51 protein-coding genes and 1 riboswitch (2 of these 52 only partly in view) are annotated in these 57,067 nt (G+C 71.7%); of the genes, 33 read left to right on the top strand and 18 right to left on the bottom strand.

The features are described from left to right. The 3 genes from OF819_RS13620 to OF819_RS13610 form a co-directional block, all read left to right on the top strand. A protein-coding gene (locus OF819_RS13620) for a FadR/GntR family transcriptional regulator (RefSeq protein WP_267243747.1) crosses the window boundary here: on the top strand, nt 1-152 show its 3' end. Its footprint begins 736 nt before the window's first position; 152 of the gene's 888 nt are visible here — the last part of the coding sequence; its start codon lies off the left edge, out of view; it ends in the stop codon at nt 150-152. Between the two features lie 365 nt (nt 153-517). Next, entirely contained in the window at nt 518-2,089 is a 1,572-nt protein-coding gene (locus OF819_RS13615) for an RNA polymerase sigma factor (RefSeq protein WP_267243746.1), read from the top strand. Between the two features lie 224 nt (nt 2,090-2,313). Further along, entirely contained in the window at nt 2,314-3,150 is an 837-nt protein-coding gene (locus OF819_RS13610; protein ID WP_267243745.1) for a S1 family peptidase, read from the top strand. Nucleotides 3,151-3,286: 136 nt separating this feature from the next. Here the strand turns inward: OF819_RS13610 and OF819_RS13605 are convergent, their stop codons facing one another. After that, nucleotides 3,287-3,517 carry a hypothetical protein gene (locus OF819_RS13605; RefSeq protein WP_267243744.1) on the bottom strand — a complete coding sequence of 77 codons (231 nt, stop codon included), beginning with the start codon at nt 3,515-3,517 and terminating at the stop codon, nt 3,287-3,289. A gap of 433 nt (nt 3,518-3,950) precedes the next feature. Here OF819_RS13605 and OF819_RS13600 point away from each other — a divergent pair, with 433 nt between their 5' ends. Continuing rightward, nucleotides 3,951-6,068: a DNA gyrase/topoisomerase IV subunit B gene (locus OF819_RS13600; protein WP_267243743.1), complete on the top strand. Its 2,118-nt coding sequence runs from the start codon at nt 3,951-3,953 to the stop codon at nt 6,066-6,068. A gap of 24 nt (nt 6,069-6,092) precedes the next feature. On the opposite strand, the gene OF819_RS13595 is transcribed toward OF819_RS13600, so the two are convergent. After that, entirely contained in the window at nt 6,093-7,847 is a 1,755-nt protein-coding gene (locus OF819_RS13595; protein ID WP_267243742.1) for a sensor histidine kinase, read from the bottom strand. Between the two features lie 117 nt (nt 7,848-7,964). On the opposite strand from OF819_RS13595, the gene OF819_RS13590 reads away from it, so the two are divergent. Next, nucleotides 7,965-9,044 carry a CobW family GTP-binding protein gene (locus OF819_RS13590; RefSeq protein ID WP_267243741.1) on the top strand — a complete coding sequence of 360 codons (1,080 nt, stop codon included), beginning with the start codon at nt 7,965-7,967 and terminating at the stop codon, nt 9,042-9,044. Nucleotides 9,045-9,079: 35 nt separating this feature from the next. On the opposite strand, the gene OF819_RS13585 is transcribed toward OF819_RS13590, so the two are convergent. After that, nucleotides 9,080-11,530, bottom strand: coding sequence for a DNA gyrase/topoisomerase IV subunit A (locus OF819_RS13585; protein ID WP_267243740.1), 2,451 nt, complete (start codon nt 11,528-11,530; stop codon nt 9,080-9,082). 192 nt (nt 11,531-11,722) lie between these two features. On the opposite strand from OF819_RS13585, the gene OF819_RS13580 reads away from it, so the two are divergent. The 4 genes from OF819_RS13580 to OF819_RS13565 all read left to right on the top strand — a co-directional run bounded on the left by OF819_RS13580 (nt 11,723) and on the right by OF819_RS13565 (nt 16,631). Continuing rightward, nucleotides 11,723-13,135 (top strand): M16 family metallopeptidase, encoded by a 1,413-nt coding sequence (locus tag OF819_RS13580; RefSeq protein ID WP_267243814.1) that lies wholly within the window; start codon nt 11,723-11,725, stop codon nt 13,133-13,135. 17 nt (nt 13,136-13,152) lie between these two features. Further along, nucleotides 13,153-14,520 (top strand): M16 family metallopeptidase, encoded by a 1,368-nt coding sequence (locus OF819_RS13575; protein WP_416370532.1) that lies wholly within the window; start codon nt 13,153-13,155, stop codon nt 14,518-14,520. A 218-nt stretch (nt 14,521-14,738) separates the two neighbouring features. After that, nucleotides 14,739-14,902: riboswitch (cyclic di-AMP (ydaO/yuaA leader) on the top strand. Between the two features lie 13 nt (nt 14,903-14,915). Then, complete coding sequence (locus OF819_RS13570; RefSeq protein WP_267243738.1) at nt 14,916-15,701, top strand: M23 family metallopeptidase; 786 nt, start codon at nt 14,916-14,918, stop codon at nt 15,699-15,701. Between the two features lie 252 nt (nt 15,702-15,953). Continuing rightward, nucleotides 15,954-16,631: a GntR family transcriptional regulator gene (locus OF819_RS13565; RefSeq protein ID WP_267243737.1), complete on the top strand. Its 678-nt coding sequence runs from the start codon at nt 15,954-15,956 to the stop codon at nt 16,629-16,631. A gap of 161 nt (nt 16,632-16,792) precedes the next feature. On the opposite strand, the gene OF819_RS13560 is transcribed toward OF819_RS13565, so the two are convergent. Further along, complete coding sequence (locus tag OF819_RS13560) at nt 16,793-17,074, bottom strand: HPr family phosphocarrier protein (RefSeq protein ID WP_267243736.1); 282 nt, start codon at nt 17,072-17,074, stop codon at nt 16,793-16,795. Nucleotides 17,075-17,192: 118 nt separating this feature from the next. Between OF819_RS13560 and OF819_RS13555 the strand changes: the two genes are divergently transcribed. The 4 genes from OF819_RS13555 to OF819_RS13540 all read left to right on the top strand — a co-directional run bounded on the left by OF819_RS13555 (nt 17,193) and on the right by OF819_RS13540 (nt 22,949). Then, nucleotides 17,193-20,387 (top strand): GNAT family N-acetyltransferase, encoded by a 3,195-nt coding sequence (locus tag OF819_RS13555; RefSeq protein ID WP_267243735.1) that lies wholly within the window; start codon nt 17,193-17,195, stop codon nt 20,385-20,387. A 38-nt stretch (nt 20,388-20,425) separates the two neighbouring features. After that, a complete protein-coding gene (locus tag OF819_RS13550; RefSeq protein ID WP_267243734.1) occupies nt 20,426-21,022 on the top strand; it encodes a DUF5998 family protein in 597 nt (198 codons plus the stop codon). After that, nucleotides 21,022-22,230, top strand: coding sequence for an alkaline phosphatase family protein (locus tag OF819_RS13545; protein ID WP_267243733.1), 1,209 nt, complete (start codon nt 21,022-21,024; stop codon nt 22,228-22,230). The genes OF819_RS13550 and OF819_RS13545 overlap by 1 nt, the downstream gene beginning before the upstream one ends. Nucleotides 22,231-22,298: 68 nt before the next feature. After that, nucleotides 22,299-22,949, top strand: coding sequence for a thymidine kinase (locus OF819_RS13540; protein WP_267243732.1), 651 nt, complete (start codon nt 22,299-22,301; stop codon nt 22,947-22,949). Between the two features lie 27 nt (nt 22,950-22,976). Here the strand turns inward: OF819_RS13540 and OF819_RS13535 are convergent, their stop codons facing one another. Then, entirely contained in the window at nt 22,977-23,753 is a 777-nt protein-coding gene (locus OF819_RS13535) for a VOC family protein (RefSeq protein ID WP_267243813.1), read from the bottom strand. A 250-nt stretch (nt 23,754-24,003) separates the two neighbouring features. Between OF819_RS13535 and OF819_RS13530 the strand changes: the two genes are divergently transcribed. Continuing rightward, entirely contained in the window at nt 24,004-24,837 is an 834-nt protein-coding gene (locus tag OF819_RS13530) for a sulfurtransferase (RefSeq protein WP_267243731.1), read from the top strand. A gap of 96 nt (nt 24,838-24,933) precedes the next feature. On the opposite strand, the gene sepH is transcribed toward OF819_RS13530, so the two are convergent. Then, entirely contained in the window at nt 24,934-26,055 is a 1,122-nt protein-coding gene (gene sepH, locus OF819_RS13525) for a septation protein SepH (RefSeq protein WP_267243730.1), read from the bottom strand. A 461-nt stretch (nt 26,056-26,516) separates the two neighbouring features. On the opposite strand from sepH, the gene OF819_RS13520 reads away from it, so the two are divergent. Beyond that, complete coding sequence (locus OF819_RS13520; RefSeq protein ID WP_267243729.1) at nt 26,517-27,326, top strand: hypothetical protein; 810 nt, start codon at nt 26,517-26,519, stop codon at nt 27,324-27,326. Between the two features lie 16 nt (nt 27,327-27,342). Here the strand turns inward: OF819_RS13520 and OF819_RS13515 are convergent, their stop codons facing one another. Further along, a complete protein-coding gene (locus OF819_RS13515; RefSeq protein WP_267243728.1) occupies nt 27,343-28,677 on the bottom strand; it encodes a D-arabinono-1,4-lactone oxidase in 1,335 nt (444 codons plus the stop codon). Continuing rightward, nucleotides 28,622-29,884: an MFS transporter gene (locus OF819_RS13510; protein ID WP_267243727.1), complete on the bottom strand. Its 1,263-nt coding sequence runs from the start codon at nt 29,882-29,884 to the stop codon at nt 28,622-28,624. Before OF819_RS13510 ends, OF819_RS13515 begins: the two co-directional genes overlap by 56 nt. A 106-nt stretch (nt 29,885-29,990) precedes the next feature. Between OF819_RS13510 and OF819_RS13505 the strand changes: the two genes are divergently transcribed. After that, nucleotides 29,991-31,166: a ferrochelatase gene (locus tag OF819_RS13505; protein ID WP_267243726.1), complete on the top strand. Its 1,176-nt coding sequence runs from the start codon at nt 29,991-29,993 to the stop codon at nt 31,164-31,166. Between the two features lie 40 nt (nt 31,167-31,206). Beyond that, a complete protein-coding gene (locus OF819_RS13500; RefSeq protein ID WP_267243812.1) occupies nt 31,207-32,007 on the top strand; it encodes an inositol monophosphatase family protein in 801 nt (266 codons plus the stop codon). Between the two features lie 232 nt (nt 32,008-32,239). Here OF819_RS13500 and OF819_RS13495 read toward each other — a convergent pair whose 3' ends face one another. After that, nucleotides 32,240-32,407: a hypothetical protein gene (locus tag OF819_RS13495; protein WP_267243725.1), complete on the bottom strand. Its 168-nt coding sequence runs from the start codon at nt 32,405-32,407 to the stop codon at nt 32,240-32,242. 382 nt (nt 32,408-32,789) lie between these two features. Here OF819_RS13495 and OF819_RS13490 point away from each other — a divergent pair, with 382 nt between their 5' ends. The 4 genes from OF819_RS13490 (at nt 32,790) to OF819_RS13475 (ending at nt 36,358) form a co-directional block, all read left to right on the top strand. Further along, nucleotides 32,790-33,443 (top strand): response regulator transcription factor, encoded by a 654-nt coding sequence (locus tag OF819_RS13490; protein WP_267243724.1) that lies wholly within the window; start codon nt 32,790-32,792, stop codon nt 33,441-33,443. Nucleotides 33,444-33,449: 6 nt separating this feature from the next. Continuing rightward, nucleotides 33,450-34,685 (top strand): sensor histidine kinase, encoded by a 1,236-nt coding sequence (locus OF819_RS13485; protein ID WP_267243723.1) that lies wholly within the window; start codon nt 33,450-33,452, stop codon nt 34,683-34,685. Between the two features lie 439 nt (nt 34,686-35,124). Further along, entirely contained in the window at nt 35,125-35,421 is a 297-nt protein-coding gene (locus OF819_RS13480) for a DUF4193 domain-containing protein (RefSeq protein ID WP_240138504.1), read from the top strand. A 13-nt stretch (nt 35,422-35,434) separates the two neighbouring features. Further along, nucleotides 35,435-36,358, top strand: coding sequence for a hypothetical protein (locus OF819_RS13475; RefSeq protein WP_267243722.1), 924 nt, complete (start codon nt 35,435-35,437; stop codon nt 36,356-36,358). A gap of 76 nt (nt 36,359-36,434) precedes the next feature. Here OF819_RS13475 and OF819_RS13470 read toward each other — a convergent pair whose 3' ends face one another. Beyond that, entirely contained in the window at nt 36,435-36,905 is a 471-nt protein-coding gene (locus tag OF819_RS13470; RefSeq protein WP_267243721.1) for a DUF3093 domain-containing protein, read from the bottom strand. A gap of 56 nt (nt 36,906-36,961) precedes the next feature. Between OF819_RS13470 and OF819_RS13465 the strand changes: the two genes are divergently transcribed. The 8 genes from OF819_RS13465 (at nt 36,962) to OF819_RS13430 (ending at nt 44,269) form a co-directional block, all read left to right on the top strand. Beyond that, on the top strand, nt 36,962-37,582 hold the full coding sequence (locus OF819_RS13465; RefSeq protein ID WP_267243720.1) for a PaaI family thioesterase: 621 nt from the start codon (nt 36,962-36,964) through the stop codon (nt 37,580-37,582). After that, nucleotides 37,582-38,112 carry a dUTP diphosphatase gene (gene dut / locus OF819_RS13460; protein WP_267243719.1) on the top strand — a complete coding sequence of 177 codons (531 nt, stop codon included), beginning with the start codon at nt 37,582-37,584 and terminating at the stop codon, nt 38,110-38,112. The genes OF819_RS13465 and dut overlap by 1 nt, the downstream gene beginning before the upstream one ends. Nucleotide 38,113: 1 nt before the next feature. After that, on the top strand, nt 38,114-38,917 hold the full coding sequence (locus OF819_RS13455) for a DUF3710 domain-containing protein (protein ID WP_267243718.1): 804 nt from the start codon (nt 38,114-38,116) through the stop codon (nt 38,915-38,917). A gap of 328 nt (nt 38,918-39,245) precedes the next feature. Next, on the top strand, nt 39,246-39,335 hold the full coding sequence (gene kdpF, locus OF819_RS13450; protein WP_267243717.1) for a K(+)-transporting ATPase subunit F: 90 nt from the start codon (nt 39,246-39,248) through the stop codon (nt 39,333-39,335). Between the two features lie 417 nt (nt 39,336-39,752). Beyond that, nucleotides 39,753-42,317: an ATP-binding protein gene (locus OF819_RS13445; RefSeq protein WP_267243716.1), complete on the top strand. Its 2,565-nt coding sequence runs from the start codon at nt 39,753-39,755 to the stop codon at nt 42,315-42,317. Nucleotides 42,318-42,391: 74 nt separating this feature from the next. Next, complete coding sequence (locus tag OF819_RS13440; RefSeq protein ID WP_267243715.1) at nt 42,392-43,084, top strand: response regulator; 693 nt, start codon at nt 42,392-42,394, stop codon at nt 43,082-43,084. Nucleotides 43,085-43,117: 33 nt separating this feature from the next. Next, nucleotides 43,118-43,516, top strand: a complete 399-nt coding sequence (locus OF819_RS13435; RefSeq protein WP_267243714.1) for an OB-fold nucleic acid binding domain-containing protein — start codon at nt 43,118-43,120, stop codon at nt 43,514-43,516. 3 nt (nt 43,517-43,519) lie between these two features. Beyond that, a complete protein-coding gene (locus OF819_RS13430) occupies nt 43,520-44,269 on the top strand; it encodes a DUF3159 domain-containing protein (RefSeq protein WP_267243713.1) in 750 nt (249 codons plus the stop codon). 331 nt (nt 44,270-44,600) lie between these two features. Here the strand turns inward: OF819_RS13430 and OF819_RS13425 are convergent, their stop codons facing one another. After that, the gene (locus OF819_RS13425) at nt 44,601-45,281 is read right to left on the bottom strand and encodes a potassium channel family protein (protein ID WP_267243712.1); all 681 of its coding nucleotides are present in this window, start codon (nt 45,279-45,281) and stop codon (nt 44,601-44,603) included. Further along, nucleotides 45,281-45,949, bottom strand: a complete 669-nt coding sequence (locus OF819_RS13420; RefSeq protein ID WP_267243811.1) for a potassium channel family protein — start codon at nt 45,947-45,949, stop codon at nt 45,281-45,283. Before OF819_RS13420 ends, OF819_RS13425 begins: the two co-directional genes overlap by 1 nt. 167 nt (nt 45,950-46,116) lie before the next feature. On the opposite strand from OF819_RS13420, the gene OF819_RS13415 reads away from it, so the two are divergent. The 4 genes from OF819_RS13415 (at nt 46,117) to OF819_RS13400 (ending at nt 51,506) form a co-directional block, all read left to right on the top strand. Next, nucleotides 46,117-48,165, top strand: a complete 2,049-nt coding sequence (locus tag OF819_RS13415) for an APC family permease (protein ID WP_267243711.1) — start codon at nt 46,117-46,119, stop codon at nt 48,163-48,165. 83 nt (nt 48,166-48,248) lie between these two features. Continuing rightward, nucleotides 48,249-49,577, top strand: a complete 1,329-nt coding sequence (locus OF819_RS13410; RefSeq protein WP_267243710.1) for a class I SAM-dependent RNA methyltransferase — start codon at nt 48,249-48,251, stop codon at nt 49,575-49,577. A gap of 470 nt (nt 49,578-50,047) precedes the next feature. Continuing rightward, on the top strand, nt 50,048-50,605 hold the full coding sequence (locus tag OF819_RS13405) for a DUF3291 domain-containing protein (RefSeq protein WP_267243709.1): 558 nt from the start codon (nt 50,048-50,050) through the stop codon (nt 50,603-50,605). A 232-nt stretch (nt 50,606-50,837) separates the two neighbouring features. Further along, nucleotides 50,838-51,506, top strand: a complete 669-nt coding sequence (locus OF819_RS13400; protein WP_267243708.1) for a phosphatase PAP2 family protein — start codon at nt 50,838-50,840, stop codon at nt 51,504-51,506. Between the two features lie 14 nt (nt 51,507-51,520). Here OF819_RS13400 and OF819_RS13395 read toward each other — a convergent pair whose 3' ends face one another. The 6 genes in view from OF819_RS13395 to OF819_RS13370 are tightly spaced (at most 7 nt apart) and all read right to left on the bottom strand, a layout consistent with a single transcriptional unit that may run on beyond the window. Beyond that, the gene (locus tag OF819_RS13395; protein ID WP_416370527.1) at nt 51,521-52,891 is read right to left on the bottom strand and encodes a glutamate-1-semialdehyde 2,1-aminomutase; all 1,371 of its coding nucleotides are present in this window, start codon (nt 52,889-52,891) and stop codon (nt 51,521-51,523) included. 7 nt (nt 52,892-52,898) lie between these two features. Further along, a complete protein-coding gene (locus tag OF819_RS13390) occupies nt 52,899-53,450 on the bottom strand; it encodes a dTDP-4-dehydrorhamnose 3,5-epimerase family protein (RefSeq protein ID WP_267243707.1) in 552 nt (183 codons plus the stop codon). Then, entirely contained in the window at nt 53,447-54,766 is a 1,320-nt protein-coding gene (locus tag OF819_RS13385; protein WP_267243706.1) for a polysaccharide pyruvyl transferase family protein, read from the bottom strand. Before OF819_RS13385 ends, OF819_RS13390 begins: the two co-directional genes overlap by 4 nt. After that, nucleotides 54,763-55,719, bottom strand: a complete 957-nt coding sequence (locus OF819_RS13380) for a glycosyltransferase family 2 protein (RefSeq protein ID WP_267243705.1) — start codon at nt 55,717-55,719, stop codon at nt 54,763-54,765. The genes OF819_RS13385 and OF819_RS13380 overlap by 4 nt, the downstream gene beginning before the upstream one ends. Then, nucleotides 55,716-57,023, bottom strand: a complete 1,308-nt coding sequence (locus OF819_RS13375; protein WP_416370526.1) for a hypothetical protein — start codon at nt 57,021-57,023, stop codon at nt 55,716-55,718. Before OF819_RS13375 ends, OF819_RS13380 begins: the two co-directional genes overlap by 4 nt. Nucleotides 57,024-57,028: 5 nt before the next feature. After that, nucleotides 57,029-57,067 carry the 3' end of a DUF4910 domain-containing protein gene (locus tag OF819_RS13370; protein ID WP_267243703.1) on the bottom strand. 1,215 nt of this gene lie beyond the right edge of the window, so 39 of the gene's 1,254 nt are visible here — the last part of the coding sequence; its start codon lies off the right edge, out of view; it ends in the stop codon at nt 57,029-57,031.

Here is a 57,067-nt window from a genome sequence, read left to right as displayed (position 1 = left end):
ACCGCCCTACCGAGGGCTCGCTGGCCCAGCACGCGCGCATCGCCGACGCCCTGGCCTCCGGCGACGGGCAGGCCGCCGAATCGGCCATGCGTCAACTGCTCATCGTCCACCCGGAAGTCGAACGAGTGGTGCCCGCCCCGCGCGAGCACTGACCGCGGTTGCGGTCGGCTGTGCGGGGGTCTGGGCGCAGAGTGTCGCCGGATGTCGCCGGATGTCGTGGGATGCCTCGTATCCGCCGGGATCCGGCGACATGAATGTACGGCGAAGGGCTACTCTGGTCGTTTCGTCGCCTATGGGGTGTGACTCGGGCCACGTGGATTGGGCGTAACACTCCTCGAAACAGTGCGATGACCTAAGAGGTGACAGCCGAGGAGGGAATACGGCAGCCGTTCACGGCGCTGTTGCAGCTCTGAGGTTCCGCCCGCGCCACCGGCACATCCGCAGCCCGGTGGTCGTCGGCTCCGGCCCGATCCTGGGCGGGGCCGGAAGCCGTTTCCATCGTTCCGAGAGGTTGTTCGTGTCGGCCAGCACATCCCGTACGCTCCCGCCGGAGATCGCCGAGTCCGAGTCTGTGATGGCGCTCATCGAGCGGGGAAAGGCTGATGGGCAGATCGCCGGCGATGACGTGCGTCGGGCCTTCGAGGCTGACCAGATTCCGCCAACCCAGTGGAAGAATGTTCTGCGCAGCCTCAACCAGATCCTCGAGGAAGAGGGTGTGACGCTGATGGTCAGTGCAGCGGAGTCGCCTAAGCGCGCCCGCAGGAGCGTCGCAGCGAAGACCCCGGCCAAGCGCACCGCCACCAAGACCGTCGCGGCCAAGACCACGGCGGCGAAGAAGACGGCGGCCAAGACCGTCGCCGCCGCTGCCGCGCCGATGGCGGACGCCGTCGACGCCCCGGCCGACGACGCCTCGGCGGCCGCGCCTGCCAAGAAGGCGGCCGCGAAGAAGACCGCGGCCAAGAAGACGGCGGCGAAGAAGACCGCCGCGAAGAAGACGGCCGCCAAGAAGACCGCGGCCAAGAAGGACGTCGACGAGGCCGTCGAGACCGAAGAGCTGCTCGACGAGGTGCAGCCCGGCGTCAAGGGCGAAGAGGAAGAGCCCGAAGGCGAGAGCAAGGGCTTCGTCCTCTCCGACGACGACGAGGACGACGCGCCCGCGCAGCAGGTCGCCGTCGCCGGCGCCACCGCCGACCCGGTCAAGGACTATCTCAAGCAGATCGGCAAGGTCCCCCTGCTCAACGCCGAGCAGGAGGTCGAGCTCGCCAAGCGCATCGAGGCGGGTCTGTTCGCCGAAGACAAGCTGGCGAACTCCGACAAGCTCGCCCCCAAACTCAAGCGCGAGCTGGAGATCATCGCCGAGGACGGCCGCCGCGCCAAGAACCACCTGCTGGAGGCCAACCTCCGGCTGGTCGTCTCGCTGGCCAAGCGCTACACAGGCCGCGGCATGCTCTTCCTGGACCTGATCCAGGAGGGCAACCTCGGCCTCATCCGCGCCGTCGAGAAGTTCGACTACACCAAGGGCTACAAGTTCTCCACCTACGCCACGTGGTGGATCCGTCAGGCGATCACCCGCGCCATGGCCGACCAGGCCCGCACCATCCGCATCCCGGTGCATATGGTCGAGGTCATCAACAAGCTCGCGCGGGTCCAGCGCCAGATGCTCCAGGACCTGGGCCGCGAGCCCACCCCGGAGGAGCTGGCCAAGGAGCTCGACATGACCCCCGAGAAGGTCATCGAGGTCCAGAAGTACGGCCGCGAGCCGATCTCGCTGCACACCCCGCTCGGCGAGGACGGCGACAGCGAGTTCGGCGACCTCATCGAGGACTCCGAGGCCGTCGTGCCCGCCGACGCGGTCAGCTTCACCCTGCTCCAGGAGCAGCTGCACTCCGTGCTCGACACGCTCTCCGAGCGTGAGGCCGGCGTGGTCTCCATGCGCTTCGGCCTCACCGACGGCCAGCCCAAGACGCTGGACGAGATCGGCAAGGTCTACGGCGTGACGCGCGAGCGCATCCGCCAGATCGAGTCCAAGACCATGTCAAAGCTGCGCCACCCGTCGCGTTCCCAGGTGCTGCGCGACTACCTCGACTGAGCCTGCGGCTGAGTGACACAGCGCCGGAGCCCGGTCCCTGCCACAGGGGCCGGGCTCTTTCCCGTACAGCCCCTTACACCCCTCCCAGTCGTACACCGGCTCCAGTCGTACAGACGGGGGATATGAGGGCGTACACGCGCCATGTGCAGCCCTTTGCGGTGCGCGGCGGAGCCCCGTGGCTGACTCTGAGTGCACACATGCCGTGCAGAGAGTCAGGAGGCCCTATGCGACGTCCCCTGCGTCGTGCCCTCGAACGCGTCCGGAAGCGGGCGCTCGCCCTGGTGGCCGTGGCGGCCGCCGCGCCGCTGCTGTCACTGCCGGCCCCGCCTCCGGCGGCCGCCGACAGCGTGGTCGTCGGCGGCTTTCCCGTTCGAGCCGAGGACAGCCCCTGGGCCGTCGCGCTGGCCAGCCGTGAACGGTTCGGCGACGCACGCGCAGGCCAGTTCTGTGGCGGCGTGGTGGTGGGCCCGGCAGAGGTGATGACGGCCGCGCACTGTCTGAGCCGGGCCGTCCTGGGCGAGCCGTCCAGCGCGCTGCGCCATCTGCGGGTGATCGCCGGGCGGTCCGAGCTGACCGGGGCGGGCGGACGGGAGATCGCCGTGCGTGAGGTCTGGATCCACCCCGGTTACAACGCCTGGACCAACAGCTCCGACATGGCCGTGCTCACCCTCGCGGAGACGCTGCCCGCGTCCCATGCGCTTCCGCTGGCGGGCGAGGGCGATCCGGCCTATGAACCGGGCGTCGAAGCCCTGGTGTACGGCTGGGGGGACACCACGGGATACGGCAGCTATGCGTCCTCGCTGCGCGCCGCCTCCGTGCAGGTGCTTCCGGACGAGGCATGCATGATCGCCTATCCGGGCGGGAGGGGCGGCCGCTATCTGGCGTCCACCATGCTGTGCGCAGGCGATCCCAGGGGCGGGCGGGACGCCTGTCAGGGGGACAGCGGAGGGCCGCTCGTGGCCAGGGGGAAGCTCATCGGGCTGGTGTCCTGGGGGAGCGGATGCGGAGAGGCCGACAGCCCGGGCGTGTATACGCGGGTCTCGGCGGTCGCCCAGCCCTGACCGCCCTGTGCGGTGGATGCGTTAGCCGCTCACCCTGCTCACCGTATGAGAGCGGGCGGCTGCCCCCGGTGCCCGGGGTCAGCCGCCCGTCGGCCGGCGCTCGACCGGCCTTGCTTGGCTCGTCGTAAATCCGAGGTCAGCGCTCCTCTTCGGTCGCACTGGCCGGGGCGGCCGTGAGGCGGTCGGTCTCATCCTGTATTTCCGCGGCGATCTTCTTGAGTTCCGGCTCGAACTTGCGCCCGTGGTGCGCGCAGAAGAGCAGCTCGCCACCGCTGGTGAGCACGACGCGCAGATACGCCTGGGCGCCGCAGCGGTCGCAGCGGTCAGCGGCCGTCAGCGGGGTCGCGGGGGTCAGAACAGTAGTCACGTCGCCTCTTCTCTAGCTCGACGAGCTGTCGTACCAGGGTCAACATCCAACCAGCCCGAAAACGTTCCCGCTCGGGCCTTTTCCTTGAAACTTCGTCGCAAGGAGGCTGTCTGCTGCCGGTTGGCGGCGAATGAGCCGTATTGCTGCGCTCTACGGATTTCGCGTTGCTTGTCTCGTTTGGGCCCTCCCGGCGGGTTGCCGGTTGTTCATGAGGACGTGCCCGGAGCCTAAATGGTTCATGCCTGGAAGGGAACGTGATGTGCACGTCACCCCCACGGGGGATCGAACACTCATGCGATGCTGGACTAGCATGGAACATCACTAGGGTGGCGTTACAACGGCTCTACCAGGCCTCGGTACGCTCTGTCCGGCGACCGACGCCGGGCCTTTACCCCACGGGGCCACATCTGAAATTCAGCGAGGAGCGAAACGCGTGACCGCCGAAACGTCCGTGCCGTCCAGTGCGCTGCTGACCGCAGACCGTGACGGTTCCAACTACACCGCGCGGCACCTGCTCGTTCTTGAAGGCCTCGAAGCGGTCCGCAAGCGCCCCGGTATGTATATCGGCTCCACCGACAGCCGCGGGCTGATGCACTGCCTGTGGGAAATCATCGACAACTCCGTCGACGAGGCACTGGGCGGCCACTGCGACCACATCGAGGTCGTGCTTCACGACGACGGCTCCGTCGAGGTGAAGGACAACGGCCGGGGCATCCCGGTCGACGTCGAGCCCAAGACCGGCCTCTCGGGCGTCGAGGTCGTGATGACCAAGCTGCACGCGGGCGGAAAGTTCGGCGGCGGCTCCTACGCCGCCTCCGGCGGTCTGCACGGAGTGGGCGCCTCCGTCGTCAACGCGCTCTCCGCCCGGCTCGACGTCGAGGTGGACCGCAACAGCGCGACCCACAAGATCAGCTTCCGGCGCGGTGTGCCCGGGATCTTCACGGAACAGGGCCCCGACGCCCCCTTCGACCCGTCGGGCGGCCTGATCAAGGGCAAGCGGGTGCCCAGGACCCGCACCGGCACGCGTGTGCGGTTCTGGGCGGACCGGCAGATCTTCCTCAAGGACGCCAGACTCTCCCTGGACACCCTCCACCAGCGGGCACGGCAGACCGCCTTCCTGGTGCCCGGGCTGACCATCGTGGTCCGCGATGAGCGGGACCTGGAGGGCGAGGGCAAAAGCGAGGAGATCTTCCGCTTCGACGGAGGCATCAGCGAGTTCTGCGAGTACCTCGCCCCCGACAAGCCCGTCTGCGATGTGCTGCGCCTCAGCGGCCAGGGAACCTTCAAGGAGACCGTCCCCGTCCTCGACGACCGCGGTCATATGACCCCCACCGAGGTCACCCGCGAGCTGGGCGTCGACGTCGCCCTGCGCTGGGGCACCGGTTACGACACCACCGTCAAGTCCTTCGTCAACATCATCGCCACCCCCAAGGGCGGCACCCATGTGACCGGCTTCGAGCGCTCCGTCACCAAGACGGTCAACGAGGTGCTGCGCGCCAGCAAGCTGCTCCGGGTCGCGGAGGACGACATCGTCAAGGACGACGCCCTGGAGGGCCTTACCGCCGTGGTCACCGTCCGGCTGGCGGAGCCGCAGTTCGAGGGCCAGACCAAGGAGGTCCTCGGCACCTCCGCGGCCAACAGGATCGTCGCCAATGTGGTGGCCAGGGAGCTGAAGGCCTTTCTGACCTCCACCAAGCGGGATGCCAAGGCGCAGGCCCGCGCCGTGCTGGAGAAGGCCGTCGCCGCCGCCCGCACCCGTATCGCGGCCCGCCAGCACAAGGAGGCCCAGCGCAGGAAGACCGCGCTGGAGAGTTCCTCGCTGCCGGCCAAGCTCGCCGACTGCCGCAGCGACGACGTGGAGCGCAGCGAGCTCTTCATCGTCGAGGGAGACTCCGCGCTCGGCACCGCCAAGCTCGCCCGGAACAGCGAATTCCAGGCGCTGCTGCCCATCCGCGGCAAGATCCTCAACGTACAGAAGTCATCCGTCTCGGACATGCTCAAGAACGCCGAGTGCGGCGCGATCATCCAGGTCATAGGAGCAGGCTCCGGCAGGACCTTCGACATCGACGCCGCGCGCTACGGCAAGATCGTGCTGCTGGTCGACGCCGATGTCGACGGCGCCCACATCCGCTGTCTGCTGCTGACGCTCTTCCAGCGCTATATGCGGCCGATGGTGGAGGCGGGCCGGGTCTTCGCCGCGGTGCCGCCGCTGCACCGCATCGAGCTGGTCCAGCCCAAGAAGGGCCAGGACAAGTACGTCTACACCTACTCGGACAACGAACTGCGGGAGACCCTGCTGGAGTTCCAGCGCAAGGGCGTCCGCTTCAAGGACTCCATCCAGCGCTACAAGGGTCTGGGCGAGATGGACGCCGACCAGCTCGCGGAGACCACGATGGACCCGCGCCATCGCACCCTGCGCCGGATCAACATCGGGGACCTCGAAGCCTCCGAGCAGATCTTCGATCTGCTGATGGGCAATGAGGTCGCGCCCCGCAAGGAGTTCATCAGCAACTCCGCGGCGACGCTGGACCGCTCGCGCATCGATGCCTAGTGGCGCGACCGGCAGGTTTGCCCGTCAAGGAGCGCCGCCCGGTGCTGGGGGCGCCTCCCGGGCCCGCAGGGCCCGGGAGGGGGGAGTGGAGAGCAGGGGCCGCGCCGTGATGTCGCACGGCGGCGTGGGCGCGGGTGAGGGCGCTTCGACCGTTCCGGGGGCGGTCAGCGCCTCAGGCAGGACCACCGAGAAGAGCGCGCCGCCTTCGTCCGCTTCCCGCACCGCGACGCTGCCGCCCTGACGTTCGGCGAGGCGGCGGACGAGGGCGAGTCCGAGGCCCCGTTCGCCGAGGGCAGGGCGGTCCTTGGTCGACCAGCCCTCGGTGAAGATCAGCTCGCGACGGTCGGGCGGCACCCCCGGACCGCTGTCCGCGACCCGCAGCACCGCCGTACGGCCCTCCGCGCGCAGCTCCACCTCCACGCGGGCCCCGGCCGAACCGGCCGCCGCGTCGAGGGCGTTGTCCACCAGATTCCCGACGACGGTCACCAGCCCGCGCGGGTCCACCAGCCGGTCCGGGAGCAGTGTTCCGGGTGTGAGGCGCAGGGAGACGCCCCGCTCGGCCGCCACTGTCGCCTTGCCCACCAGCAGTGCGGCGAGCAGCGGGTCATGGACCTTCTCCGTGACCTGCTCGGCAGTCGTCCGGTGCACCCCGACCGCCTCCGTGAGAAACCGCACCGCCTCGTCGTGCATCCGAAGCTCCAGCAGCCCCAGCAGCGTGTGCAGCCGGTTGGCGTGCTCATGGTCCTGGGCGCGCAGGGCGTCGATGAGACCACGGGTGGAATCCAGTTCCCGGCCCAGCCGTTCCAGCTCGGTGCGGTCCCGGAGGGTGACCACGGCCCCGCCGTCGTCGGTGGGCATCCGGTTGGCGACCAGGACGCGGCTGCCCCGTACCGTGAGCAGATCCTCGCCGACGACCCGTCCGGCCAGCACATCGGCGGTACGTCCGGCGCCGCCGCCCAGCGCCTCGTCCAGCACCCGGCCCGCCGCATCGGCGTCAAGACCGAGCAGCCGCTGAGCCTCGTCGTTGAGCAGCCGGACGCGCCCCGAGGCGTCCAGTGCCACCACCCCCTCCCGGATGCCGTGCAGCATCGCCTCCCGCTCCGCGAGCAGCGCGGATATGTCGGAGAAGGCCAGGTCGTGGGTCTGCCGCTGCAGCCTCCGGGAGATGAGGAAGGCCGCGAGCGCGCCGACCGCCAGCGCCCCGCCCGCGTAGGCGAGCAGCCCCGGTATCGCCGCGAGCAGCCGGTCGCGTACGGAGCCGTACTCGATGCCGACCGAGACCGCGCCCACGATGGAGCCGCTCTTGTCGCGCAGCGGCGCCTTCCCGCGGGCGGACCGGCCGAGGGTGCCGCTGTCGATCTCCATCACATGCCGGCCGGCCAGCGGCGCGCCGGGATCGGTGGAGACCACCCGGCCGATCCGCCCGGGCGTCGTATGGGACCAGCGCACCCCCCGGCGGTCCATGATCACGACATACTCGGCGCCGGTGGCCTTGCGGATGCGTTCCGCTTCGGCCTGCACCGGGCCGTCCGGGTGCGGGCGTGAGCCGAGCAGCTTGTCCGCCGTCTCGGGGGACGCGGTGGTCTGGGCGATGGCCAGCGCCCTGCGCATCGCCTGATCGTCCAGCTGGGCGCTCAGCGGCGCGAGGAACATTCCGGTGGCCAGCAGCACGACCCCGGCGGCGATGGCCAGTTCCATCAGCAGCACGCGGGAGAAGACCCGCCGCGGCCAGCCGAGCCGCGGTCTGCGGGCGGGTGACGCGGTCGGTGCGGGGCTCATGCGTGGGAACGGTAAGCGCTGGGCGCCGGCGTGCGGAACCCTCCCCGGCTGACGCGTTCGCCCGCCCTTCTATCCTGGGTCCGCCGCACACCGAGACCGCACCAGGAGAGGCAATCCTTGAGCGCGCAGCAGATCCCCGTCGTCGTCCTCGCGGGCTTCCTCGGCTCCGGAAAGACGACTCTGCTCAACCATCTGCTGCGCAGTGCCCGGGGCACCCGCATCGGCGTCATGGTGAACGACTTCGGCTCCATCGGAATCGACGCCATGACCGTGGCAGGGCAGGTCGGTTCCACCGTGTCCCTGGGCAACGGCTGTCTGTGCTGCGCCGTCGACGCGAGCGAACTGGACGACTATCTGGAGAAGCTGACCCGGCCGTCCACGCGCCTGGACGTGATCGTCATCGAGGCGAGCGGCCTCGCCGAACCCCAGGAACTGGTGCGGATGATCCTCGCCATCGAGAACGACCGGATCGTGTACGGCGGTCTTGTGCAGGTCGTCGACGCGGCGGAGTTCGACGCGACCCGGGCGCGCCATCCTCAGACCGACCGGCACCTCGGGATCGCCGATCTCATCGTCCTCAACAAGACCGACCGGGTGGACGGGACGGAGCAGCACCGGGTGCGCTCCGCGATCGGGTCGGTGCTGGAGCGGGCAGGGTCCCCGGCCGCGGTGATCAGCGCCGTACAGGGCCGGGTCGATCCCGAGCTGCTGTTCGACCGGGCGGTGCGCCGGGACGAGGAGAGCCAGGCCGTGCGGCAGCTCTCCTTCGAGGACCTGTACGCGGAGGAGCACGACCACGACGCCCATCCGCACGCCGTGTACGAGAGCGTCGCCTTCACCTCCGACGTGCCCCTGCACCCGCGCCGGCTGATGGACTTCCTCGACGCGCGGCCCGAAGGGCTGTACCGGATCAAGGGGTTCGTCGACTTCGGCGCGGGGGATCCGGAGCGCCGTTACGGGGTCCACGCCGTCGGGCGGTTTCTGCGGTTCTATCCCGCGCCCTGGGCACGGGCAGAGGAGCGGCTCAGCCAACTGGTGCTGATCGGCTCCGGCGTCGAGCGGGAGACGCTGCGGAAGGGGCTTGCGGCCTGCGTCCAGAGCGGTCCGCAGGACGCCCCGGACGAGCGGAGCATGTGGGGCGTCCTGCGCTATGTGCCGCGGCCGGACGGGCAGGACGACCGCCCGTCCGAAGCCTGAGGCGGGGGTCCGGGGGCGGGGCCCCGGAAAAGGCATCAGGTCGCCGGGCCCGCTGCCACCGCGATCTGCTTGGGCAGCGGCGTGCCCGAGCCGTCGCGCCTCGGGTCGGGCTCCGGCAGCTCCGCCGGGGAGCCGTTCTTCAGGGCGGCCCGCGCCGGGGTCGCTCCCGCCCAGGCCAGGACCAGCACGTCCTCGCCCTTGAGGAAGCGCTGGCAGCGCACGCCGCCGGTCGCCCGGCCCTTGCGCGGATACTGGTCGAACGGGGTGAGCTTCGCCGAGGTGATGGTGTCGTCGAGCGTGCCCTGCGAGCCCGCGCAGGTGAACACCACGGCGTCGGCCGCCGGGTCGACGGCGGTGAAGGAGATCACCCGGGCGTCGTGGGCCAGCTTGATCCCCGCCATGCCGCCCGCGGCACGTCCCTGCGGACGGACCTGCGCGGCCGGGTACCGCAGCAACTGCGCATCGGAGGTGATGAAGACCAGATCCTCCTCGCCCGTGCGCAGCTCGGCCGCGCCCACGATCCGGTCGCCCTCCTTGAGGGCGATGACCTCCAGCTCTTCCTTGTTCGCCGGATAGTCCGGCACGACGCGCTTGACCACACCCTGCAGCGTGCCGATCGCGAGGCCCGGTGAGGACTCGTCGAGCGTGGTGAGACAGACCACGGACTCGTCCGCGTCGAGCGTCAGGAACTCCGAGAGCGGCGCCCCGCCCGCCAGGTTTGGCGCGGCCGACGTCTCGGGAAGCTGCGGCAGGTCGATCACCGACAGCCGCAGCAGCCGCCCGGCCGAGGTCACCGCGCCCACCTCGCCGCGCTGTGTCGCGGGCACCGCCGAGATGATCACATCGTGTTTGGCTCGCCTGCCGCCTTCCGCGGGCAGCGGCTCGGCCGTGCGCGTGCGCGCCAGCAGCCCGGTCGAGGAGAGCAGCACCCGGCACGGGTCGTCGGCGACCTCCAGCGCCGCCGCGGCCGCCGGGGCGCCCGCGGACTCCAGCAGCACCGTGCGCCGGTCGGCGCCGAACTTCTTCGCCACCGCGGCCAGCTCCGAGGAGACGAGCCGGCGCAGCTTGGCGTCCGACTCCAGGACCTCGGTCAGCTCCTGGATCTCGGCATTGAGCTTGTCGCGCTCGCCCTCCAGCTCAATCCGGTCGTACTTGGTGAGCCTGCGCAGCGGCGTGTCCAGGATGTACTGCGTCTGGACCTCGCTCAGCGAGAAGCGGTCCATCAGCCGCTCCTTCGCCTGGGCCGAGTTCTCGCTCGACCGGATGAGGCGGATGACCTCGTCGATGTCGAGCAGGGCGACCAGCAGGCCCTCCACCAGATGCAGCCGGTCCCGCTTCTTGCCCCGCCGGAACTCGCTGCGCCGCCGCACCACATTGAAGCGGTGGTCGAGATAGACCTCCAGCAGCTCCTTCAGCCCGAGCGTCAGCGGCTGGCCGTCGACCAGCGCCACGTTGTTGATGCCGAAGGACTCCTCCATCGGCGTCAACTTGTAGAGCTGCTCCAGCACCGCCTCAGGGATGAAGCCGTTCTTCACCTCGATGACGAGCCGCAGACCGTGCTGGCGGTCGGTGAGGTCCTTGACGTCCGCGATGCCCTGGAGCTTCTTCGCCGACACCAGATCCTTGATCTTGGCGATCACCTTCTCCGGGCCGACGGTGAAGGGCAGTTCGGTGACGACCAGGCCCTTGCGGCGCGCTGTGACGTTCTCGACGGCAACGGTGGCGCGGATCTTGAAGCTGCCGCGGCCCGTCTCGTAGGCGTCCCGGATGCCGTTCAGCCCGACGATCCTGCCTCCGGTGGGCAGATCGGGGCCGGGGATGAAGCGCATCAGGGTGTCGAGGTCCGCGCCCGGATGCCTGATCAGATGCCGGGCGGCGGCGATGACCTCGCCCAGATTGTGCGGCGGCATATTGGTCGCCATGCCGACCGCGATCCCCGAAGCGCCGTTGACCAGCAGATTCGGATAGGCGGCGGGCAGCGCGACCGGCTCGCGCTCCTGACCGTCGTAGTTGGGGGTGAAGTCGACTGTGTCCTCGTCGATCGACTCGGTCATCAGCGACGTCGCATCGGCCATCCGGCACTCGGTGTACCGCATGGCCGCGGGCGGGTCGTCATTGCCCAGCGAGCCGAAGTTGCCGTGGCCGTCCACCAGCGGCAGCCGCATGGAGAACGGCTGGGCCATCCGCACCAGCGCATCGTAGATCGACGCGTCGCCGTGCGGATGCAGCTTTCCCATCACCTCGCCGACGACCCGCGCGCACTTCACATACCCGCGATCGGGGCGCAGCCCCATCTCGTTCATCTGGTACACGATCCGGCGGTGGACCGGCTTCATGCCGTCACGGGCGTCCGGCAGGGCACGGGAGTAGATCACCGAGTAGGCGTACTCGAGGAAGGAGCCCTGCATCTCGTCGACGACGTCGATGTCGAGGATCCGCTCCTCGAAATCCTCCGGCGGCGGGGTCTTCGTACTGCGGCGGGCCATCGCGGCTGCTGCTCCTTCACGTGCCAGAACTGGATGTGACGCCGACCATTGTGGACCGTCCCACCGACAAGCCCGACCGCGACCCGGTCACGTCCGCCCGGGGAACTTCGCCAGGTGTCAGCCCGCTTGCATACAGTGGCAGGACTTCTCCATCACGTTCTCCTTATCGCGATCGAAGGGACCTACATGCCCATGGGTCACACGGCCACAGCGCAGGCCGGCACAGGCGGCCTGACGGCGACAGAGCACCGGCTGGCCAACGGCCTGCGCGTGGTGCTCTCCGAGGACCATCTGACCCCGGTCGCCGCGGTCTGCCTCTGGTACGACGTCGGCTCGCGCCATGAAGTCAAGGGCCGCACCGGCCTCGCCCACCTCTTCGAGCACCTGATGTTCCAGGGCTCCGCCCAGGTGACGGGGAACGGCCACTTCGAGCTGGTGCAGGGCGCGGGCGGATCGCTCAACGGCACCACCAGCTTCGAGCGCACCAATTACTTCGAGACCATGCCCGCCCACCAGCTGGAGCTGGCCCTGTGGCTGGAAGCCGACCGCATGGGCTCACTGCTCGCCGCCCTCGACGACGAGTCGATGGAGAACCAGCGCGACGTGGTCAAGAACGAGCGCCGCCAGCGGTACGACAACGTGCCGTACGGCACGGCGTTCGAGCGGCTCACCGCCCTCGTCTACCCCGAGGGCCACCCGTACCACCACACACCGATCGGCTCCATGGCCGATCTGGACGCGGCGACCCTTGAGGACGCCCGCGCCTTCTTCCGTACGTACTACGCGCCGAACAACGCGGTGCTGTCGGTCGTAGGCGACATCGACCCGGAGCAGACGCTCGCCTGGATCGAGAAGTACTTCGGCTCCATCCCCTCCCACGAGGGCAAGCAGCCCCCGCGCGACGGCGCCCTGCCCGACCTCGTCGGCGAGCAGCTCCGCCAGGAGATCCGCGAGGACGTCCCGGCGCGCGCCCTGATGGCGGCCTACCGGCTGCCCCACGACGGCACGCGCGCGTGCGACGCCGCGGATCTGGCGCTCACCGTCCTCGGCGGCGGCGAGTCCTCGCGGCTGCACAACCGTCTGGTGCGCCGCGACCAGACGGCCGTGGCGGCCGGGTTCGGCCTGCTGAGGCTGGCCGGTGCGCCGTCCCTCGGCTGGCTGGATGTAAAGACCTCGGGCGGGGTCGAGGTGCCGGCCATTGAGGCCGCCGTCGACGAGGAGCTGGCGCGGTTCGCCGCGGAGGGGCCGACGCCCGAGGAGATGGAGCGCGCCCAGGCCCAGTTGGAGCGCGAGTGGCTGGACCGGCTGGGCACGGTCGCGGGCCGCGCCGACGAACTGTGCCGGTTCGCGGTGCTGTTCGGCGATCCGCAGCTCGCCCTCACCGCCGTCCAGCGGCTGCTGGACATCACCCCGGAGGAGGTGCAGGCGGTCGCCGCCGCCAGACTGCGCCCCGACAACCGGGCGGTGCTGGTGTACGAGCCCCTCTCCGCCGGTGAATCCGGCGAAGGCGGCGAAAACGGCGCGGCCAACGCGACCGGGACCGCCACCGAGACCGAGACCGACGAGAACAGCGAGCCTGCCGAGCGCGAAGGGGCAGACCAGTGAGCGACGCCGTTGTGACCATGGACCTCCACCCGCAGCCGGCGGCCGGTCAGCCCAAGCCCTGGGCCTTCCCCGCCCCCGACCGCGGCACTCTCGGCAACGGCCTGACCGTGCTGCGCTGCCACCGTCCCGGCCAGCAGGTGGCAGCCGTCGAGATCTCCCTCGGCGCCCCGCTGGACGCCGAGCCCGAAGGGCTCGACGGCGTCGCCACGATCATGGCGCGCGCCCTGTCCGAAGGCACCGACAAGCACTCGGCCGAGGAGTTCGCAGCAGAGCTCGAACGCTGCGGGGCCACCCTCGACGCCCACGCCGACCACCCCGGCGTCCGGGTCGCCCTTGAGGTCCCCGTCTCCCGGCTGCACAAGGCGCTCGGCCTGCTCGCCGAGGCGCTGCGCGCGCCCGCGTTCGCGGACCACGAGGTCGAGCGGCTGGTGCGCAACCGCCTCGACGAGATCCCGCATGAGACGGCCAACCCGGCCCGTCGGGCCGCCAAGGAGCTCTCCAAGGAGCTGTTCCCCGCGGCCTCGCGGATGTCCCGGCCCCGCCAGGGCACCGAGGAGACCGTGGCGCGGATCGACGCGGCCGCCGTGCGCGCCTTCTACGAGGCGCATGTGCGGCCCGCCACCGCCACGGCCGTGATCGTCGGCGATCTCGCAGGCGTCGACCTGGACGCCGTGCTCGCCGACACCCTGGGGGCCTGGACCGGCGACAGCGCGCCCCCCCGCCCCGTACCGCCCGTCACCGCCGACGACACGGGCCGCGTCGTGATCGTGGACCGTCCGGGCGCCGTGCAGACGCAGCTCCTCATCGGCCGGATCGGCCCCGACCGCCATGACCGCCAGTGGCCCGCCCAGGTGCTCGGGGCGTACTGCCTCGGCGGCACCCTCACCTCGCGCCTCGACCGTGTGCTGCGGGAAGAGAAGGGCTACACCTACGGCGTGCGGGCCTTCGCCCAGGTGCTGCGCTCCGCGCCGGACGCCTCGGGCGCCGCGATGCTCGCGATCAGCGGCTCCGTGGACACCCCCAACACCGGCCCGGCGCTGCGGGATCTGTGGCAGGTGCTGCGCACGCTCGCCGCCGAGGGCCTCACCGATGCCGAGCGGGACGCCGCGGTGCAGAACCTCGTGGGCGTCGCCCCGCTGAAGTACGAGACCGCCGCCTCGGTGGCCGGCACGCTCGCCGACCAGGTCGAGCAGTTCCTCCCGGACGACTTCCAGGCGCAGCTGTACGCCCGGCTGGCCGAGACCGGGACGGTCGAGGCGACGGCCGCGGCCGTGAGCGCCTTCCCCGTCGACCGGCTGGTCACGGTCCTCGTCGGGGACGCCTCCCAGATCGAGGAGCCGGTCAGGGCGCTGGGCATCGGCGAGGTGACGGTGGTCGCCGGCTGACCGGCGACTAACCGGCGAGCAGTCGGCGAGTGACCGGCGACTGACGCCCCGGCAATGAGTGCATTGCCGGGGTTTCGCCTTATGTCTGTTTTGTTAGTGAGGCGGCGTGTATGCCCTGTGGCGTGCGCTACAAAACAGGCTGTCCGTTTGGTGATTGAAAGATGAGCCGCCTAGCGTCGGTCCGGCTGTCCGCCCATGTCCCGCCGCGCCCGCGGCACGGGCAGCCATCGCCGAGTCCCCGCCAGGCGTGAGCCAGGGGAGCCGGGGACCCAATTCCCCGGGGTGAATCGGACGCCGCCGCGCTGCCGCGCGGCCGGTGCCCGTAGGAGACCTTCCTGCTCCGAACCCGTCAGCTAACCCGGTAGGCGAGAAGGAAGGAAAGGATCAGCCTCTCCATGGCGTTCACCCGTGCCACCGGGAAGCACCGTGCCCCGAGCCGACTGACGCGCAGGAGCGCGAACCTGGCCGGCGTCGCGACCCTCGCCACCACCGGCGTCATCGGAACCCTCGCCGCCCCCGCCGTCGCCGCCGAGACCGGCGTCAGCGCGGCCGCCGAGGAGACCGGCCTGAACCAGCTCGTCGCCCCCGTCACCTCCCTCGCCGACGAGATCGCCGCCCAGGCCGCCGCACAGAAGAAGGCCGCCGAAGAGGCCGAGGCCAAGGCGAAGGCCCGCGCCAAGGCTGCCGCCGAGGCGAAGCGCAAGGCCGAGCAGCGCGCCAAGGAGGCCCGTGAGGCCAAGGAGCGCGCCGCCCGTGAGGCGGAGCGCAAGCGCCTCGCCTACCGCCTCCCGGTCGCCGGCACCTTCGTCACCACCGGCTACAAGGCCGGCGGTGCGCTCTGGTCCTCCGGCAGCCACTCCGGCGTCGACTTCCGCGCCCCCGCGGGCTCGACGGTTGTCGCCGTTGGCGCGGGCACCGTCGTCGAGGCCGGCTGGGGCGGCGCCTACGGCAACAACGTCGTTCTGCGGATGAACGACGGCACCTACACCCAGTACGGCCATCTGTCGGCGATCACCGTTTCCGTCGGCCAGTCGGTCGCCGCGGGCGGGCAGATCGGCATCTCCGGCTCCACCGGCAACTCGACGGGCCCGCACCTCCACTTCGAGGCGCGTACGACCCCCGACTACGGCTCCGACATCGACCCGGTCGCCTATCTGCGCTCGCACGGCGTCAACGTCTGACCGACCGTCCCGAGCCGGCCCGACCGGATCAGGCCCGGCCACCCCGCCCCGGCCCGGTCCTGTTCGCCGCCGTCAGGGCCCTGGCGATTGCCGCCGGGGCCTTGATGCGCTCGCGCCGCGCCCGATCCCCCGCTGGCCAAAAGATATCCATGATTCTCAGCAAGGCATCGGAAAATTCGGTCCGCTGCCTTAGAGTCGCCGAACAGGCGTCAATCGGCTGCGTTTCCTGTGGATTAAGGCGGAGGTTGGGTCATGCGCATTCCCGCGCACTCGGTATGCACAGCGATCCGCGACGACATCGTCTCCGGCGTATTCGCCCCCGGCGGCAGGCTGACCGAGGAACTGCTGGCGCGCCGCTACGGAGTCTCCCGGGTCCCCGTGCGCGAGGCCCTGCGCACGCTGGAGTCCGAGGGCTTCGTCACCACACGGCGGCACGCCGGCGCCTGCGTCGCCGAACCCACCGAGCAGGAAGCCGCCGACCTGCTGGAGATCCGCCAGCTGCTGGAGCCGCTGGCCGCCGCGCGCGCGGCCCAGCGCCGCACCGAGGCCCATCTGAAGGTGCTGCGCGGCCTGGTCAGGCTGGGGCAGGAGCGGGCCCGCCGGGGCCAGGGGGAGGATCTGCGCTCACTCGGCGGCTGGTTCCACGAGACGCTTGCCCAGGCGTCCGGCAGCCCGGGGCTGGTCACGCTGCTCACCCAGCTCCGCCACAAGATCGCCTGGATGTACGCGGTCGAGCGGCCGGCCCGGCCCGTGGAGTCCTGGGCCGAGCACGGCGCGATCGTGGACGCGGTGGCGCGCGGCGACGCGGAGCGGGCGCGGGCGCTCACCGCGCTGCACGCCGAACGCGCGGCGGCCGCGCACCGGCTGCGCCGCCCGGAGCGGGTGAGGACTTCGCAACACGCCGTAAACACAGCGGGCGTCCGAAGTTAACAAGAGCCCCGTATACAAAAGTGGGGCTAGTTATTCAGGTGGCGCCGAAAGGCGACTCAGGGGCATTTTCGGTTGCTGCCTGAATATGGCGAAGCCGGCTGCATCCCGAATTCGGGATGCAGCCGGCTTCGTTTAATCCAGCCGGTGCGGCCTGAAGGGATTCAGACGGTCTCGGGCAGTTCCTCAAGCCCCTCGGCGACCAGCTTGGCCAGCCGGTCCAGAGCAGCCTCGGCGTCCTCGGAGTCGGAGGCGAGCACAATCTCCTCGCCGCCCTTCGCGCCCAGCCCGAGCACCGCGAGCATGGAGGCGGCGTTGACCGGGTTGCCGTCGGCCTTGGCGATCGTCATGGGGACGCCGGAAGCCGTGGCGGCGCGGACGAAGATGGAGGCGGGGCGGGCGTGCAGGCCCTCGGCCCACCCGACGTTGACGCGGCGCTCAGCCATGGTGTTGCCCTTCAGGTGCTAGCGGTTGTCTAGACCAGTCTCTCATGGGTTGGGGGCTGCCCGGCAGCGGCCCGGTCATTCGCCGACGCGAGCGGTGGACGGGCCGTACGATTTTCCCATGCGGACGCCGCCCGACCACGCCTATCCCGACCACTGGGAGGCGGATGTAGTGCTGCGCGACGGCGGCGCGGCGCACATCAGGCCCATCACAGCCGCCGACGCGGAACGCCTGGTCAGCTTCTATGAGCAGGTCTCCGACGAGTCGAAGTACTACCGCTTCTTCGCGCCCTACCCGCGGCTGTCCGCCCGCGACGTCCACCGCTTCACCCATCACGACTACGTGGACCGGGTGGGACTCGCCGCCACCGTCGGCGACGAGTTCATCGCCACCGTCCGCTACGACCGGATCGACGCCGCCGGCCGGCCCGCGCCCGCGCCGGCCGACCAGGCAGAGGTCGCCTTCCTCGTCCAGGACGCCCACCAGGGACGCGGACTGGCCTCCGCACTGCTGGAGCACATCGCCGCGGTCGCCAGGGAACGGGGTATCCGCCGCTTCGTCGCCGAGGTGCTGCCCGCCAACAACAAAATGATCAAGGTGTTCACGGACGCCGGCTACACCCAGAAGCGCAGCTTCGAGGACGGCTCCGTGCATCTGACCCTCGACCTGGAGCCGACCGCCCGGTCCCTCGCGGTCCAGCGCGCCCGCGAGCAGCGCGCCGAGGCCCGCTCCGTACGACGGCTGCTCGCCCCCGGCTCCATCGCCGTCGTGGGCGTCGGCCGGGCGTCCGGCGGCGTCGGGCGCACCGTCCTGCGCAACCTCCTCGCCAGCGGCTACACCGGCCGCACATACGCGGTCAACCGCGCCTTCCCCGAGGACTGGACCGAGGCGGACGGGGTCCCGGCCTTCCGCTCCGTCGGCGAGATCGTCGAACGCGGCGGCGAGCGGGTGGACCTGGCCGTCGTCGCCGTACCGGCCGAGCGGGTCCCCGACGCGGTCGCCGACTGCGGCGAGCACGGGGTGCAGGGCCTGGTCGTGGTCACCGCCGGATACGCGGAGAGCGGGCCGGACGGACGGGAGCGACAGCGCGAACTGGTACGGCAGGCCCGCTCGTACGGGATGCGGATCATCGGCCCCAACTCCTTCGGGATCATCAGCACCGCGCCCGCCGTCCGGCTCAACGCCTCCCTCGCACCGCACTCCCCGGCGCGCGGCCGCATCGGTCTGTTCACCCAGTCCGGCGCGATCGGCATCGCCCTGCTGTCCGGGCTGCACCGGCGCGGCGCGGGCCTGTCCGCCTTCATCTCGTCCGGCAACCGGGCGGACGTGTCCGGCAACGACTTCCTCCAGTACTGGCACGAGGACCCCGAAACCGATGTCGTCCTCCTCTATCTGGAGTCGATCGGCAACCCCCGCAAATTCACCCGGCTGGCCCGGCGTACGGCGGCCGTCAAGCCGGTCGTGGTCGTCAAGGGCGCACGCCACAGCGGGAGCGCGCCGCCGGGGCACGCGGTGCCCGTGACCCGTATCCCGGACGCCACGGTCTCGGCGCTGCTGCGCCAGGCGGGCGTGATCCGCGTGGACACCGTCACGGAACTCATCGACGCCGGACTGCTGCTCGCCGACCAGCCCTTGCCGGCCGGTCCCCGCGTCGCAATCCTCGGCAACTCCGAGTCCCTGGGGCTCCTCACCTACGACGCCTGCCTCACGGAGGGGCTGCGCCCGCTGCCGCCGCGCGATCTGACCACCGCCGCGACGCCCGCCGACTTCCGCGCCGCGCTCGCCGAGGCGCTGGCGGACGACGCGTGCGACGCGGTGGTGGTCACGGCGATCCCCTGGGTCGCCGAGGACGGCGTGACGGAGTCCGGCGACGGGGAGGTCCTCGCCGCCGCACTCCAGGACGCGGCGGGCGCCTCCCCGGCGAAGCCCGTCGCGGTCGTCCACGTCGAGCTGGGCGGCCTCGCCGAAGCCCTCGCCGCCGCGGCCGGCACAGCGGGGCCCCGCGGCGGGCCCCCGACGGCCCCGCCGCCCACAGCTCCACCGCCGGAGGCGTACGGCGCCGGGGAGCGGCCCCACCCTGGGCACGCCGCCGACGCGGGCTGGGGGACGACCGGCGATGCGCGGGCGGCCGCGCCGGGCGCGGCAGCTTCCGGCCCGCCGGAGAAGCCGCGGCAGGGCGGCGGCCCCGGCGTGCGCCAGGCCACGCCCGGCGTCACATCCGGAGCACGCGCGGGAGACGCAGACGAGTCGGTCACCGCCGCGCAGGGCGGCTTGCGCCCACCCGTCGACGCAGGCCGCACACCGACTGAGCGGCATGCCGGTCCCGGGCGCGTCGGGGCGGCCGGCGGGGAGTCCTCGGCGCCCGGGGCGGGCCGTGCGCCGGACGCGGGTGAGGCGTCGGGCTCCGGGGACGCGGACGTGTACGGCCCGGTCGCCGGCGCGCGGGCCGCGATCCCCGCGTACCCCGCCGCCGAGCGAGCCGTGCGGGCGCTCGCCGAAGCCGTGCGGTACGCGCAGTGGCGGCGGCAGGCCGCCGACCCCGGCAGGGTGCCGGAGTACGACGACATCGACGAGCAGGGGGCCGCCGCCCTGATCGCCGCGGCGCTCGGCCAGGACGCCGACCCGCGCGGCATGGCGCTCGCCCCCCAGGACGCCCACGCGCTCCTCGCGCGGTACGGCATCCCCGTACTGCCCGCCCTCCCCGCGCCCACGCCCGACGCGGCCGTCGCGGCCGCCGAGCGCCTCGGCTACCCCGTGGCCCTCAAGACGACCGCCCCGCACCTGCGCCACCGCCCCGACCTCGGAGGCGTACGGCTCGATCTGACGGGCGAGGCACAACTGCGCAGGGCCTACGCGGAGTTGACCGCCGCCCTCGGGAAGCCCGAGGAACTGCAGCCCGTGGTGCAGGCCATGGCGCCCCGCGGCGTCGACACCGTCGTACGCGCCGCCATCGACCCCGCCGTCGGCGCGGTGCTGTCCTTCGGGCTCGCCGGGGCGGCGTCCGAGCTGCTCGGAGACACCGCCCACCGGCTCGTCCCCGTCACCGACCGGGACGCCGCCGAACTGATCAGAACCATCCGGACCGCACCCCTCCTCTTCGGCTGGCGCGGCTCCGCACCCGTGGACACCCCGGCGCTGGAGGAACTGCTCCAGCGGGTGTCCCGGCTCGTAGACGACCACCCCGAAGTGGTCGGCGTCAGCCTGGAGCCGGTCGCCGTCGCCCAGCGCGGCCTCTCCGTCCTCGGCGCTTCCGTACGCCTCGCCCCACCCCCCGCCCGCACCGACCTGGGCCCCCGCCGGCTCCCCAGCTACTAAAGCGCCCACCCTTCCCGCAGCCCCGTAGGATGGACCGCATGGCGAAGACCGGTACGACGACCCAGGGGCTGCGCGCGGCGATCGAGCGCAGCGGCTACTACCCCGCTCTGGTGGCCGAGGCGGTGGAGGCCGCCGTCGGCGGCGAGCAGATCGCCTCGTACCTGGTGCACCAGGAGACCACCTTTGACGCCAACGAGGTCCGCCGCCATGTCACCGTCCTCGTCCTGACGCCCAACCGCTTCATCGTCAGCCACACCGACGAGCAGGCCGCCGACTCCAGCTCCCCGACGCCGTACGCCACCACCTCCACCGAGTCGGTCAAGCTCGACCGCATCTCGTCGGTGGTGGTCAGCCGGGTCGTCTCCAACCCGGAGTCGTACACCCCGGGCACCCTGCCCCGCGAGGTCGTGCTGACGGTCGGCTGGGGCGCGGTATCCCGCCTCGATCTGGAGCCCGCCGCCTGCGGCGACCCGAACTGCGAAGCCGACCACGGCTACACCGGCAACGCCACCGCCGACGATCTGAGCCTGCGCGTCAGCGAGGCGGGCGACGGACCGGACGCCGTCCGGCAGACCCTCGCCTTCGCCCAGGCGATCTCCGAAGCCACCGCGGCCACGGCCGCCGCCGCGCGCTGATGGCCCAGCCGCAGTCCCCCACCGCTCCCTGGCCGGACGACGAACCCGCCGCACTCGCCCTCGGCGCCGCACCCGTACCCGAGTACGGCGTCGGCTCGCTCGCCGATCTGCTGCCGACGCTCGCCGCCGGGCAGGGCGTGCCGGGGTTCACCCCGGCGATCCCCGAACTTGCCCCCGCCGACCGGAACTGCGTCTTCCTGATCGACGGCCTCGGCTGGCAGCAGATCAAGGACCACCCGGACGAGGCCCCGTACCTCACCTCGCTCCTGGCCACCTCCCGCGGCGGCACGGGCCGGCCGATCACCGCCGGCTTCCCGGCCACCACCGCCACCTCGCTGGCCTCCGTCGGCACCGGCCTGCCGCCCGGCGCGCACGGGCTGCCCGGCTACACCGCGCGCAACCCGGACACCGGCGAGCTGATGAACCAGCTGCGCTGGCGGCCGTACACGGACCCGGCGGCCTGGCAGCCGTACCCGACCGTCTTCCAGCTCGCCGCCGCGGCGGGCGTCCACACCGCCCAGGTGTCGTCCCCCGACTTCGCGCAGACACCCCTGACGAAGATCGCACTCAGCGGCGGCACCTTCCACGGCCGTCTGACCGGCGAGGACCGGGTGGACCTGGCCGCCGCGCAACTGGCCGCGGGCGACCGCTCGTTGATCTACACCTATTACAGCGAGGTCGACGGCAAGGGGCATCGCTTCGGCGTGGACTCCGACGCCTGGCGCGGCCAGGTGATGTACGTCGACCGGCTGGTCCAGCGCCTCGCCGAACAGCTTCCGCCCCGCGCCGCGCTCTATGTCACCGCCGACCACGGCATGATCGACATCCCCTTCGACGAGGAGTCGCGCATCGACGTCGACGAGGACTGGGAGCTGCGCGCCGGAGTCGCCCTGCTGGGCGGCGAGGGCCGCGCCCGCCATGTCTACGCCGTCCCCGGCGCCCAGGCGGATGTGCTGGCGGTCTGGCGCGAGGTGCTGGGGGACCGCTTCTGGGTGGCGAGCCGGGACGAGGCGATCGAGGCGGGCTGGTTCGGCCCGCGGATCGACGAGCGCGTCTACGGCCGCATCGGCGATGTCATCGCCGCGGCCTGCGACGATGTGGCGATCACCGCCTCCGTCCAGGAGCCCAACGAGTCCGCGATGGTCGGCATGCACGGCTCCATGACCCCCGTCGAACAGCTCGTCCCCCTCCTCGAAGTACGCTCATAGCTCCATCACGCCGCCCGCGGCGGCATCGCCCTTCCCCCCCGACCGACCTGAAAGGCCGTCGCTTCCCCATGCCCGAGCTGGTGTTCTTCTCCGGAACGATGGACTGCGGAAAGAGCACCCTCGCTCTGCAGATCGAGCACAACAGATCCGCCCGCGGACTCCAGGGCATGATCTTCACCAGGGACGACCGGGCGGGCGAGGGAAAGCTCTCCTCCCGGCTCGGCCTGGTCACCGACGCCGTCGAGGCCGCGGACGGCTTCGACTTCTACGCGTACGTCGTCGACACGCTTTCCAAGGGCGGGCGTTGCGACTACGTCATCGCCGACGAGGCGCAGTTCCTCGCCCCGGAACAGATCGACCAGCTCGCCCGCGTCGTCGACGATCTGGGGCTCGACGTCTTCGCGTTCGGCATCACCACCGACTTCCGCTCCAAGCTCTTCCCCGGCTCGCAGCGGCTCGTCGAGCTGGCCGACCGGGTGGAGGTCCTCCAGGTCGAGGCGCTCTGCTGGTGCGGCGCCCGGGCCACGCACAACGCGCGCACCATCGGCGGCCAGATGGTCGTCGAAGGCGCGCAGGTGGTCGTCGGCGACGTCAACCAGTCGCCGGACGAGATCGGTTACGAGGTCCTGTGCCGCCGTCACCACCGCCGCAGGATGACGGCCGCCAGCGCCCGCGCGGCCGCGCTCTCACCGGACGTCCTGCCCGTCACCTCCGGCTGAGCCGGCCGTCGGCCCCCTGTCGCGCGCTCAGCGCTCCGCGGAGCGTACGACCGTGAACACCGCGCCCTCCGGGTCCGCCACCGTCGCCAGCCGCCCGGCGGTCCCCTCGCGGGGCGGCCGCAGCACCCGCCCGCCGAGCTCCACGACGCGCCGGACCGCCTCGTCGGTGTCCGTCACCTCGAAGTACGTCATCCAGTGCGGTCCGCAGTCGCGCGGCAGGGCGCTGCCCAGACCGTGCAGCGCGGCCACGGGACGGCCGTCGAGGAGCAGCGTCACACAGTCCGCGTCCCCCGGCTCGGCCCGCTCCACGTGATAACCGAACAGCGTCTGGTAGAACTTGGCGACCGACGCGGTCTCCTGGGTCAGCAGTTCGTTCCAGACGGGCGTGCCGTGTGCGCCGCGCAGTGCGATGCCACGGTGGGCGGCCGCCTGCCAGATGCCGAAGACCGCGCCCGAGGGGTCGCTGGCGATGGCCATGCGCCCGGCGTCGGCGGCGTCCAGCGGACCGACCCCGACCGTGCCGCCGCAGCTGCGGATCGTCTCCGCCGTGGCGTCCGCGTCATCCGTCGCCAGATACGGGGTCCAGGCGATCGGCAGATGCCGGTCGGCCGGAAGCCGCCCGATCCCGGCGACTTCCTTGCCGCCGAGCAGCGCGCGCACATACGGGCCGAGCTGACCGGGGCCGGGCGAGAACTCCCAGCCGAACAGATCGCCGTAGAACTCCTGCGTAGCATCCAGGCCGTGCACCATCAGGCTCACCCAGCAGGGTGCGCCGGGCGCGTGCCGAGTCGCCGCCTCGGTCATCGTCGTCACTCACTCCTCGGACCATTTTGGTGGCCGTGCGGGGGGACAGGGCGCTCGCCGCAGGTGATCCGGCCGTGACGCCCCGTGCAGATGGTGGCACCACCCTGCCGCGGATGCGCCCTGACCGCGCCGGATTTGGCGGGTTCCCGTTCGCGGACGCCGGTTTTGTCATGTGCTTTCCGGTTCGGCGGCGAGCCCCGCCGGTTCGGCGGCATTACGGATCAGCGGTCCCGTGCGCGAGGATGGCCGCATGGACCCCATCATCTCCGCTGCCGAACTCGCCGCCGAGCTGACCGGGCCGCGGCCGCCGCTGCTGCTCGACATCCGCTGGCAGCTGGGCGGGCCGCATGGGCGCGGCGCGTACGAGCAGGGGCATCTGCCCGGCGCGGTCTTCGTCGACCTCGACGCGGAACTGGCCTCGCCGCCCGGCGCCGGCGGCCGGCATCCGCTGCCGGACCTGGCGGCGTTCGGCGCGGCGATGCGCCGGGCCGGGCTGTCGGCCGGGACGCCGGTCGTGGTGTACGACGGGGGGATCGGGTGGGCCGCGGCGCGTGCGTGGTGGCTCCTGCGGTGGACCGGGCACGAGGAGGTACGCGTCCTCGACGGCGGCCTCCCCGCCTGGCGCGGGCCCCTGTCGACCGAGGAGCCGGCGCCCCCGCCCGGTGACTTCACCCCGGTCCCCGGCGCGATGCCGCTGCTGGACGCGGACGGGGCTGCGCAGCATGCGCGCAGCGGGCTGCTGCTGGACGCGCGGGCGGGGGAGCGGTACCGGGGGGAGACGGAACCGATCGACCCCGTCGCCGGGCACATCCCCGGCGCGGTCTCCGCGCCCACCACGGAGAACGCGGGGCCCGACGGCCGCTTCCTGCCCGCCGACGCCTTGGCGGAGCGCTTCCGCGCCCTGGGCGCGTCCGAGGACGCGAAGGAGATCGGCGTGTACTGCGGGTCCGGGGTCTCGGCCGCGCACGAGGTGCTGGCGCTGGAGATCGCGGGGTTCCGCGGGGCGTTGTACGCCGGGTCGTGGTCCGAGTGGGTACGGGACCCCTCCCGGGGGGTCGCGACGGGGCCTGACCCCGCCCCCTGACGCGCCGCCGCCCCAGCCGGGCCCGTGGCCCGGGCGGGTGGGGGATCAGGCACCCCGCCGGGGGTGTGGGGGGCGAAGCCCCCCACACGACCCCCGTTAGTCCTGCTTCTTGCGGCGCGTGCCGAAAACGATCTCGTCCCAGCTCGGCACCGCCGCCCGCCGCCCCGGCCGCACACCATCCGCCTCCGCCTGGCGGTCGGTCGTGCCGGTGAGCCGGTCCCGGTGACCCGAGACCGACCGCGGCATCAGGACGTCCGCGTACGCGGACCCCGCGCCCGCGGACGCCGCGGGGGCAACCGATTCCTCCGACTCGGGCTCCTCGGCCGCGGACTCCGCCGACTGGGCGGCGGGCTCCGCGGCCGCGGCCCGCTCGGGCACCACCATGTCGCCCCGGAAGCTCGGCACCGCCTCCAGCAGGCTGGTCAGGGAGTCCCGCTCGCCGCCCCCGTCGTCGTCGGGTTTTTCGGCCCGCTCGGGCCGCTGGTCCGACGCCCTGTCCGGATCCCGGTCATTCCGGTCCTGGTGACGGTCATGACGATCCGTCCGCTCCCTCGGCAGCCGCGCGATCCGCGGCACAAACGGGAAGCTCGGCTCCTGCGCCGTCGTGATCGTGTCGTCTGTCTCGCCGATCAGCGCCCGCGCTTCGTCGTCGACGGCCTGCACCAGCCGCCGCGGCGGATCGTACGTCCAGCTCGCCGAGTGCGGCTCACCCGCCACCCGGTAGACGAGCAGCACCTCCCAGGTGCCGTCGTCCCGGCGCCAGGAGTCCCACTGCGCTGTGTCCTTCTCGGCGCCGCGCAGCATCAGCCGCTCCTGCACGGCCTCGCCGAGCTGCGGCCCGGTGTTCTCGCCGGGACGGCGCACCGGGGTCTTGCGGGCGCGCTCCGCCATGAAGGCGCGCTCCGCGAGCACCGGGCCCTCGAAGCGCCGCACCCGTTCCACCGGAATCCCGGCGAGCTGTGCGACCTCTTCCGCCGACGCGCCCGCGCGTATACGCGCCTGGATGTCACGCGGCCTGAGATGGCTCTCCACCTCGATCTCGATCTGGCCGAGACGGGCGCGGTCGTTGCGTACGGCGGCGCGCAGCCGCTCGTCAATCGGAAGCGTGTATTCCGTACTGTCCGCAGCCTTCAGCACCAGCCGTGTGCCGTCGTTGGAGACGGCCACGACACGCAGTTCGGGCATGGGGACCTCCCGGGTGGTGCCTGCCGACGTCACGTGCGTCGCTGCTTCCGCTAGTCGAGTGTGGCCTGCCCGGGTGCAGCCTGCCACAACCTTGCCGAGTTGCCCGGCGTGTCGGGCACACGCCCTGGATCGCCGTTATGGCACGGTTACCCTTTTGCCACTCTGAGTAACGGAGATCGTCACTCTGGACAGCAGGCACCCGTGCGGTGTAGCGACGCCGCCGGATTGAGCGCCGCCTTCGGCCCCCTACCTGGGGCCCGAACACCCGAAAGGGAGACGGGCCCAGGGCTCGCCACAGTACTCCATTCGGGCCACGAGGGTGGACCGCCGCGCCGCCGAACTTCTCACCAGGGGCGGAACAGGGCGTCATAAGCGCCGGTGGGCGGGTGTTCTGCTTCACAGAATCGGCAGATACGGAACTATTCCCTTCGCTCAAATGTCCCTACCTGGTGCATGCCGGGACTGAAGGGACCTTGGGTGCTGAAGGGACGGAGATGGATCACAAGCCGAAACAGGGCGAAACGGCAAACCGGCGGCTTGAGCTGAGCGTTCCCCAGGTCGCGGGCAGCACGCTCGCCGCTGTCGCCGCCGCGGTGCTCGCCTCTCAACTCGGCGTGTACGGAACCATTCTCGGCGCCGGCGTCGTCAGCGTCGTCGCCACCTGCGGAGGCCCGGTCTTCCAGCATCTCTTCCGGCGCACGGGGGAGCAGATCCGTGATGCGACCGTGCAGTCCAAGCGGCGGCAGGCCAATCCCGCCTCGGAGGGCATCCAGTACGGCGAGTACAACGAGGCCACCACGCACGGCACTCGGATGCGCGGCTGGAAGCGGTCCGCCCTCGCGGCAGGGGTCGTGTTCGCCGTCGCGATGGGCGGCATCACGGCGTACGAACTGGCCTCCGGCTCCGAGCTGGGCGGAGGCAAGGGCACCACTATCGGCTCCGTCGTCACAGGGGGCGGCGGCAGCGGCGGAGGGTCCCCGTCCGGCGGAACGTCATCGACGGACTCCCCGCCTCCGGCCCCCGGTGACGACGACGGCGGCGGTGACCCGAACTCGCGGCCCGGTCAGGAGGAGGGCCAGGGGCAGACTCCCGGCGGCGGCCAGAGCCCCGACGCCCCGGACGGCTCCGGCGGCGACCCGACGACCGGCCCCGACCCCGAGCCCACTCCCGACCCCTCGGCGTCTTCCGGCGGCGACCCGTCTCCCACCCCGACGCCCACACCTCCGTCCACGCCCACCCCGCCCGCACAGTCGGGCCAGTCGGGCCGGTCCGGGTCTGCCGACCAGTCCGGGGGCGTCGGATGAGAGACGACGGCGGACGTCAGTCGCCCAGCACCCGCCGCAGATAGTCGTTGCCGAACACCCGGTCCGGGTCCAGCCGGTCCCGTACCGCCGTGAACTCGCCGAACCGCGGATAGACCTCCGCCAGATACTCCGCGTCGCGCGTGTGCACCTTGCCCCAGTGGGGCCGCCCGCCGTGCGCCGTCATGATCCGCTCCACCGCCGTGAAATACGCGCGGTACGGAGTGCCCCGGTACATATGCACGGCGACATAGGCGCTCTCCCGGCCCGACGCCGTGGACAGGGCGATGTCGTCGGCCGGCGCCGTACGCACCTCCACCGGGAAGCTGACCCGCAGCGGCGAGCGGTCGATCATCGCCCGCACCTCGCGCAGCGCCTCGACCGCCGCCTCCCTGGGCACCGCGTACTCCATCTCCACGAACCGGACCCGGCGCGGAGATGTGAAGACCTTGTACGGAATGTCGGTGTACGTACGTGCGGACAGCGCCCGGCTGGAGACCTTGGCGATCGCCGGTATGGTCGCGGGCACCGCCCGGCCGACGGAATTGACCACCTGAAAGAGCCCGTTGGACAGCAGTTCGTCCTCGATCCAGCCGCTGATCCGGCCCGGGGGAGCGGCGGGCCCCGCGCTGCGGTTGTTCCGCTTGGTGTTGCAGTTGCCGGTGTGTGGGAACCAGTAGAACTCGAAGTGCTCGTTCTCCGCACACAACGCGTCGAACTCCGCCGTCACCCGGTCGAACCCCATCGGCTCCTCACGGGCCGTCAGCAGAAACACCGGCTCGACGGCGAAAGTGATCGCACTGAGCACGCCCAGCGCCCCGAGTCCGATCCGCGCCGCCGCGAACACGTCCGGGTTCTCCTCCGCCGAGCAGCGCAGCAGCGACCCGTCCGCGGTGACCAACTCCAGCGCCGTGATCTGCGCCGCGATGGAGGCCGACTCACGGCCCGTGCCATGGGTGCCGGTGGACGTCGCGCCGGCGACCGTCTGCTCCATGATGTCGCCCATGTTGGTCAGCGACAGCCCCTCCCGGGCGAGGGCCGCGTTGAGCCGCTTGAGCGGAGTGCCCGCCGCCACGGTCACCGTCATGGCGGTGCGGTCGATCTGCCGTATGCCGGTCAGCAGCTCCGGCCGGATCAGCACCCCGTCGGTGGCGGCGGCCGCGGTGAACGAGTGCCCGGCGCCGACCGCCTTGACCCTCAGACCGTTCTCAGCGGCGCCGCGCACCGTCTCGGCGAGCTCCTCCGGGGAGGCGGGGGAGACCTCCCGCGCCGGGCGGGCCCGCACATTCCCGGCCCAGTTACGCCACGCGCTCTTCGTCCGCGCCCTTGATGCCGTGCTCGTCGCTGCGCTCATCAGCCCCGCGCCCTCCCTGAGTCGGCGCCGGCCTCGCCAGCCGGCGGTACCCCAGGAACGCCACCGCGGCCGCGAGCGCTCCCGCCGCGACGGGCACCGTGTACCCCGCTCCCGCGCCGGCCGCGTCCACCGCCCAGCCGGCGGCCGACGAGCCAAGCGCCACTCCGACCGCGAGCCCGGTACTGGTCCAGGTCATTCCCTCGGTCAGCTTGGTGCGCGGTACGTGCGCTTCGACGAGGGCCATCGTGGTCACCATCGTCGGCGCCACGGACAGACCCGCGACAAAGAGCGCCACGGCCAGAAAGAGCAGGTTCCCGGCCAGTAGGAGGGGGATCATACTCACGGCCATCACACCGATGCCCAGCAGCCAGCGCCTGGCCGGTTCTCCCCGGACGTGCAGCAGGCCGAAGACCGCCCCGGCCAGGCAGGAGCCCAGCGCGTACACCGCGAGGACCAGGCTCGCCGCCGCCTTGTTGCCCTGTTCCTCGGCGAACGCCACCGTCACCACGTCGACCGCGCCGAAGATCGCGCCGGTCGCGACGAACGCGGCCACCAGGACCTGGAGCCCCCGGGAGCGCAGCGGCGATGCGCCCGAGTGCTCCTCGCGCGGATGAGGCGCGGGTTCGGTGGCGCGCTGCGCCGTCAGCCAGAAGACCCCCGCGAGCAGAAACAGGGTGGCGAGCAGCGGTCCCGCCTCGGGGAACCACGCCGTGGACAGGCCGATGGAGATGATCGGACCGAAGATGAAGCAGATCTCGTCCGCTATGGACTCCCACGAATACGCCGTGTGCAGCTCGCGCGGCCTGCCCCGGTAGAGCGCCGCCCAGCGGGCCCGGACCATCGCCCCGACGCTGGGGACACAGCCCGCGCCGGCGGCGAAGACGAACAGCGTCCAGTCCGGAGCGCCCTGCTGGGCGCAGACCAGCAGCCCCGCGACGGCGGCGACGCAGATCAGCGTCGCCGGGCGCAGCACCCGGGCCTGGCCGTGCCGGTCGACCAGCCGGGAGACCTGCGGGCCCACGGCCGCGGCCGACAGCGCGAGCGTCGCCGAGAGCGCGCCCGCCAGGCCGTACCGGCCGGTGAGCTGGGAGATCATCACCACGATGCCCACGCCCATCATGGACAGCGGCATCCGGCCGAGGAAGCCGGCGGCGGAGAACGCTTTGCTGCCGGGGGCGGCGAAGATCGCGCGATAGGGACTGGGCAAGGAGCGCTCCGTAAGGCGTAATGACGGCCGCGACAGATTACGTGGCCGCAACCCTCCGGCGCACCGGGTTTTCCGGCTGTCAGAGCGGGGTGGCAGGATCGGAGCCATGTCCGATCAGCGCGATCCAGCCCGCGACGCAGCCAGCGATCCGGCCGGCGACCCAGCCCGGGACCCGTCGCCCTATGACGCCCTGTTGCTGCTGTCGTTCGGCGGCCCCGAGGGCCCTGACGACGTCGTTCCGTTCCTGGAGAATGTGACGCGCGGCCGGGGCATCCCCACGGAGCGGCTCAAGGAGGTGGGGCAGCACTACTTCCTCTTCGGCGGCGTCAGCCCCATCAACGACCAGAACCGCGCCCTGCTTCAGGCGCTGCGCAAGGACTTCGCAGAGCACGGCGTGGATCTCCCGGTCTACTGGGGAAACCGCAACTGGGCCCCGTATCTGACCGATGTGCTGCGCGAGATGGTGCGCGACGGCCGCCGCCGTATCGCCGTCCTCGCCACCAGTGCCTACGCCTCCTACTCGGGCTGCCGCCAGTACCGGGAGAATCTGGCCGACGCGCTGGCGGCGCTTGAGGCGGAGGGGCTCGACCTGCCGCGCGTGGACAAGCTGCGGCACTACTTCAACCACCCCGGCTTCGTACGGCCCATGGTCGACGGCGTCCTGGCCTCCCTCGCGGAGCTGCCCGCCGAGGTGCGGGACTCGGCGCAGCTGGCCTTCACCACGCACTCCATCCCCACCGCCGCCGCCGACGCCTCCGGGCCCCAGGAGGAGCACGGCGAGGGCGGGGCCTACGTCCGCCAGCATCTGGACGTGGCCCGGCTGATCGTCGACGCCGTGCGGGAGGAGACCGGGATCCAGCATCCCTGGGAGCTCGTCTACCAGTCGCGCAGCGGAGCGCCGCACATCCCGTGGCTGGAGCCGGACATCTGCGACCACCTGGAGGAGCGGAAGGCGGCCGGGGCGCCGGCCGTGGTCATGGTCCCCATCGGATTCGTCTCCGACCATATGGAGGTCCTGTACGACCTCGACACCGAGGCCCTGGCCAAGGCGGCGGAGCTGTCGCTGCCGGTGCGCCGCTCGGCCACGGTCGGCGCGGATCCGCGGTTCGCCGCGGCCGTGCGGGAGCTGCTGCTGGAGCGGGCGGCCGCGGAGCGCGGCGTGCCGGTGGAGCGGTGCGCCCTGGGGGCCCTGGGGCCCAGCCACGATCTGTGCCCGGTCGGCTGCTGCCCGGCCCGGACGCCCAAGCCGGCCGCGGCCGGCGCCGACAGCCCGTACGCCTGAGGAGCACACCGTGACCGAAAAGCCGACCGCCGATGAGCCGATCGCCGATGAGCTGACCTCGGAGCTGCTCGCTCTCGCCCAGGAGGCCGCGCGCCGCGCCGGTGAGCTGCTGCGCGACGGCCGGCCGGACGACCTCGGCGTCGCCGCCACCAAGTCGAGCCCCGTCGACGTCGTGACCGAGATGGACATCGCCGCGGAGAAGCTGATCACCGGCTTTCTGGCGGAGCGCCGTCCCGACGACGGTTTCCTCGGGGAGGAGGGCGCGTCGTCGGAGGGCAAGAGCGGCGTCCGCTGGGTGATCGATCCGCTCGACGGCACGGTGAACTATCTCTACGGGCTGCCGACCTGGGCCGTCTCCATCGCCGCACAGCGCGACGGGCAGACGGTGGTGGGGGTGGTGGCCGCGCCCATGCGCGGTGAGACCTGCCACGCCGTGCTGGGCGGCGGAGCGTGGTCCGGCGGCCGGCGGCTGCGGTGCCGTCCCTCGGTGCCGCTGGAGCAGGCGCTGGTGTCCACCGGCTTCAACTACGTGACCGACGTCCGCCGCCGCCAGGCCGAGCTTGCCCGGCAGCTGATCCCCCGCCTGCGGGACATCCGGCGCAGCGGCTCCGCGGCGGTGGACCTGTGCGATGTGGCCGCCGGCCGGCTGGACGGCTACTACGAGCGCGGGCTGCACCCCTGGGACCTCGCCGCAGGCGACCTGATCGCCCGCGAGGCGGGCGCGCGGACGGGCGGACGCCCCGGTGACCGGCCGTCCTACGATCTGACGATCGCGGCGCCGCCGGGGGTGTTCGAGCCGCTCCAGGTGATCCTGGAGGAGCTGGGGGCGTGGCACGACTGAACGGAGCCGGTTTTTCCGTGACTGGGGGCTCCGCCCCCAGACCCCCGATACGGCCTGAAGGCCGTGACCTCAAACTCCCCCGGACTCCTCCCCCAGCTACCGCTGGGAGGTGCCCCCAGGGGCACCCCCGCGGAGGTGCCCCCAACGGGCTGGATTTCCCAGCCCCGCAGGCGTTTGAGGCGCGGGGGTCCGGGGGCGGAGCCCCCGGGGTTTGCCAAGGGTGGGCGCGGGGTCAGACCGCGCCCACCTCCACGCCGTGTTCGGCGGCCAGGCGGCGGAGGTCTTCCAGCTCGGCCAGCTCGACGTCCACGAGGAATTCGTCGCCGTCCTCGCGTGCCTTCGTGAGGTCGGACTCAGCCGCCTCTATGCGCTGCAGCAGTCCTGCGGTGAAAGCGTCCATGGTGCGCCCCCTCGTCGTAGGTCGGTGGCACGGGGGTGTGCCGACGGTGGGTCCTTAAAGGTCTTGTCAGGGCTGTTAGATCTGGCGTCCAGGTCTGTCAGGTCCACAGGGGGACCGTCCCCGGATCGGAACGGCTCGTGGCGCGCCGCAGACAGGGAGTGATCGCGGGGTGTGTGAAGCGTCTTCCCCAGCGCCCTCCTCACAGAAACCTCAACCTGTGCGTGAATCCGGTGAATTCCCCGCGACCCGTGGAGCCCGTCTCCCCGTCATCGGCGGCTTACCACGGGTTTACCCGCGTAACAGGCAGGATGGAGGGCGGCACGGCCCGTGCCCACAAGCCATGCCCGGACTCCCTGACGGGCCCAGAGGAAGGACAAGCGACGTGCGTGTACTCGTCGTCGAGGACGAGCAGCTGCTCGCCGATGCGGTGGCCACCGGACTGCGCCGGGAGGCCATGGCGGTCGACGTCGTATACGACGGCGCCGCGGCCCTGGAGCGCGTCGGGGTCAACGACTACGACGTGGTGGTGCTGGACCGGGACCTCCCCCTCGTCCACGGGGACGACGTGTGCCGCAGGATCGTCGAGCTGGGCATGCCCACGCGCGTGCTGATGCTGACCGCCTCCGGCGACGTCAGCGACCGCGTCGAGGGCCTTGAGCTGGGCGCGGACGACTATCTGCCCAAGCCGTTCGCCTTCAGCGAGCTGACGGCCCGGGTGCGGGCGCTCGGCCGGCGTACCACCGTGCCGCTGCCGCCCGTCCTGGAGCGCGCCGGGATCAAGCTCGACCCCAACCGCCGTGAGGTCTTCCGCGACGGCAGGGAGGTCCAGCTCGCCCCCAAGGAGTTCGCGGTCCTGGAGGTGCTGATGCGCAGCGAGGGCGCGGTCGTCTCGGCCGAGCAGCTGCTGGAGAAGGCGTGGGACGAGAACACCGACCCGTTCACCAATGTGGTGCGGGTGACGGTGATGACCCTGCGGCGCAAGCTGGGGGAGCCGCCCGTGATCGTCACGGTGCCGGGCTCCGGCTACCGGATCTGACCCCGCATGACCACGCATCCCCCGCACCCCGCGGTCCCGCCGAAGCCCACCTGGGACCCGCGGGAGCCCATGCGCCCCTGGCTGCGTCCGACGATCCGGATACGGCTCACGCTGCTGTACGGCGGCATGTTCCTGATCGCGGGCATCCTGCTGCTGTCGATCATCTATCTGCTCACGGCGCAGGCGCTGCACGTCAGCGTGGGCGATCTGCCGTTCCGCATCGTCCGGGGCGAGGTGCTGCCCACGCAGACCTGGTGCGAGCTTCCGGCGACGGGGACCGGCGAGCAGTTCAACGAGGCTGTCGCGGGCTGTCTGCAGCATCAGCGCGAGATGGCGCTGGACGATCTGCTGCGCCGCTCGCTGTTCGCCCTGCTCGGCCTCAGCGTGATCGCGTTCGCCTTCGGTTACGCCATGGCGGGCCGGGTGCTGTCCCCGCTGGGCCGGATCACCCGCACCGCCCGCCGGGTCGCCGGCAGCGACCTGACCCGGCGGATCGAGCTGGACGGGCCGGACGATGAGCTGAAGGAGCTCGCCGACACCTTCGACGAGATGCTGGACCGGCTGGAGCGCGCCTTCACCGCCCAGCAGCGGTTCGTCGCCAACGCCTCCCATGAGCTGCGCACCCCGCTCGCGATCAACCGGACGCTGCTGGAGGTCCATCTCTCCGACCCCGGGGCCCCGGTGGAGCTCCAGCAGCTCGGCAAGACGCTGCTGGCCACCAATGAGCGCAGCGAGCAGCTGGTGGAGGGGCTGCTGCTGCTCGCCCGCAGCGACAACCAGATCGTCGAGCGCAAGCCGGTCGACCTCGCCGAGGTGGCGGGCCGCGCGGTGGACCAGGTGCGCGGGGAGGCCATGGAGAAGGGCGTGGAGATCCGGGGGGAGCGGGCCGCGGCCATGGTGCAGGGCAATGGGGTCCTGCTGGAGCGGATCGCGCTCAATCTCGTCCAGAACGCCGTCCGCTACAACATCCCGGAGGGCGGCTGGGTGGAGGTGACCACCGAGATGCGGCAGGGCCAGGCCGTTCTGGAGGTCTCGAACACCGGCCCCGTGGTACCCGGCTACGAAATCGACAACATGTTTGAGCCGTTCCGCCGGCTGAGACAGGAGCGGACGGGCAGCGACAGGGGCGTCGGCCTGGGGCTTTCGATCGCCCGGTCGATCGCCCGGGCCCATGGAGGCCGTATCATCGCGGAGCCCCGCGAGGGCGGCGGCCTGCTGATGCGTGTCACTCTGCCTGCCTGAGCGGCCGGCCCGTCCGGGAAACCGGGCGGGATCGGGCGACTCCTGGAGGCCGATGACATGCGCGGGCCTTGTTCGCTTTGAGCGGAATTTTCGGGGCTTGTCCCCGAGGTGGGCTTGTGGGATCGATCACAGAGGCGCATTTCAGGCCATCTACGCTCCGTGATCAAGACTCTTGCCGGAAAGCCAGGAAAAGTCCGGGTTTCTCAGGGTCAGGATTACGGGAAGTACACGGGGTGGCCCTGATGAAGTGCGGCTTCAGGACCGTGTACGGTCCCCTTCGCCGTCCAACCTGATCACTCTTGAGGGGTCCGGTTGGGTGTCGATTGAGTAACAGACCTTGATGTGAGGCAAAATCTCCGCCTCGGGTCGGGCACAAGTCCGGCCTCTCACGCGTTACGTGCGCTGGAGACACCGCAGACACCCAGAGGGGGAGAGCGACATGGCAACGGATTACGACACCCCACGCAAGACCGATGACGACCTCAACGAGGACAGCATCGAAGAGCTGAAGTCCCGGCGGAACGACAAGTCGGCCTCGACCGTCGACGTCGACGAGTTCGAGGCGGCCGAGAGCCTGGAGCTGCCCGGCGCGGACCTCTCCAACGAGGAGCTGGCCGTCCGGGTGCTGCCGAAGCAGCAGGACGAGTTCACGTGCATGAGCTGCTTCCTGGTGCACCACCGCAGCCAGCTGGCCCGGGAGAAGAACGGCCAGCCGATCTGCCGCGACTGCGACTGAGGTCGGGTCGGCCGTGGCAGGTGAGACACCGTCCAGGAAGCGGCGCCTTCGGCGCCCGAAGCCGGAAGCGGCCCACCAGGGCGGTACGGGCCCGTCGGCAGACGCCGCCGCGTCTGCCGGGCACTCGCCCGCCGTGCTGCCGTCTGACGGCCCGCAGGACGACGACGGGCGAGGCCGGCCGGCCTCGCTCGAAGCAGCGCAGACGGCCGGCCCCGCGACCGGCGCGGGACGGCTGAGCCTGGTCAAGCGCGGCGTCCGCGCCGGCGGACAGGGAGTGAAGACCTCACTCGCGTTCGTCGCGGACCAGATCATCGAGAACGCGCCCCGCATCCCGGTGCGCGACCTCGCGACCCTGCGCGCGCAGTTCCCCGGCCTCACCCCCGAGGAGCTCGCCGACAAACTGATCGCGGGAGCGGCCGCCGGCACCTCCACCGTGGGCGCGGGCGTGGGAGCCGCCGCCATGCTCCCGGTGCCGCCGGCGATGCCCGCCGAGCTGGCCGCGGAGATCGTCGGCGTGGCGGCCATCGAGCTGAAGCTCATCGCCGAGCTGTACGAGGTCTACGGCCTGCGTCCGCCCGGCACGCTCAAGGAGCGCAGCACCGCCTATCTGACGTCGTGGACCGAGGAGCGCGGCGTCGACGTCACCAAGCCGTCGACGTACAAGAACGTCGCGCTCGGCGGCGGACTCAGACGCGAGCTGCGCCAGCAGATCATGAAGCGCACCGTGCGCAATCTGCCGAATCTGATCCCGTTCCTGGTCGGCGCGGCCGTCGGCGCCGCCATGAACCGCCGGGACACCAAGAAGCTCGCGGAGCGCATCCGCAAGGACCTGCGCAGCCGCCAGGTCCCCTGGGACGCCCTGCCCGAGCTGCCCCCGCTGGAGCAGTCGGCCCTGCCCCCGGCCGCCGCCGCCCTGCCCCGCGAGCTGGGCCGCTGAGCCCGTTCGCACGCCGCCGCACGCCGCGTCGCACCCCGTCGAACGCCGGGGGCGTCTCCGCGTCGCGCGCTCAGACTCAGACGGTGCGGGCCGCTTCCACCGCGGCCGCCAGACCCTCCGGATCGCGGGTCGAGAGATAGACGTACGGCGTCGGGTCCTGCGGGTCCGTCACCTCGATCCGCACCGCCGTCGGCACATAGCTGCGCAGCAGCATGAAGGCCCGCGGGTCGGCCTTGTGCGAGCGCCAGGCGAGCGCGTCCGCCGCGTCCAGCGCCTCGGCCCGGCCGAGCGCCGAGACCGGAATCCGGGCGTCGCCCGCGACCAGCGAGCCCGCCACCACCCGGATGCGCGCCGAGCCGTAGGAGCTGACAGCCGCACACGCCGCCGCCGTCGCCGCGAGCAGCCCGCCGAGCATCGGCAGCACCCCCAGCGGCAGCAGCAGCAGACCCCCGCTGACGCCCACGAGGGCCGCCACCAGCCACCAGGAGCGGGGAGCGGTCAGCCGTTCTGCGTACTGCGGGGCCTGCTGGGGCGCGGAGGACTGCATGGGTCAAGCTTGGCAGGTGCGCCCTGGCCCTGTCCGCGCGGGTAAGGTCTGCGGCTGTGAGTACCGCGAACTCCCCGGGGCCCGCCCCCGGCCCACGATCCGACTCCCGGGCCCTGACACCGCCCGCGGACGCCGTCGCCCCGGTGCGGCACCCGGACGCCCCGGCCCCCGGCGAGCTGCTCGGCGCGCACTACGACCACTGCTTCGGCTGCGGCGGCGCCCAGCCGCACGGCCTGCACCTTGAGGCGCGGGCCGGCGAGGGCGTCAGCGTCAGCGCGGAGTTCACTGTCAAACCCGCCCACCAGGGCGCCCCCGGACTGGCGCACGGCGGCGTGCTGGCCACCGCCCTCGACGAGACGCTCGGCTCGCTCAACTGGCTGCTGCGGGTGATCGCGGTCACCGGCCGGCTGGAGACCGACTTCGTACGCCCGGTGCCCGTGGACACCGTGCTCCATCTGCAGGCCGAGGTCACCGCCGTCGCCGGACGCAAGATCTACTCCTCCGCGGTCGGCCGGATCGGCGGCCCCGACGGCCCTGTCGCCGTGCGCGCCGATGCCCTCTTCATCGAGGTCAAGGTCGACCACTTCATCGAGAACGGCCGTCCGGAGGAGATCCGGGCGGCCATGGCCGACCCCGATCAGATCAGGCGCGCCCGCGCCTTCGAGGTGAACCCCTGATGACCAAGCCCGCCAGCCCCGGCAACCCCGTAGATGTGCTGATCCGCCGTGTGGACCCCGAGGTCCCGCTGCCGAGCTACGCACATCCGGGCGACGCCGGAGCCGATCTGGTGACCCGCGAGGCCGCCGAACTCGCACCCGGCGAGCGCGCCGTTCTGCCGACCGGGGTGTCTATCGCGCTCCCGGACGGGTACGCGGCCTTCGTACACCCCCGCTCCGGGCTTGCCGCCCGCTGCGGAGTCGCCTTTGTGAATGCCCCGGGGACGGTCGACGCCGGGTACCGTGGAGAGATCAAGGTAATCGTGGTCAATCTGGACCCGCGCGAGAGCGTGCGGTTCGAACGGTTCGACCGGATTGCCCAACTGGTCGTCCAGCAGGTCGAGAAGGTGCGCTTCCACGAGGTGGCGGAGCTTCCCGGCTCGGCGCGGGCCGAGGGGGGCTTCGGGTCCACCGGCGGTCATGCCGCCGTGGACGGTTCAACGGGTGGGAATCGATACGCTTCGGTCGTATCCGACCGGGAAGGACAGTGACGTGTTCGGACGTCGCAAGAAGAGTGGTTCCGCCAGGGACGTGGCGGACGCAGCGGGCGAGGCCGAGCAGGTCGTCGACGAGCAGGCCGCAGCGGACGCCGCGGACACGGCGGCCGCCGCGGGCGGCGGCGAGGAGGGCGCGCCGCGACGGGTGAACCTTCCGCCCGCGCCCCGGCCCGACGGCCCCTGGGACGTCTCCGAGGTCTCCAAGCCCGCCGAGGGCCGCGTCGACCTGGGCGGTCTGTTCGTGCCCGGCGTCGAGGGCATGGAGCTGCGCGTCGAGGTCGCGGGTGACGCGATCGTCGCGGCCACCGTGGTGCTGCGCGACAGCGCCGTACAGCTGCAGGCCTTCGCCGCCCCCAAGAAGGAGGGCATCTGGGGCGAGGTCCGCGAGGAGATTGCCTCCGGCATCACCCAGCAGGGCGGAGTCATCGACGAGGTCGAGGGCCCCCTCGGCTGGGAGCTGCGGGCCCAGGTGCCGGTGCAGCTGCCGGACGGCACCGGCGGTGTGCAGATCGTCCGCTTCGTGGGCGTCGACGGGCCGCGCTGGTTCCTGCGCGGAGTGATCTCCGGACAGGGCGCCGTGCACCCGGAGACGGCGGGGCTGCTGGAGCAGATCTTCCGCGACACCGTGGTCGTCCGCGGCGAAGGGCCGATGGCTCCGCGCGACCCGATCGTGCTGAAGCTGCCGGAGGACGCCCAGATGGTGCCCGAGGGCGTGCAGCAGGAGCAGCAGAGCAGCTCGCGCTTCTCCGGAGGCATGGGACAGCTCCAGCGCGGACCCGAGATCACCGAAGTCCGCTGACGGCCGGACCGCACGGCACACAGCGAAGCAGGGCGGCTGGGCCGCGCTCCCCTCGAAGGGAGCGCGGCCCAGCCGCCCTGTGCAGCCCGCCGCCCTGTGCCAGGCAAGACCGTGCCGTATGAGAGGCGTCAAAGCGGCGTCCGCAGCCGTCAGGGAGCCGTCAACAGCGGCGGAGACGGCCGTCCGGAGGGGTTTGCTGATCAGGTCAGACCGTCCGGCCTGACTTCCGACCTGATCTAGGAGCTCAGATGGCCGATCTGGCCTTCGTCGTCACCGCGATCGCCGTCTTCGCACTGGTGGCCCTCATCGCCAAGGGGGTGGCGAAGCTGTGAGCGCCGAGCACATCGTCGGCCTCGTCGTGGCCGCCGCCCTGCTGGGATACCTCGTCCTCGCCCTGCTGTACCCGGAGAGGTTCTGAGCCCTGCGATCAGCCCTGACCAGGCGTTCAACACCGCCGCGTCCTCCGTCTCGGACACCAGCTGGCAGTCGTACGCATCCTGCTGCCGCTCTCCGCCGTCGCCTCGGTCCCGCTGCCGCTTGGGCGGTTTCTGCCGATGGCCGCTCCCTCATCTCCGGAGTCGGGTGACCCGCCGTGAGCTTGCCGCCGGCTCCAGACAGCCCGGGTCGCCCATCCAACGGCCTGACAAGGCAGCAGGTGCGCGCCCTGGTGGAGGACCGTACCGCCGTGCGACGGCCGTGCCGCCAGGCAGCGCGGGCTGCCCGGCGGCACGCGGCTGACCGACGTCCACGTGGCAGGCGTCAGAATCGCGTCAATACCGACCCGAAGCCCACACCCCGTCCCATTTGCCGGAAAGACGCGCCGTAAAGTCAAGCCATGGGACGCGGCACGCTACGGATCTACCTGGGCGCGGCGCCCGGCGTCGGCAAGACGTACGCCATGCTCTCCGAGGCGCACCGCCGCGTCGAGCGCGGCGCCGACTGCGTCGTGGCCTTCGTCGAGCACCACGGCCGCCCCCGCACCGAGGCACTGCTCCACGGCCTGGAGCAGATCGCACGGCGCGAGCTGAGCCACCGCGGCGCGGACTTCACCGAGATGGACGTCGACGCCGTCCTCGCCCGCCGTCCGGCCGTCGCCCTGGTGGACGAACTGGCCCACACCAATGTGCCGGGCTCGCGCAACGCCAAGCGCTGGCAGGACGTGGCGGAGCTGCTGGCCGCGGGCATCGACGTGATATCCACGGTCAACATCCAGCATCTGGAGTCGCTCGGCGACGTCGTGGAGTCCATCACCGGCGTACGGCAGCGGGAGACCGTCCCCGACGAGGCAGTCCGCAGGGCCGACCAGATAGAGCTCGTCGACATGTCGCCCCAGGCACTGCGGCGCCGTATGGCCCACGGCAACGTCTGCCGCCCGGACAACGTCGACGCGGCCCTTTCCAACTACTTCCGCCCCGGCAATCTCACCGCCCTGCGCGAGCTGGCCCTGCTGTGGACCGCGGACCGGGTCGACGAATACCTCCAGCAGTACCGCGGCGAGCACGGCATACGGTCCACCTGGCAGGCACGCGAGCGCATCGTCGTCGGCCTCACAGGCGGACCCGAGGGCCGCACCCTCATCCGCAGGGCCGCCCGCCTGGCCGCCAAGGGCTCCGGCGGCGAGATCCTCGCCGTCTATGTGGCCCGCAGCGACGGGCTCACCTCCGCCTCGCCCGACGCGCCCAGGGAACTCGCCGTCCAGCGCACCCTGGTCGAGGACCTCGGCGGCACCTTCCACCACGTCATAGGCGACGAGGTCCCCGCCGCGCTGCTGGAGTTCGCACGCGGCGTCAACGCCACCCAGATCGTGCTCGGCTCCAGCCGCCGCAAGGCCTGGCAGTACGTCTTCGGGCCCGGCGTCGGCGCGACCGTCGCCCGCGACTCGGGGCCCGACCTCGACGTCCACATCGTCACCCACAGCGAGGCGGGCAAGGGCCGGGGACTGCCTGGGGCGCGCGGGGCACGCCTCGGCCGCTCCCGGATAGTCGCCGGCTGGCTCGTCGGCGTCGCCGCCCCGCTGCTGCTGGCGCTGCTGCTGAGGGCCTTCGGGGACTCCCTGGGGCTGGCCAACGACGTTCTGCTGTTCCTCTCCCTGACGGTCGCCGCGGCCCTGCTCGGGGGACTGCTGCCGGCGCTCGCCTCGGCCGCGGTCGGCTCCCTGCTGCTGAACTTCTGCTTCACCCCGCCCACGCACACCCTGACCGTCCACGACCCGCGCAATATCGTCGCGATCGCCGTCTTCTTCGCGGTCGCCGTGGCCGTGGCCTCCGTCGTCGACCTCGCCGCCCGCCGCACCCACCAGGCCGCCCGGCTGCGCGCCGAGTCCGAGATCCTGTCCTTCCTGGCCGGGAGCGTGCTGCGCGGGGAGACCACGCTGGACGCGCTGCTCCAGCGGGTGCGGGAGACCTTCGCCATGGACGGTGTGGCGCTGCTGGAGCGGACGGGCGACACCGCCCCCTGGACCTGCGCGGGCAGCGCCGGGACCGGCCCGGTCGTGGCCCGCCCCGAGGACGCGGACGTCGACATGCCCGTCGGCGGCCATATGGCGCTGGCGCTCTCCGGCCGGGTGCTGCCGGCCGAGGACCGCAGGGTGCTGGCCGCCTTCGCCGCCCAGGCCGCCGTCGTACTGGACCGGCAGCGGCTCCTCGGAGAGGCCGAGCGGGCCCGTGAACTGGCCGAGGGCAACCGCATCCGCACCGCTCTCCTCGCCGCGGTCAGCCACGATCTGCGCACCCCGCTCGCCGCGATCAAGGCGGCGGTGTCCTCCCTGCGGTCCGGCGACGTGGCGTGGTCGGACGAGGATGAGGCGGAGCTGCTCGCGGCGATCGAGGAAGGCGCGGACCGGCTGGACTGCCTCGTCGGCAACCTCCTGGACATGTCACGGCTCCAGACGGGCACCGTCACCCCGCTGATCCGCGAGACCGACCTCGACGAGGTCGTCCCGATGGCGCTCGCCGGCGTCTCCTCGGACAGCGTCGAGCTGGACATCCCCGAGACGCTGCCGATGGTCGCCGTCGACCGCGGACTGCTGGAGCGGTCCGTCGCCAACGTCGTCGAGAACGCCGTCAAGTACAGCCCGCCCGGCACGCCCGTCACCGTCGCCGCCAGCGTCCTCGGCGAACGCGTGGAGCTGCGGGTGGCCGACCGCGGCCCCGGAGTCCCCGACGACGCCAAGGAGCGGATCTTTGAACCCTTCCAGCGCTACGGCGACGCGCCGCGCGGGGCCGGGGTGGGGCTGGGGCTCGCCGTGGCCAGGGGCTTCGCCGAGGCCATGGGCGGCACGCTCAGCGCGGAGGACACCCCGGGCGGCGGGATGACCATGGTGCTGACGCTCCGGGCGTCGCCGCCTGGCCGGGAGCCCGGGGCCGTGCCGGCTCAGCTCCCCGCCCCGCTGACCTCCTGACCCCCTCCGTGACTCCTCCCTCGCAGTCCCGCACCGCCTCTCACAGTCCTCCTGCTACGGAAAGGCAGATCCGCATGACCCGGGTGCTCGTGGTCGACGACGAGCCGCAGATCGTACGCGCCCTCGTGATCAACCTGAAGGCGCGCAAGTACGACGTGGACGCGGCCGCCGACGGCGCCGGAGCCCTTGAGCTGGCCGCCGTCCGCCACCCCGACGTCGTGCTCCTCGACCTCGGCCTGCCCGACATGGACGGCGTCGAGGTGATCAGAGGGCTGCGCGGCTGGACGCGGGTGCCGATCCTGGTGCTCTCCGCCCGCCACAGCTCCGACGAGAAGGTCGAGGCCCTGGACGCGGGCGCGGACGACTACGTCACCAAGCCCTTCGGCATGGACGAGCTGCTGGCCCGGCTGCGGGCTGCCGTCCGCCGCGCGGAGCCGGCCGGAGGCGCGGACGGAGCCGACGGCGCCGCGGTGGTGGAGACCGCCGCCTTCACCGTCGACCTCGCCGCCAAGAAGGCGCGGCGTGAGGGGCGCGACATCCGGCTGACCCCGACGGAGTGGCATCTGCTGGAGGTGCTCATACGGAACACGGGCCGCCTGGTCAGCCAGAAGCAGCTGCTCCAGGAGGTCTGGGGACCCTCGTACGGCACCGAGACCAACTATCTGCGCGTCTATATGGCCCAGCTCAGGCGCAAGCTGGAGGCCGATCCCGCACACCCCCGGCATTTCGTCACCGAGCCCGGCATGGGATACCGCTTCGAACGTTGATCCGGTGGCGGGGGTGGCCGGTACGCTTTCCGTATGAGTGGCACACCCCGTCCCGACAAGCCGGCCGGCCGCTTCCGCCGTATGCTCGACCGGCTCTCCAGCACCCAGGAGGAGCTGGAGTCGGAGGAGCTGCGGGACGACGCGGAGGCGTCGGGCTGTACGCGCATCGCAGAGTGCGGCGACCGGCAGATCGTCAGGGTTGCTGGTACCTTGCGCACGGTCACCCTGCGCCCGCGGGCCGGTGTGCCCGCGCTGGAGGCGGAGCTCTTCGACGGGACGGCCCCGCTGGACGTCGTATGGCTCGGCCGCCGCTCCATCGCGGGCATTGAGCCGGGCCGCAGGCTCATCGCCTCGGGGCGGATATCCATGAACCACGGCCGCCGGGTGCTCTTCAATCCCAAATACGAACTCCGACCGCTCGGACAGGAGTAGCCGGTGACGTCTGTCGACAAGCCGACCCACACGACCACTGACGACCAGCAGCCAGGAGGCGCCTCGGACGCGACGAAGACCGTCACGGAGGCCGCGCTGTTCGAGGCCTTCGGCGGCGTGCGCGGCATGGTGGAGACGGTTCTGCCGGGCCTGCTCTTCGTGACCATCTACACGGTCAACAAGGACCTCCACCTCTCGGCGCTCGCCGCGCTCGCGGTGTCGCTGGTGCTCGTCGCGGTGCGGCTGGTGCGCAGGGACACGGTCAAGCACGCCTTCAGCGGGGTGTTCGGCGTCGCGTTCGGCGTCGTCTTCGCGATGATGACCGGCAACGCCAAGGACTTCTATCTGCCGGGCATGCTGTACACGCTCGGCCTCGGCGTCACCTATATCGCGACGACGCTCGCGGGCGTCCCGCTGATCGGCCTGATCCTGGGCCCGGTCTTCAAGGAGAACCTCTCCTGGCGCACCCGCAACCCCGGCCGCAAGAAGGCCTACGCCAAGGCCAGCTGGGCCTGGGGCCTCATCCTGCTCGCCAAGTGCGCGATCCTCTTCCCGCTCTACTGGTGGGCCGACACCACGCAGCTCGGCTGGGTCCTGGTCGCCCTGAAGATCCCGCCGTTCCTGCTGGCCGTCTATCTGACCTGGGTCTTCCTGGCGAAGGCGCCCCCGCCGATCGACGTCTTCGCCGAAATGGAAGCGAAGGAACGCGCGGAGCGGGAGCGGGCGGCGGCCCCCCAAGCGCCGGAGGCGTAGCCTGCGGACCGCCCCCGCCCCGTGACTCCGGGAGCCGACGTCCCGGCCTCCTCGGCCGTCAGACCGCGCGGGGCGGCCTCTCTGTGAGGTGCGGGCAGCCGAGGCCACGGCGCGACGCTGCCCCCTGCGGGGTGTGCGGGCGCCGGCCCCCGTACACCGCCGTACCCCCGGAGGGCAATGCCGTTGCCTTATCCAGCGGTCCTGGGCCCGTCAGCTGCGGCAAGCCGCCCCGCGGAGACGGCGAAGGCCCTGTCGGTGCGACGGCATTCCTCCGGAGGGTCTGGGGCGGAGCCCTCAGACCAGGGAAGGGGCGCGGGACAGAGCCCCCGCCTCAGCCCGCCGGATTCTCCTCGCGCCGCGCCGACAGCAGGTCCTCCAACTGCTCCTCCCGCGCCTGCGCCGCGACGAACAGCAGCTCGTCCCCCTCCTCCAGCGTCTCCTGCGCGGTGGGCGTCAGCACCCGCGAGCCGCGGATGATCGTCACCAGGGAGGTGTCCTGCGGCCAGGCCACCGCGCCCACCTGCGTACCGGCGATCGCCGACTCCGGCGGCAGCGTCAGCTCCACCAGATTCGCGTCGCCGTGGCTGAAGCGCAGCAGCCGCACCAGATCGCCGACGCTCACCGCCTCCTCCACCAGCGCCGACATCAGCCGCGGGGTGGACACCGCGACATCCACGCCCCATGACTCATTGAAGAGCCACTCGTTCTTGGGGTTGTTGACCCGCGCGACCACCCTCGGAACCGCGTACTCCGTCTTCGCCAGCAGCGAGACCACCAGATTGACCTTGTCGTCGCCGGTCGCCGCGATCACCACATTGCAGCGCTGCAGCGCCGCCTCGTCCAGCGACGTGATCTCACAGGCGTCGGCCAGCAGCCACTCCGCCTGCGGCACCCGCTCCACCGAGATCGCGGTCGGGGCCTTGTCGATCAGCAGCACCTCGTGCCCGTTCTCCAGCAGCTCGCCCGCGATGGACCGGCCCACCGCACCGGCGCCCGCAATCGCCACACGCATCAGCGACCGCCCTCCTCAGGCCCCTCGGCGAAGGCCGCCTCGACCTTCTCGATCTCGTCCGTGCGCATCATCACGTGCACGAGGTCGCCCTCCTGCAGCACCGTCTGGGACGTCGGCAGCATCGCCTCGCCCAGCCGGGTGATGAAGGCGACCCGCACGCCCGTCTCCTCCTGCAGCTTGCTGATCTTGTGCCCGATCCAGGAGGGCGCGGTGTGCACCTCGGCGAGCTGCACGCTCCCGCTGGGATCGCGCCACAGCGGCTCCGCGCCGGACGGCAGCAGCCGCCGCAGCATCTGGTCCGCGGTCCAGCGCACGGTGGCGACCGTGGGGATGCCCAGACGCTGGTAGACCTCCGCACGCCGCGGGTCGTAGATCCGGGCCGCCACATTCTCGATGCCGAACATCTCACGGGCCACACGCGCCGCGATGATGTTGGAATTGTCACCGCTGCTGACCGCGGCGAACGCGCCCGCGTCCTCGATCCCCGCCTCACGCAGGGTGTCCTGGTCGAACCCGATTCCGGTGACGCGGCGTCCCCCGAACCCGGAGCCCAGGCGGCGGAAGGCCGTGGGGTCCTGATCCACGACGGCCACCGTGTGCCCCTGCTGTTCCAGGGTCTGCGCGAGAGCGGCTCCCACTCGCCCGCATCCCATGATGACGATGTGCACGACCGTCCTTCCGGCTGTCCTGTCCCGGTCCTGGACAGGGTGAGTCATTGCTCAGGGTTTGCTCAGGGTTAACAGGGTCTCAGACCGCGGCCCAAGCTACACACGCACCGTAGCCGTGGGGACCCCTGCGACCGTCCGGCTCATTAGCACCCCTTACGATCCTCTGCGTGTCCAAACTGACCGACGTGCCCAAACGTATTCTTATCGGGCGCGCTCTTCGCAGCGACCGGCTGGGCGAGACTCTTCTCCCCAAGCGCATCGCACTCCCCGTCTTCGCCTCGGACCCGCTGTCCTCGGTGGCGTACGCACCGGGCGAGGTGCTGCTGGTCCTGTCGCTCGCAGGCGTCTCGGCGTACCACTTCAGTCCCTGGATCGCCGCCGCCGTCGTCGTGCTGATGTTCACGGTCGTCGCCTCCTACCGGCAGAACGTGCGCGCCTATCCGAGCGGCGGCGGCGACTACGAGGTCGCCCACACCAATCTGGGCCCCAAGGCCGGACTGACCGTCGCCAGCGCCCTGCTGGTGGACTACGTCCTCACCGTCGCCGTGTCCATCGCCTCCGGAGTGGAGAACCTCGGCTCCGCCGTCCCGTTCGTCGTCGAACACAAGGTGCTCAGCGCACTCGCCGTCATCCTGCTGCTGACCCTGATGAATCTGCGCGGAGTCAAGGAGTCCGGCAGGCTCTTCGCCATTCCCACCTATGTCTTCGTCGGCGGGGTCTTCCTGCTGATCGCCTGGGGCACGTTCAAAGGGCTGGTGCTGGGCGACTCCATGAGAGCCCCGACAGCCGACTTCGAGATCAAGCCCGAGCATCAGGGACTGGCCGGCTTCGCCCTGCTCTTTCTGCTGCTGCGGGCCTTCTCCTCCGGCTGTGCCGCGCTCACCGGCGTCGAGGCGATCAGCAACGGCGTCCCCGCCTTCCGCAAACCGAAGAGCAGGAACGCGGCGAACACCCTGGCCCTGATGGGCGTGCTCGCCGTCACCATGTTCTGCGGAATCATCGGTCTCGCCATGGCCACCGGGGTGAAGATGGCGGAGTTCCCGGCCAAGGACCTGGTCCGCGACGGCGTGCCGGTCGGCGAGGACTATGTCCAGGACCCGGTGATCGCCCAGGTCGCCGCCGCTGTCTTCGGCGAGGGCACGTTCTTCTTCGCGCTGCTCGCAGCGGCCACCGCGCTTGTGCTGTTCCTGGCCGCCAACACCGCGTACAACGGCTTCCCGGTGCTCGGCTCCATCCTCGCCCAGGACCGCTATCTGCCGCGCCAGCTGCTCACCCGCGGCGACCGGCTCGCCTTCTCCAACGGCATTGTGCTGCTGGCCGGCGCGGCCGGGCTGCTCGTCTACCTCTACGACGCCGACTCCACCCGGCTCATCCAGCTCTACATCGTCGGCGTCTTCGTCTCCTTCACCCTCAGCCAGACCGGCATGGTGCGGCACTGGAACCGCAAGCTGCGGACCGAGAAGAACCCGGCCAAGCGGCGCATCATGATCCGCTCGCGGGCCATCAACGCCTTCGGGGCGTTCTTCACCGGCCTTGTCCTGGTCGTCGTCCTGGCCACCAAGTTCACCCACGGCGCGTGGGTGGCGCTGCTCGGCATGGTGATCTTCTATGTGGTCATGAGCGCGATCCGCCGGCACTACGACGCGGTCGCCGAGGAGATCGCCGCGCCCGACGAGCCCACCGACGACAGCGTGCGTCCCTCCCGGGTCCACGCCATCGTGCTGGTCTCCAAGGTGCACCGCCCCACCCTGCGGGCCCTCGCGTATGCGCAGCTGATGCGCGTCGACAAGCTGGAGGCCGTCAGCATCAGCGTGGACGCGGACGACAGCAAGGCGCTGCGCGCCGAGTGGGAGCGCCGCGCCATCGATGTGCCGCTGAAGATCCTCGACTCGCCGTACCGCGAGATCACCCGGCCGGTCATCGACTACGTCAAGGGGCTGCGACGCGAAAGCCCGCGGGACGTCGTCAGCGTGGTCATCCCGGAATATGTGGTCGGGCACTGGTACGAGCATCTGCTGCACAACCAGAGCGCGCTGCGGCTCAAGGGCCGGCTCCTGTTCACCCCGGGCGTGATGGTCACCTCGGTGCCGTACCAGCTGGTGTCGTCGGAGGCGGCGAAGCGGCGGGCGAAGAAGCGCCAGGAGTGGAACGCCCCGGGTTCGGTGCGCCGCGGCCCGGTGGACGGCCGGCCCAAGGACCCCGGTGGCCGGAGCTGAGCGGAAAGCCGACGTACACTGACAGGCTGTTGTCCTGCCCTTCGCGGGCGCCCCGCCCCTTTCACCTCAGGAGTCACCCCGCCATGCCGAACGAAACCGAGTCGTCGCTGGTCGGGGAGGAGTACGAGGTCGAGGTCGGCCCCGTCGCACACGGCGGCCACTGCATCGCCCGCACGGACGAGGGCCGGGTGCTGTTCGTCCGGCATGCGCTGCCCGGCGAGAAGGCGGTCGTCCGCGTCACCGAGGGCGCGGAGGACTCCCGCTTTCTGCGCGCCGACGCGGTGCGGGTGATCGAGGCCTCCAAGGACCGCATCGAGGCGCCCTGCCCCTTCGCCGGGCCCGGCAAGTGCGGCGGCTGCGACTGGCAGCACGCCAAGCCCGGAGCACAGCGGAGGCTCAAGGGCGAGGTGATCGCCGAGCAGCTGAAGCGGCTGGCCGGGCTCACCCCTGAGGAGGCGGGCTGGGACGGCACCGTTATGCCCGCCCCCGGCGACAAGCTCCCGGCGGGCCAGGTGCCCGCCTGGCGCACGCGCGTCCAGTACGCCGTCGACGCCGAGGGCCGGGCCGGACTGCGCAGGCACCGCTCGCATGAGGTGGAGCCCGTAGACCACTGCATGATCGCCGCCGAGGGGGTCAGCGAACTGGGCATCGAGCGCCGCGTCTGGCCTCAGCTGGCCTCCGTCGAGGCCATCGCGGCCACCGGCTCCAACGACCGCCAGGTCGTCCTCACCCCGCGCCCCGGCGGCCGGCTGCCCCTCGTCGAACTGGACAAGCCGGTCTCCGTCCTCCGCGTCGAGGAACGCGACGGCTCGGTCCACCGGGTCCACGGCCGCGCCTTCGTCCGCGAACGCGCCGACGGCCGCACCTACCGCGTCGGCATGGGCGGCTTCTGGCAGGTCCATCCGCAGGCCGCGGACGTCCTGGTCACCGCGGTGATGCAGGGCCTGATGCCGCGCAAGGGCGAGACCGCGCTCGACCTCTACTGCGGCGTGGGCCTGTTCGCCGGCGCCATCGCCGACCGCGTCGGAGACCAAGGCGCGGTCCTCGGCATCGAATCCTCCAAGCGCGCCGTCGAGGACGCCCGGCACAACCTCAAGGACTTCGACCGCGTCCGCATCGAACAGGGCAAGGTCGAACAGGCCCTGCCGCGCACCGGCATCACTGAGACGGACCTCATCGTCCTCGACCCACCCCGCGCCGGCGCGGGCCGCCAGACGGTCGCCCACCTCACCGCCCTCGGCGCCCGCCGCATCGCCTACGTCGCCTGCGACCCCGCGGCCCTCGCCCGCGACCTCGCCTACTTCCGCACGGGCGGCTACAGGCCCCGCACCCTGCGGGCGTTCGACCTCTTCCCGATGACCCATCACGTGGAGTGCGTGGCGATCCTGGAGCCTGTCGCAAAGGGCTCCTGACCTGCGGTTTCGTGCGTGCCCATTATGTGCGTTGTGGGTGTTACAGGCGATATCTTGACGCTGAAATGACGCTCATTGACGCTCGTTCTGATGGGGTGTCAGGCACCTTGTCGGCAGGTCAGCCCCTGTCAAAGTGGCGAGCATCAATGGGGCGCCGAGGGCAGGTGACGCTGAGCGAAGACCTACTGAGTCCTGCTGGTCAGGTCACGTCCGCTTGAGCGGGGTTGTCGATGCTGCTTCTCGGCATCTGATGGGCCGATGCGGACTTCCACGGAGGCAGGCAGGCAGCGCCACCGCCCCAGCTCCCGCAAGGACCTGTGCAAGAGGCCACTTGGACAGGGAAATCGCAACTTCGACATGGCTTGCAGAGGTAGCTACCTTCACCTGGTCTTCGGTGGCCCACGGTCGCACAGGGCCTCCTTCAGGCTGGGCCGCCGCGACACCAGGCAGCCCCAACCAGGGAGAGACGCATGCCCCATCTTGCTCTGTACACATTCGGCGTCCTGAAGTCACCTCTCGCCGATCCCGCACCTCTCACGCGCGAGTTCTACGACATTGGTGAGACCGTCTACCGGAAGATCAGTCAGCAACCCGGATACCTCGCGCGCGCTGAAGCGGCAGACGGTGACCGGGGCGCGCTCTTCGAGGCGGACTGGGGTGCATGGGGAGAGTTCGCCGTACCGACTTGGTACAGCAAGGGCCATACGCTGGAAACCACCGCCCTGGCCGCGACCCTCTCGCTCTGGACCGACCTGCGCCCCGCCTTCGACGCCGTCTACACCGGTCTGCACCGTGAGGCGCTGAACAGGCGTTACGACTGGTTCGAGAGGACAGGGCACCCGAGTTACGTGTTCTGGTGGGTCTCCGACGGCGTGATACCCACCTGGCGGGACGGGGTTTCCAGGCTGGAGCACCTCCACGACCACGGCCCCGCGCCGCACGCCTTCACCTTCCACGACTCGTTCGCCCCGGACGGAACTCCGACCAGGATCAAAGGCATCGGGCCGAAGAGCGACCAGGTTCGCTGAGCAGAGCCAGTGCGGCGACGCAGGAGCGTCACTGTCCCGCGCAAGGCTTGGCCAACTGGCGTCTTTCCGATGGCGCATCACGTGGAGTGCTTCGCGATTCTTGGGCCGGTTCGATAGACTTTGGGGCCGCACAGGCCGGTGGCTCCCGCGTGGGCCAGGTCAGACATGACGGGGGAAACGCCATCTGCCGATCACGGTGGACTGCCGCAGGCCGACCGGGCGCGGTGGGCGTGTGACCGGCCGGCTGGTGGCCGTGGTGCTGCCGCCGGGGCTGCGTGTGTGGCTCGGGCTGATCGCGGGTCTCGCCGCGGTGGTGGTCGTCGGGCTCGGGGGGCTGTACGCCGGTGACGGCGAGCCCGGCGTGGTGGATTCGCGGATCTGGGCGGTGGTGCACGGGGTGGGGACGCCGTGGCGGAATGTCGCTCTGGCCATGGACTTCTTGGGGGAGCCCGTGGGAGCGGCGGCGCTGGTCCTGGCCGCCGTGACCGGCTGTCTGCTGCTTCGGCGTCCTCGCGCGGCTGTGCTCGTCGTCGCCGGCGCCGGCCTGACCGTGGGGACGACGACGCTGCTCAAGCCCCTGGTGGGGCGCACCATCCATGACGGGCATCTGTCCTACCCGAGCGGGCACACCGCCTTCGCCACCGCGCTCGCCCTCATGGTGGCGCTGCTCGCGGTCGGCCGGTTCGGCCTCGGCAGGGCGGCCGGCATATCACTCGTGCTCGCCGCCGCGCTGGTCGCCGGGGCCGCCATGGGCTGGGCGCAGGTCGCCCTGGGCGCGCACTACCCGACCGACGTCCTCGGCGGCTGGTGCACCGCGCTGGCGGTGATGCCGGCGACCGCGTGGCTGGTCGATCGGATGGCCGATCGGATGGCCGACGGCGGTCGGCGGGAGCGTGCCTGACTGATCGTCAGATCTCAGGCCAGGCGGCGGAATACGGGTTTCACCGGCCGTCCCGCCAGCCAGGGTGTGGGGTCGGCGGCGTCCAGTGCCTTCCGGTACACCGCACACGCCTGGGCCACCACATCGACGGTGTGATCGATGTCGGCGTCGTCGAGCGCGCTGCTCACCACGAACGACGGGGCCAGCACCCCGCCCATGAGGAGCCGGCGCAGAAACAGGGTGCGGTACTGCTGCGACGGCTGCCGGTTCTCGTCGAGGGTGGCGAAGACCAGGTTGCTGGCCCGTCCCCGGACGACGATGTGGTCGCCGACGCCCATGCCGGCCGCGGCGTCGCGGACTCCGGCGGCCAACCGCTCGCCGAGGGAGTGCAGCTGCGCGGTGACGCCCTCTTCGGCGTACGTGGCTTGCACGGCCATCGCGGCTGCCAGCGAGTGCGTTTCCGCACCGTGCGTCGTGGACAGCAGGAACACCCGGTCGCCGGAGTGACGCAGCCCGCCCCGCTCCATCAGATCACGGCGCCCGGCCAGCGCGGAGACGGCGAATCCGTTGCCCAGCGCCTTGCCGAACGTGGAGAGGTCGGGGACGACGCCGTAGAGGCCCTGGGCGCCCGCCTCGGACCAGCGGAAGCCGGTGATCATCTCATCGAAGATCAGTACGCAGCCGTGCCGGTCGGCCAGCTCGCGCAGGCCGGCGAGATACCCGGTCGGCGGCTCGGTGTGGGTGGCGGGTTCCAGGATCAGACAGGCGACCTCGTTCTCGTACCGGGTGAGAAGCTCCGCCGTGGCGGCCAGGTCGCCGTAGGGGAATGCCACGGTCAGGTCGCTGGTGGCCGCTGGAATGCCCGCGGACATCGGCGTGGCGCCGATAAACCAGTCGTCGACGGAGAAGAACGGATGGTCGGCGCAGATGGCTGCCCGCGGGCGCCCGGTGACGGCGCGGGCGAGGCGCACCGCGGCGGTGGTGGCGTCGGAGCCGTTCTTCGCGAACTTCACCATCTCGGCGGTCGGCACCGTGGCCAGGAAGCGTTCCGCGGCTTCGGCCTCCACGATGGACGGCCGGACGAAATTGCTGCCCCGGCCGAGTTCCCGCCGTACCGCCTCGATCACGCGTGGGTGGGCGTGGCCGAGGCTGACCGACCGCAGGCCGGAGCCGTACTCGATATAGCGGTTGCCGTCGATGTCCCACACATGCGCGCCACGGCCGTGGCTGATGACCGGGGCCAGGTTCTCGGGGTACTGGTCGTCGCCCTTGGCGTAGGTGTGCGCACCCCCCGGGATCAGGGCGTGCAGCCGCTCGTTCGCCAGCCGTGACCGGGGCAGGAGGGGCTCTTCGGCGTCCTGGGTGTCTTGGGTGTCCTGGGTGTCCTGGGTGTCTTGGGCGTTCACGCCGACCTCACTTCTCTATGTGTTTCAGGACCTCGGCGAGGCTCGGCGCCTCCCGGTCCCGCAGGGACGTCGATGTGACCGGCAGCGGCCACGGAATGGCGAGCTCCGGGTCGTCGAAGGCGATGGTCACGTCCTCGGCCGGATCGTGCGGGCGGTCGATCCGGTACGAGGTGTCGGCGGTCCCGGTCAGCGCCTGGAAGCCGTGCGCGCATCCCGCCGGGATATACAGGGTCGCCTGCGTCTCGTCGGACAGCTCGAAGAAGGCCCGGCCGCGGTACGTCGGCGAGTCCGGCCGCAGGTCCACGACGACGTCGAAGATCCTCCCGTACGAGCACCGCACAAGCTTGGCCTCTCCGGCGCCGGAGCGCAGATGCAGGCCGCGCAGCACACCGCGGGCCGAGCGGGACACGCTGTCCTGGACGAAGGCGTCCGGGTCCAGGCCCGCGGAGCGAACCACGTCGGCGTCGAAGGTGCGGCAGAAGAAGCCGCGTTCGTCGGCGTACGGCGTCGGCTCGAACAGGAACGCGCCCGCGATCTGCGGGACTTCGGTCGCTTTCATCGAGTCTCCCGATAGGCGTGGGCATGGTCGGCCGCCGGGAACAGGGCCGTGGTCAAGGCGCTGAACTGGTGCGCGAGTTGCCGTGCGGCGGCCAGGTTTCGCTCGGCGAGAGTCCGCCGCAGCTCCGCCGATCGCCGCTGAAGCGACCGGAACTGCTCCAGCAGCCGGTCGGCGTCGACCTCGCGAGCCGGGTGGCAGTACGCGGCCAGCCCCATCCGAGCCATGAGCGCGTCGCTCTTCGCCGCATAGCTGAGTGCGAGCGTCGGCGTGCCGGTCTTCAGCGCGCAGATCAGGTTGTGGTAACGGGTCGCCACCACGGTGTCGGCGGCCGCCGTCTCCTTCATCAGGTCGTCCAGCGAGGCCGCCTCGGCGGCGGTGACCAGCGGCGAGTCCACCGCGGCGAGGATCGCGGCGACCACCGGCGCGTCGCACTCGTCGCCGGTGAGCAGCCGGACGGGCCTGCCGTCTTCGACCAGCGCGCGGACGAAGCGGGTCGTTCCGTCGAGGTAGCGGCGGTGGATCTCCTCGGCCCGCGCACGGTCGTCGTTGCCGCCGTGGAAGTCCATGACGCCGACGCAGACTTGGCCCGGGGGGACTGAGCGCTTGTCGGGTCCGCTCGCCCGCGGCGTCGGCGTCGGCGTCAGGGTCGGCGTCGGCGTCGGCGTCGGGGTCAGGGTCGGCGTCGGGGTCGGGGTCGGGGTCGGCGTCGGCAGGGCGAAGGCGAGGTCCGGGTAGACCTCGTCGCGCGCGGTGTCCACGCCCATCGCCCGCATCGCGTCGCGGGACAGGGTGTCCCGGTACGACCGGTACGCGGCCAGCCGCGCAGACCAGCGCACCAGGGCCCGGGTCGGCCGGTCCCTGATCGTGTCCGCGCCCACGCCGACCAGCGCGACCCGGGCCCCGAACAGCCGGCCGGACGCGCACAGCAGGAACAGCGAGTACGGGAAGCCCCACGGCCGCAGCGGCAGTGTGGCCTCCAGGACGCCCATGCCCGGCACGATCACCACGTCGTGCCGGCGCACCCAGGCGGCGGTGCGGACCGCGTCGACGAGTTTGCCCAGCCCCTTCGCCGCGACCGCGCCCGCACGCGACGCGGTCCGGTACTCCCCGCGGTACCAGTGCAGCCGCGTCGCGGGGATCCCGTACCGGCTCTCGACTGCCTCGGGTCCGCCGCACAGCGCGTCCACGGCCGCCCCCGGGTGCTCGGCGCGGAGGTAGCCGAGCACGGCTTCCAGCGACCCGTCGTTGCCGAGGTTGCCGGAGCCGAGCAGACCGAACAGCCCGACGCGCACCAAAGTCTCGTCCGCAGGTGTCATGCCCGCCTCCCCTCACGTCCTGCGACGAGGGCGTCGACGGAGACGGTGAGCCGGTCCGGGTCGACCGGGGCGCGGTCCTCGACCCGCTCGCCGGCGCCCGGCCGGACCCGGCTGGCCAGCCACGCGGCCAGGTGGCGGTAGCACGCGCGCCGGTCGGCCGGGGACAGCGGCGCCCGCCGGATCGCCGCGGCGAAGCCCCAGACGTACTCGGCGAGCAGCCGGGGCACCGGGTGCAGCGGGCCTGCCCGGCGCGGGTCCAGGTTGGCGCACCGGGAGCGCTTGGAAGGGTTCGCCCGCTCGGCGCGGGCAGGGTGGTCGCGGCGGAAGTACAGCAGCTCCGGCACCTGGTGGAAGGGCCCGTGCAGGGTTATCTCGGCGACGAACGTGCGGTCCGCGTGGTGGTAGCTGTCGTGCGGCTTCACCCGGCGCAGCACATCGGCCCGCATCACCCCGTAGAAGTCGTCGCCGCCGGGCTCGAACAGCAGGCTGCGGAAGCGCTCCGGAGCGTGCGGCGAGTCGGTAGCGAGCCCGTACTCGTACGGGACCTTCACCTGGCCGTCGCCGCCGATGACCGCCTGGCCGCTGTGTGCGAGGACCACGTCCGGCCGTTCGTCCAGCGCCGAGACGCACCGCCGCAGCAGGTCCCGGGCGTACAGGTCGTCGTGCGAGGCCCACTTGAACAACTCGCCGCGGCACTCGGTGAACACGTAGTTGTGGTTCGGCGCGGCGCCGATGTTCCGGGGCAGCCGGAGGTACCGGATGCGTGAGTCCCGCGCGGCGTACCGGCGGCAGATGTCCCGGGTCCCGTCGGTCGAGGCGTTGTCGGAGATAACCAGTTCGAAGTCCTCGTATGTCTGGCCGAGCAGGGCGTCGAGCGCCTCGGCGAGGTACTCCTCGCCGTTGTAGACGGGCAGGCCGATGCTCAGCCGCGGTAAGCGGCGAAATGCCGTCATGGTGTCCTCACTTCGCGATTGGGGTTGTGGCGGCGCTCGCGCAGGGCGGACCGCAGGTGCATCCACCACGCGGCCGTGCCGCAGACGGTCGCGGCGGCGACGCCCCAGGCCGAGCCGACCGCGCCGGCCGCGGCCGCCCCGCCGAGCCCGCCGCCGACATAGCAGGCGGAGGCGAACAGCTGGCAGCGCAGGCTGCGCCGGGCCGCGCTGAGCGCGCGCAGCCCGGCCGCCGCGCCGGTTGAGAGGCCGGCGGCCGCGACGCCGAGCGTGGCCGGCACGATGAGCTGTGAGGCGGGGTGCCAGACGCCGCCGAGCACAAGCTCGCCCAGCCGGTCCGGCGCCAGCAGCAGCGCAGCGCCCCAGAGCAGCGCGGCGGCGGCCTGCCCGCCGCCCAGCAGGAGGCAGAACGCGCCCAGCCGGTGCGGGGCCCGCCGCAGCACCCGCGCCGCCTCCGCGACGGTGACCAGCGAAAGGCCCATCAGCACAGCGAGGAACGGGCCGAGCAGCAGCTCGGCGCCCCGGACCACACCCACCGCGCTGACCCCGACGATCGCGCCGAGCCCGTATGCCCGCAGCTGGTTCGCGCCGCTGACGCAGGTGTTCTCGACCAGATACCGATAGCCGAGGTCGCGGTGTTCGCGAACCCACTCGCGCGCTCCGCTCATTTGGGGCCGGATGCCGGACTGGAAGCAGCCGTACACGGCGGCCGCCGCGGCGGCCCCGCCCCAGGCCAGCAGATACGCGGCCACGCCGGCCCCGCTGCCCATGCGGGCCGCTGCCACCATGGCCGGGACAAGCGCGACGCCCCATACGACGTCGTTGACGAACGCCTTCCGCCCGGCGCCGGCGGCGAAGAACGAGTACCGCCAGGCGTCCTGCAGCAGCAGCCCCGGCAGTATGACGCCGAGGCAGGCGAACGCGGTCCCCACGCGACCGCCGAGAGCCGAACCGGCCACCAGACACGCCGAGCCGATGGCGGCGCCGACGCCGAGCGCGGTGCCCGACGCCCGGGCGGTCGCCCGGCGCCAGGAGGCGTCGGACACCCCGCTGAAGCGCACCACGAGCGGGTCGGTGGCCAGCCCGCGGGAGACGCTGAGCACCACGCCGTACGTCACCCAGGCCAGGCTGAACACGCCGAACGCGGCCAGCCCGAGCGAGCGTGCCACGAAGATCCCCACCGCGAAGTTGGTCATGCTGGAGGCCGCCTGGTCGGCCAGTCCCCAGGACAGCCGGCCGACGATGGCCCGCCGGGCGGATCCGGCCGGCGCCGCCGCTGTCCGCGGATTCTCCCTCTCGGCGGCCATCGGCGTCATGCCTTGATCAGCCCGGCGCCGTGCAGGGCGCCGGC

It is taken from the genome of Streptomyces sp. PR69 (genome assembly GCF_026420845.1).
Lineage (GTDB): Bacteria > Actinomycetota > Actinomycetes > Streptomycetales > Streptomycetaceae > Streptomyces.
Note: the sequence above shows the minus strand (reverse complement) of the source record. Positions and strands in the feature narration are given on the sequence as shown.

What these genes read in the sequence shown, in the direction of transcription:
- OF819_RS13610 (WP_267243745.1), top strand. Translation starts at nt 2,314, where the DNA reads ATGCGACGTCCCCTGCGTCGTGCCCTCGAACGCGTCCGGAAGCGGGCG.
- OF819_RS13595 (WP_267243742.1), bottom strand. Translation starts at nt 7,847, where the DNA reads ATGAGCCCCGCACCGACCGCGTCACCCGCCCGCAGACCGCGGCTCGGC.
- OF819_RS13585 (WP_267243740.1), bottom strand. Translation starts at nt 11,530, where the DNA reads ATGGCCCGCCGCAGTACGAAGACCCCGCCGCCGGAGGATTTCGAGGAG.
- OF819_RS13580 (WP_267243814.1), top strand. Translation starts at nt 11,723, where the DNA reads ATGGGTCACACGGCCACAGCGCAGGCCGGCACAGGCGGCCTGACGGCG.
- OF819_RS13575 (WP_416370532.1), top strand. Translation starts at nt 13,153, where the DNA reads ATGGACCTCCACCCGCAGCCGGCGGCCGGTCAGCCCAAGCCCTGGGCC.
- OF819_RS13570 (WP_267243738.1), top strand. Translation starts at nt 14,916, where the DNA reads ATGGCGTTCACCCGTGCCACCGGGAAGCACCGTGCCCCGAGCCGACTG.
- OF819_RS13565 (WP_267243737.1), top strand. Translation starts at nt 15,954, where the DNA reads ATGCGCATTCCCGCGCACTCGGTATGCACAGCGATCCGCGACGACATC.
- OF819_RS13560 (WP_267243736.1), bottom strand. Translation starts at nt 17,074, where the DNA reads ATGGCTGAGCGCCGCGTCAACGTCGGGTGGGCCGAGGGCCTGCACGCC.
- OF819_RS13555 (WP_267243735.1), top strand. Translation starts at nt 17,193, where the DNA reads ATGCGGACGCCGCCCGACCACGCCTATCCCGACCACTGGGAGGCGGAT.
- OF819_RS13550 (WP_267243734.1), top strand. Translation starts at nt 20,426, where the DNA reads ATGGCGAAGACCGGTACGACGACCCAGGGGCTGCGCGCGGCGATCGAG.
- OF819_RS13545 (WP_267243733.1), top strand. Translation starts at nt 21,022, where the DNA reads ATGGCCCAGCCGCAGTCCCCCACCGCTCCCTGGCCGGACGACGAACCC.
- OF819_RS13540 (WP_267243732.1), top strand. Translation starts at nt 22,299, where the DNA reads ATGCCCGAGCTGGTGTTCTTCTCCGGAACGATGGACTGCGGAAAGAGC.
- OF819_RS13535 (WP_267243813.1), bottom strand. Translation starts at nt 23,753, where the DNA reads ATGACCGAGGCGGCGACTCGGCACGCGCCCGGCGCACCCTGCTGGGTG.
- OF819_RS13530 (WP_267243731.1), top strand. Translation starts at nt 24,004, where the DNA reads ATGGACCCCATCATCTCCGCTGCCGAACTCGCCGCCGAGCTGACCGGG.
- OF819_RS13520 (WP_267243729.1), top strand. Translation starts at nt 26,517, where the DNA reads ATGGATCACAAGCCGAAACAGGGCGAAACGGCAAACCGGCGGCTTGAG.
- OF819_RS13515 (WP_267243728.1), bottom strand. Translation starts at nt 28,677, where the DNA reads ATGAGCGCAGCGACGAGCACGGCATCAAGGGCGCGGACGAAGAGCGCG.
- OF819_RS13505 (WP_267243726.1), top strand. Translation starts at nt 29,991, where the DNA reads ATGTCCGATCAGCGCGATCCAGCCCGCGACGCAGCCAGCGATCCGGCC.
- OF819_RS13495 (WP_267243725.1), bottom strand. Translation starts at nt 32,407, where the DNA reads ATGGACGCTTTCACCGCAGGACTGCTGCAGCGCATAGAGGCGGCTGAG.
- OF819_RS13485 (WP_267243723.1), top strand. Translation starts at nt 33,450, where the DNA reads ATGACCACGCATCCCCCGCACCCCGCGGTCCCGCCGAAGCCCACCTGG.
- OF819_RS13480 (WP_240138504.1), top strand. Translation starts at nt 35,125, where the DNA reads ATGGCAACGGATTACGACACCCCACGCAAGACCGATGACGACCTCAAC.
- OF819_RS13470 (WP_267243721.1), bottom strand. Translation starts at nt 36,905, where the DNA reads ATGCAGTCCTCCGCGCCCCAGCAGGCCCCGCAGTACGCAGAACGGCTG.
- dut (WP_267243719.1), top strand. Translation starts at nt 37,582, where the DNA reads ATGACCAAGCCCGCCAGCCCCGGCAACCCCGTAGATGTGCTGATCCGC.
- OF819_RS13445 (WP_267243716.1), top strand. Translation starts at nt 39,753, where the DNA reads ATGGGACGCGGCACGCTACGGATCTACCTGGGCGCGGCGCCCGGCGTC.
- OF819_RS13440 (WP_267243715.1), top strand. Translation starts at nt 42,392, where the DNA reads ATGACCCGGGTGCTCGTGGTCGACGACGAGCCGCAGATCGTACGCGCC.
- OF819_RS13435 (WP_267243714.1), top strand. Translation starts at nt 43,118, where the DNA reads ATGAGTGGCACACCCCGTCCCGACAAGCCGGCCGGCCGCTTCCGCCGT.
- OF819_RS13425 (WP_267243712.1), bottom strand. Translation starts at nt 45,281, where the DNA reads ATGCGTGTGGCGATTGCGGGCGCCGGTGCGGTGGGCCGGTCCATCGCG.
- OF819_RS13410 (WP_267243710.1), top strand. Translation starts at nt 48,249, where the DNA reads ATGCCGAACGAAACCGAGTCGTCGCTGGTCGGGGAGGAGTACGAGGTC.
- OF819_RS13405 (WP_267243709.1), top strand. Translation starts at nt 50,048, where the DNA reads ATGCCCCATCTTGCTCTGTACACATTCGGCGTCCTGAAGTCACCTCTC.
- OF819_RS13390 (WP_267243707.1), bottom strand. Translation starts at nt 53,450, where the DNA reads ATGAAAGCGACCGAAGTCCCGCAGATCGCGGGCGCGTTCCTGTTCGAG.
- OF819_RS13385 (WP_267243706.1), bottom strand. Translation starts at nt 54,766, where the DNA reads ATGACACCTGCGGACGAGACTTTGGTGCGCGTCGGGCTGTTCGGTCTG.
- OF819_RS13380 (WP_267243705.1), bottom strand. Translation starts at nt 55,719, where the DNA reads ATGACGGCATTTCGCCGCTTACCGCGGCTGAGCATCGGCCTGCCCGTC.
- OF819_RS13375 (WP_416370526.1), bottom strand. Translation starts at nt 57,023, where the DNA reads ATGGCCGCCGAGAGGGAGAATCCGCGGACAGCGGCGGCGCCGGCCGGA.